This is a genomic window from Acidovorax sp. 1608163, assembly GCF_003669015.1.
Taxonomy (GTDB): domain Bacteria; phylum Pseudomonadota; class Gammaproteobacteria; order Burkholderiales; family Burkholderiaceae_C; genus Acidovorax.
Genome location: NZ_CP033069.1, coordinates 946,952 through 1,003,595, shown reverse-complemented (window position 1 = coordinate 1,003,595; position 56,644 = coordinate 946,952). Strand labels below are relative to the sequence as shown.

At 65.0% G+C, this 56,644-nt stretch carries 50 protein-coding genes and 2 pseudogenes (1 of these 52 only partly in view); 24 read left to right on the top strand and 28 right to left on the bottom strand.

Going from position 1 to position 56,644, the window contains the following annotated elements; genetic code table 11:
* From EAG14_RS04495 to EAG14_RS04450, 10 genes are all read right to left on the bottom strand, one after another.
* On the bottom strand, window positions 1-299 hold the 5' portion of the coding sequence (locus EAG14_RS04495) for an ATP-binding protein (protein ID WP_121728187.1). The gene continues 1,057 nt to the left of window position 1, outside the view; 299 of the gene's 1,356 nt are visible here — the first part of the coding sequence; its start codon is at window positions 297-299; the stop codon falls past the left edge of the window.
* Window positions 299-958, bottom strand: a complete 660-nt coding sequence (locus EAG14_RS04490; RefSeq protein WP_121730296.1) for a response regulator transcription factor — start codon at window positions 956-958, stop codon at window positions 299-301. Before EAG14_RS04490 ends, EAG14_RS04495 begins: the two co-directional genes overlap by 1 nt.
* A 259-nt stretch (window positions 959-1,217) precedes the next feature.
* Window positions 1,218-2,738: a DegQ family serine endoprotease gene (locus EAG14_RS04485; protein ID WP_121728186.1), complete on the bottom strand. Its 1,521-nt coding sequence runs from the start codon at window positions 2,736-2,738 to the stop codon at window positions 1,218-1,220.
* 204 nt (window positions 2,739-2,942) lie between these two features.
* Window positions 2,943-4,043: an aldose epimerase family protein gene (locus EAG14_RS04480; protein ID WP_121728185.1), complete on the bottom strand. Its 1,101-nt coding sequence runs from the start codon at window positions 4,041-4,043 to the stop codon at window positions 2,943-2,945.
* A gap of 9 nt (window positions 4,044-4,052) precedes the next feature.
* Entirely contained in the window at window positions 4,053-5,000 is a 948-nt protein-coding gene (locus tag EAG14_RS04475) for a DMT family transporter (protein WP_121730295.1), read from the bottom strand.
* Between the two features lie 141 nt (window positions 5,001-5,141).
* On the bottom strand, window positions 5,142-6,431 hold the full coding sequence (locus EAG14_RS04470; RefSeq protein ID WP_099656461.1) for a TRAP transporter large permease: 1,290 nt from the start codon (window positions 6,429-6,431) through the stop codon (window positions 5,142-5,144).
* 218 nt (window positions 6,432-6,649) lie between these two features.
* The gene (locus tag EAG14_RS04465) at window positions 6,650-7,147 is read right to left on the bottom strand and encodes a TRAP transporter small permease (RefSeq protein ID WP_099656462.1); all 498 of its coding nucleotides are present in this window, start codon (window positions 7,145-7,147) and stop codon (window positions 6,650-6,652) included.
* Between the two features lie 65 nt (window positions 7,148-7,212).
* Window positions 7,213-8,190, bottom strand: coding sequence for a TRAP transporter substrate-binding protein (locus EAG14_RS04460; protein WP_099656463.1), 978 nt, complete (start codon window positions 8,188-8,190; stop codon window positions 7,213-7,215).
* A gap of 23 nt (window positions 8,191-8,213) precedes the next feature.
* A complete protein-coding gene (locus EAG14_RS04455; protein ID WP_121728184.1) occupies window positions 8,214-9,122 on the bottom strand; it encodes an SMP-30/gluconolactonase/LRE family protein in 909 nt (302 codons plus the stop codon).
* The gene (locus tag EAG14_RS04450; protein ID WP_121728183.1) at window positions 9,119-9,937 is read right to left on the bottom strand and encodes an NAD(P)-dependent oxidoreductase; all 819 of its coding nucleotides are present in this window, start codon (window positions 9,935-9,937) and stop codon (window positions 9,119-9,121) included. Before EAG14_RS04450 ends, EAG14_RS04455 begins: the two co-directional genes overlap by 4 nt.
* Before the next feature lie 122 nt (window positions 9,938-10,059).
* On the opposite strand from EAG14_RS04450, the gene EAG14_RS04445 reads away from it, so the two are divergent.
* The 6 genes from EAG14_RS04445 to mpl all read left to right on the top strand — a co-directional run bounded on the left by EAG14_RS04445 (window position 10,060) and on the right by mpl (window position 16,536).
* Window positions 10,060-10,788, top strand: a complete 729-nt coding sequence (locus EAG14_RS04445) for a FadR/GntR family transcriptional regulator (protein ID WP_121728182.1) — start codon at window positions 10,060-10,062, stop codon at window positions 10,786-10,788.
* Between the two features lie 169 nt (window positions 10,789-10,957).
* Window positions 10,958-11,869 (top strand): 5-dehydro-4-deoxyglucarate dehydratase, encoded by a 912-nt coding sequence (kdgD, locus tag EAG14_RS04440; protein WP_099656467.1) that lies wholly within the window; start codon window positions 10,958-10,960, stop codon window positions 11,867-11,869.
* A 123-nt stretch (window positions 11,870-11,992) separates the two neighbouring features.
* Entirely contained in the window at window positions 11,993-12,460 is a 468-nt protein-coding gene (locus EAG14_RS04435) for a nuclear transport factor 2 family protein (RefSeq protein ID WP_121728181.1), read from the top strand.
* Window positions 12,461-12,503: 43 nt separating this feature from the next.
* Window positions 12,504-13,457 (top strand): 2-hydroxyacid dehydrogenase, encoded by a 954-nt coding sequence (locus tag EAG14_RS04430; RefSeq protein WP_121728180.1) that lies wholly within the window; start codon window positions 12,504-12,506, stop codon window positions 13,455-13,457.
* 73 nt (window positions 13,458-13,530) lie between these two features.
* The gene (locus EAG14_RS04425; protein ID WP_121728179.1) at window positions 13,531-14,967 is read left to right on the top strand and encodes an aldehyde dehydrogenase family protein; all 1,437 of its coding nucleotides are present in this window, start codon (window positions 13,531-13,533) and stop codon (window positions 14,965-14,967) included.
* Window positions 14,968-15,114: 147 nt separating this feature from the next.
* Window positions 15,115-16,536, top strand: coding sequence for a UDP-N-acetylmuramate:L-alanyl-gamma-D-glutamyl-meso-diaminopimelate ligase (gene mpl / locus EAG14_RS04420; protein ID WP_099741898.1), 1,422 nt, complete (start codon window positions 15,115-15,117; stop codon window positions 16,534-16,536).
* A 146-nt stretch (window positions 16,537-16,682) separates the two neighbouring features.
* Here mpl and EAG14_RS04415 read toward each other — a convergent pair whose 3' ends face one another.
* The 7 genes and pseudogenes from EAG14_RS04415 to EAG14_RS04385 all read right to left on the bottom strand — a co-directional run bounded on the left by EAG14_RS04415 (window position 16,683) and on the right by EAG14_RS04385 (window position 24,996).
* Window positions 16,683-16,994 (bottom strand): hypothetical protein, encoded by a 312-nt coding sequence (locus tag EAG14_RS04415; RefSeq protein ID WP_099656472.1) that lies wholly within the window; start codon window positions 16,992-16,994, stop codon window positions 16,683-16,685.
* A gap of 193 nt (window positions 16,995-17,187) precedes the next feature.
* Window positions 17,188-18,309, bottom strand: coding sequence for a 3-deoxy-7-phosphoheptulonate synthase (locus tag EAG14_RS04410; RefSeq protein ID WP_121728178.1), 1,122 nt, complete (start codon window positions 18,307-18,309; stop codon window positions 17,188-17,190).
* 340 nt (window positions 18,310-18,649) lie between these two features.
* Window positions 18,650-19,186 (bottom strand): hypothetical protein, encoded by a 537-nt coding sequence (locus EAG14_RS04405; RefSeq protein WP_121728177.1) that lies wholly within the window; start codon window positions 19,184-19,186, stop codon window positions 18,650-18,652.
* Between the two features lie 138 nt (window positions 19,187-19,324).
* Window positions 19,325-20,808, bottom strand: a pseudogene (tldD, locus tag EAG14_RS04400) (metalloprotease TldD).
* A gap of 73 nt (window positions 20,809-20,881) precedes the next feature.
* Window positions 20,882-21,220 (bottom strand): YegP family protein, encoded by a 339-nt coding sequence (locus EAG14_RS04395; protein WP_099656476.1) that lies wholly within the window; start codon window positions 21,218-21,220, stop codon window positions 20,882-20,884.
* A 136-nt stretch (window positions 21,221-21,356) separates the two neighbouring features.
* Window positions 21,357-22,532 (bottom strand): rod shape-determining protein RodA, encoded by a 1,176-nt coding sequence (gene rodA, locus EAG14_RS04390; RefSeq protein WP_121728176.1) that lies wholly within the window; start codon window positions 22,530-22,532, stop codon window positions 21,357-21,359.
* Between the two features lie 25 nt (window positions 22,533-22,557).
* On the bottom strand, window positions 22,558-24,996 hold the full coding sequence (locus tag EAG14_RS04385; protein WP_121728175.1) for a serine/threonine protein kinase: 2,439 nt from the start codon (window positions 24,994-24,996) through the stop codon (window positions 22,558-22,560).
* Between the two features lie 126 nt (window positions 24,997-25,122).
* Between EAG14_RS04385 and EAG14_RS04380 the strand changes: the two genes are divergently transcribed.
* Window positions 25,123-25,707 (top strand): YqiA/YcfP family alpha/beta fold hydrolase, encoded by a 585-nt coding sequence (locus EAG14_RS04380; protein ID WP_121728174.1) that lies wholly within the window; start codon window positions 25,123-25,125, stop codon window positions 25,705-25,707.
* Between the two features lie 18 nt (window positions 25,708-25,725).
* Here the strand turns inward: EAG14_RS04380 and EAG14_RS04375 are convergent, their stop codons facing one another.
* Complete coding sequence (locus EAG14_RS04375) at window positions 25,726-27,024, bottom strand: Wzy polymerase domain-containing protein (protein ID WP_240456936.1); 1,299 nt, start codon at window positions 27,022-27,024, stop codon at window positions 25,726-25,728.
* Window positions 26,985-27,341 (bottom strand): hypothetical protein, encoded by a 357-nt coding sequence (locus tag EAG14_RS23200; protein ID WP_240456935.1) that lies wholly within the window; start codon window positions 27,339-27,341, stop codon window positions 26,985-26,987. The genes EAG14_RS04375 and EAG14_RS23200 overlap by 40 nt, the downstream gene beginning before the upstream one ends.
* 327 nt (window positions 27,342-27,668) lie before the next feature.
* Here EAG14_RS23200 and EAG14_RS04370 point away from each other — a divergent pair, with 327 nt between their 5' ends.
* From EAG14_RS04370 to mtgA, 4 genes are all read left to right on the top strand, one after another.
* Window positions 27,669-29,750, top strand: a complete 2,082-nt coding sequence (locus tag EAG14_RS04370; RefSeq protein ID WP_121728173.1) for a ribonuclease catalytic domain-containing protein — start codon at window positions 27,669-27,671, stop codon at window positions 29,748-29,750.
* Window positions 29,747-30,607: an energy transducer TonB gene (locus EAG14_RS04365; protein WP_099656482.1), complete on the top strand. Its 861-nt coding sequence runs from the start codon at window positions 29,747-29,749 to the stop codon at window positions 30,605-30,607. The genes EAG14_RS04370 and EAG14_RS04365 overlap by 4 nt, the downstream gene beginning before the upstream one ends.
* A 144-nt stretch (window positions 30,608-30,751) precedes the next feature.
* Window positions 30,752-31,600, top strand: coding sequence for a shikimate dehydrogenase (gene aroE / locus EAG14_RS04360; protein WP_121728172.1), 849 nt, complete (start codon window positions 30,752-30,754; stop codon window positions 31,598-31,600).
* Window positions 31,601-31,744: 144 nt separating this feature from the next.
* A complete protein-coding gene (gene mtgA / locus EAG14_RS04355) occupies window positions 31,745-32,479 on the top strand; it encodes a monofunctional biosynthetic peptidoglycan transglycosylase (protein ID WP_099656484.1) in 735 nt (244 codons plus the stop codon).
* Window positions 32,480-32,507: 28 nt separating this feature from the next.
* Here the strand turns inward: mtgA and EAG14_RS04350 are convergent, their stop codons facing one another.
* Both EAG14_RS04350 and EAG14_RS04345 read right to left on the bottom strand, forming a co-directional pair.
* A complete protein-coding gene (locus tag EAG14_RS04350) occupies window positions 32,508-32,843 on the bottom strand; it encodes a hypothetical protein (protein WP_121728171.1) in 336 nt (111 codons plus the stop codon).
* Window positions 32,844-32,869: 26 nt separating this feature from the next.
* Entirely contained in the window at window positions 32,870-34,348 is a 1,479-nt protein-coding gene (locus EAG14_RS04345; protein ID WP_240456934.1) for a cytochrome P450, read from the bottom strand.
* Window positions 34,349-34,583: 235 nt separating this feature from the next.
* Here EAG14_RS04345 and EAG14_RS04340 point away from each other — a divergent pair, with 235 nt between their 5' ends.
* The 3 genes from EAG14_RS04340 (at window position 34,584) to EAG14_RS04330 (ending at window position 37,932) form a co-directional block, all read left to right on the top strand.
* A complete protein-coding gene (locus tag EAG14_RS04340; RefSeq protein WP_121728170.1) occupies window positions 34,584-35,495 on the top strand; it encodes a helix-turn-helix domain-containing protein in 912 nt (303 codons plus the stop codon).
* A gap of 166 nt (window positions 35,496-35,661) precedes the next feature.
* Complete coding sequence (locus EAG14_RS04335; RefSeq protein WP_162995908.1) at window positions 35,662-36,819, top strand: M48 family metallopeptidase; 1,158 nt, start codon at window positions 35,662-35,664, stop codon at window positions 36,817-36,819.
* Window positions 36,794-37,932, top strand: a protein-coding gene (locus tag EAG14_RS04330; RefSeq protein WP_371414366.1) for an IS3 family transposase whose coding sequence is annotated in 2 segments (ribosomal slippage) — window positions 36,794-37,043 and window positions 37,043-37,932 — 1,140 coding nt in all. Because the reading frame shifts where the segments join, the coding sequence is not laid out codon by codon here. The genes EAG14_RS04335 and EAG14_RS04330 overlap by 26 nt, the downstream gene beginning before the upstream one ends.
* 67 nt (window positions 37,933-37,999) lie before the next feature.
* On the opposite strand, the gene EAG14_RS22650 is transcribed toward EAG14_RS04330, so the two are convergent.
* Window positions 38,000-38,389, bottom strand: a complete 390-nt coding sequence (locus EAG14_RS22650) for a hypothetical protein (RefSeq protein ID WP_162995907.1) — start codon at window positions 38,387-38,389, stop codon at window positions 38,000-38,002.
* A gap of 108 nt (window positions 38,390-38,497) precedes the next feature.
* On the opposite strand from EAG14_RS22650, the gene EAG14_RS04320 reads away from it, so the two are divergent.
* Genes EAG14_RS04320 through ruvC form a run of 3 tightly spaced genes read left to right on the top strand, consistent with a single transcriptional unit; the run spans window position 38,498 to window position 40,915 of the window.
* The gene (locus tag EAG14_RS04320; RefSeq protein WP_121728166.1) at window positions 38,498-39,310 is read left to right on the top strand and encodes a 1-acyl-sn-glycerol-3-phosphate acyltransferase; all 813 of its coding nucleotides are present in this window, start codon (window positions 38,498-38,500) and stop codon (window positions 39,308-39,310) included.
* A gap of 4 nt (window positions 39,311-39,314) precedes the next feature.
* A complete protein-coding gene (locus tag EAG14_RS04315; RefSeq protein WP_121728165.1) occupies window positions 39,315-40,307 on the top strand; it encodes a phosphatidate cytidylyltransferase in 993 nt (330 codons plus the stop codon).
* A 59-nt stretch (window positions 40,308-40,366) separates the two neighbouring features.
* Complete coding sequence (gene ruvC, locus EAG14_RS04310; protein ID WP_099656490.1) at window positions 40,367-40,915, top strand: crossover junction endodeoxyribonuclease RuvC; 549 nt, start codon at window positions 40,367-40,369, stop codon at window positions 40,913-40,915.
* 108 nt (window positions 40,916-41,023) lie between these two features.
* Here the strand turns inward: ruvC and EAG14_RS04305 are convergent, their stop codons facing one another.
* Window positions 41,024-41,572: a hypothetical protein gene (locus EAG14_RS04305; protein WP_121728164.1), complete on the bottom strand. Its 549-nt coding sequence runs from the start codon at window positions 41,570-41,572 to the stop codon at window positions 41,024-41,026.
* A 435-nt stretch (window positions 41,573-42,007) separates the two neighbouring features.
* Complete coding sequence (locus EAG14_RS04300) at window positions 42,008-42,493, bottom strand: CZB domain-containing protein (RefSeq protein ID WP_121728163.1); 486 nt, start codon at window positions 42,491-42,493, stop codon at window positions 42,008-42,010.
* 200 nt (window positions 42,494-42,693) lie between these two features.
* Between EAG14_RS04300 and EAG14_RS04295 the strand changes: the two genes are divergently transcribed.
* On the top strand, window positions 42,694-43,737 hold the full coding sequence (locus EAG14_RS04295; protein WP_199173438.1) for an LLM class flavin-dependent oxidoreductase: 1,044 nt from the start codon (window positions 42,694-42,696) through the stop codon (window positions 43,735-43,737).
* 22 nt (window positions 43,738-43,759) lie between these two features.
* Here the strand turns inward: EAG14_RS04295 and EAG14_RS04290 are convergent, their stop codons facing one another.
* Entirely contained in the window at window positions 43,760-44,509 is a 750-nt protein-coding gene (locus tag EAG14_RS04290; protein ID WP_121728162.1) for an SDR family oxidoreductase, read from the bottom strand.
* Window positions 44,510-44,710: 201 nt separating this feature from the next.
* On the opposite strand from EAG14_RS04290, the gene gspF reads away from it, so the two are divergent.
* From gspF to EAG14_RS04275, 3 genes are all read left to right on the top strand, one after another.
* Window positions 44,711-45,943: a type II secretion system inner membrane protein GspF gene (gene gspF / locus EAG14_RS04285; RefSeq protein ID WP_121728161.1), complete on the top strand. Its 1,233-nt coding sequence runs from the start codon at window positions 44,711-44,713 to the stop codon at window positions 45,941-45,943.
* Between the two features lie 21 nt (window positions 45,944-45,964).
* On the top strand, window positions 45,965-46,897 hold the full coding sequence (locus tag EAG14_RS04280) for a 5'-nucleotidase (protein WP_121728160.1): 933 nt from the start codon (window positions 45,965-45,967) through the stop codon (window positions 46,895-46,897).
* 219 nt (window positions 46,898-47,116) lie between these two features.
* Window positions 47,117-47,536: an EF-hand domain-containing protein gene (locus EAG14_RS04275; protein WP_121728159.1), complete on the top strand. Its 420-nt coding sequence runs from the start codon at window positions 47,117-47,119 to the stop codon at window positions 47,534-47,536.
* Window positions 47,537-47,567: 31 nt separating this feature from the next.
* On the opposite strand, the gene EAG14_RS04270 is transcribed toward EAG14_RS04275, so the two are convergent.
* The 3 genes and pseudogenes from EAG14_RS04270 to EAG14_RS04260 all read right to left on the bottom strand — a co-directional run bounded on the left by EAG14_RS04270 (window position 47,568) and on the right by EAG14_RS04260 (window position 50,991).
* Window positions 47,568-47,999, bottom strand: a complete 432-nt coding sequence (locus EAG14_RS04270; protein WP_099656496.1) for a hypothetical protein — start codon at window positions 47,997-47,999, stop codon at window positions 47,568-47,570.
* A 158-nt stretch (window positions 48,000-48,157) separates the two neighbouring features.
* Window positions 48,158-48,663, bottom strand: a pseudogene (locus EAG14_RS04265) (DUF1854 domain-containing protein).
* Between the two features lie 15 nt (window positions 48,664-48,678).
* On the bottom strand, window positions 48,679-50,991 hold the full coding sequence (locus tag EAG14_RS04260; RefSeq protein ID WP_099656498.1) for an ABC transporter ATP-binding protein: 2,313 nt from the start codon (window positions 50,989-50,991) through the stop codon (window positions 48,679-48,681).
* A 188-nt stretch (window positions 50,992-51,179) separates the two neighbouring features.
* Between EAG14_RS04260 and cphA (EAG14_RS04255) the strand changes: the two genes are divergently transcribed.
* The 3 genes from cphA (EAG14_RS04255) (at window position 51,180) to EAG14_RS04245 (ending at window position 56,613) form a co-directional block, all read left to right on the top strand.
* Window positions 51,180-53,414, top strand: a complete 2,235-nt coding sequence (cphA, locus tag EAG14_RS04255) for a cyanophycin synthetase (protein WP_099741917.1) — start codon at window positions 51,180-51,182, stop codon at window positions 53,412-53,414.
* A gap of 107 nt (window positions 53,415-53,521) precedes the next feature.
* Window positions 53,522-56,101, top strand: a complete 2,580-nt coding sequence (gene cphA / locus EAG14_RS04250) for a cyanophycin synthetase (RefSeq protein ID WP_099741918.1) — start codon at window positions 53,522-53,524, stop codon at window positions 56,099-56,101.
* On the top strand, window positions 56,098-56,613 hold the full coding sequence (locus EAG14_RS04245; RefSeq protein ID WP_240456933.1) for a CreA family protein: 516 nt from the start codon (window positions 56,098-56,100) through the stop codon (window positions 56,611-56,613). The genes cphA (EAG14_RS04250) and EAG14_RS04245 overlap by 4 nt, the downstream gene beginning before the upstream one ends.
* The last annotated feature ends 31 nt before the right edge of the window (window positions 56,614-56,644 follow it).

The window sequence follows — 56,644 nt, the reverse complement described above, 5'->3', positions numbered from 1 at the left end:
TCAAAAATGCGCAAGCCCTCGTTGGTCCACACCTGCACGATGAATTCGTGGTTCTCGTCCTCCGGGTCCAGCCCCGGGCCCAGGCCTTGCGCATCCACTGGCAGGCCCGAGCGCAGGGCCAGCGCGGTTTGCTGCATGTGGTAGTCGAACAGCGCGTCGGCCTCGGCCAGCGCCGCCCGGTAGGCCAGCGCCCCCTGCACCGCCCCGGCCAGCACGATGGCAGCGAGCAAGAACACCAGCAGCTGCATGCGCAGGGAGCGCGGTAGTAAGCCCCGCAAAGCGTCGGAGAGCTTGCCCATCACATCTTCGGTACCAGATAGCCGACGCCGCGCACATTCAGCACCAGCTCAGCCCCCAGCTTTTTGCGCAGGCCATGGATGTAGACCTCCACCGCGTTGCTGCTGACCTCGTCGCCCCAGCCGTAGAGCTTGTCTTCGAGCTGCTGGCGCGACAGCACCATGCCGGGGCGGGCGATGAGTGGCTCCAGCACCGCCCATTCGCGGCCCGACAGCACCACGGGTGCGCCCTGCACGGTCACCTCGCGGGTGGCGGGATTGATGCACACGCCCTGGTGCTCGTACACCGGCTCGGCCCGGCCCGCCGCGCGGCGCAGCAGGGCGCGGATGCGGGCCAGCAGCTCGTCCAGGTCGTAGGGCTTGAGCACGTAGTCGTCGGCACCAGCGTCCAGCCCTTCGATGCGTTGGGCCACGGCGTCGCGGGCCGTGGCCACCAGCACAGGGGTGCGGATTTTGCGGGCGCGCAGGTCACGCAGCACCGCCAGGCCGTCGCGCTTGGGCAGCCCCAGGTCCAGCATGACCAGGTCATAGGCCTGGGTGCGCAGGGCGGTGTCGGCGGCGTCGCCATCGCGCACCCAGTCCACCGCGTACTGTTCGACGCGCAGCAGGTCTTGCACGGCTTCGCCGATCATGGGGTCGTCTTCAACGAGTAGCAATCGCATGGTGGGCAAGCATAGCGAATGGTGGGGTGTCGAGGCTGTGCCCTGGCTTCGACAGGCGCAGCCCGAACGGGCGGGGGAGTGACGGGGGCTGGGAGCACGGAACCTGGCATTCAGCTGATCGATTCAGCCAATCTATTCACCCCCACCCGTTCACACTGAGCTTGTCGAAGTGCCGCCGTAACCAGTTCCCGGCTTCAACAGGCTCAACCCACGCGGGTCGGGGTCAAGGCAGATTGCACGGCCCCGCCCTCTTTGCCGCTTACCCCAGCCGCACCGGCACAAAGATCTTGTCGCCGTCGCGCTCAATGAGCAGCGCCACCGACTTGCCCGCCTTGGCCATGGCGGCGCGCACCTGGGCGATGTCTTTGACTGCGGCACCGTTGATCGCCAACAGCACATCGCCCGGCTGCACACCGGCGGCAGCGGCAGGGCCGCGGGCTTGCTCGATCACCAGGCCGTCCACGCCGCCCCCATCGCCCAGGCTCCGGCGCTCTTGCGGGTCCAGCGGGCGCAGCGCCAGGCCCAGCTGGCCTTTGCCCACGGCGTCTTCCGCGTTGGCCTGCTTTTTGGTCTTGTCGCTGGCATCGCCCAGGGTGGCGGTCAGCTCCACCGGCTTGCCTTTGCGCCACACCGACAAGCGGGCCTGTTGGCCGGGCTGGGCCTGCCCCACCCAGGCGGGCAGGTCGCCCGAGGCCACGATGGGCTGGCCGTCCACCTGGCGGATCACATCGCCCGGCTCCAGCCCGGCCTTGTCGGCCGCGCTGCCTTTGCTGACGCTGGCCACTAACGCGCCCTCAGGCTTGTCGAGCCCGAACGACTCGGCAAACGCCTGGTTGACCTCTTGTACGGCCACGCCCAGTTGCGCGTGGCGCACCTTGCCGGTGGCAACGATCTGGTCTTTGATCTTTGCGGCCAGCTCGATGGGGATGGAGAACGACACACCCTGGTAGCCACCCGAGCGGCTGTAGATTTGCGAGTTGATGCCCACCACCTCGCCGCGCGCATTGAACAGCGGGCCACCCGAGTTGCCAGGGTTCACCGCCACGTCGGTCTGGATGAAGGGCACTAGGCTGTCGTCGGGCAGCGAGCGGCCCTTGGCGCTGACCACGCCCGCCGTCACGCTGTTTTCAAAGCCGAAGGGCGAACCGATGGCCAGCACCCATTCGCCCACCTGCAAATCCCGCGTGCTGCCCAGGCGCACGGTGGGCAGGTCCTTGGCGTCGATCTTGAGCACGGCCACATCGGTCTTGGGGTCTGAGCCCAGCACCTTGGCGCGGAACTCGCGCCGGTCGGTGAGTTTGACGATGACCTCACTGGCGCCCTTGACCACATGGGCGTTGGTCAGCACCAGCCCGTCGGCGCTGACGATGAAGCCCGAGCCCTGGCCGTGCGTGGGCACATTGCGCTGGCCCTGCGCGCCCGCGCCCGGAATGCCGAACTGGCGGAAGAATTCGTAGAACGGATCGTTCGGATCGAGCTGCGGGCCCCGGCGCGATGCGGGCTGGCCGTCGTCGTCATCGTCTTCGGCCAGGGCGGCTTTGGTGGAGCCCGTCACGCTGATGTTGACCACGGCGGGCCCGTTTTGCGCGGTGATTTGCGCAAAGCTGGGCAATGCGATGCCGCTGGCCGGTGCGGCTTGCAAGGCTGCGGGGGCGGTGATGGCTGGCGTGCTGGCCTGCGCCCGGTACCCCATGAGGAGCCCCGCACCCGTGCCGCCCAGAGCCCCAGCGGCCACCAGGGCCAGGATGAGTCGGCGGGGTGTGCTTGCGATGGAGTTCATGGTCTGCCTTTCCTATCAGGGTTGCGATGGAAGGCAGTGTGGGCAGGGACACTTAGACGAAACTTAGGCGGCGAGAGCGTGCCCTGCGCCAGCCCTAGCAAGAGCCAATTACTCCTATTTTTATAGCTGCTAGCGCTTATTCAGAAAGCGCTAGAGGCCAAAAAGACTGAAAACCCGGTCTCTACAAGCCGCTGAGGCAGCCCATCACCCCGTGAACCGGTAGACGATGGCGCCCCGCACCACGTCACCCGGCAGCCACCACTGCACCGGGAAGGCGGGGTGGTTGGGCGCGTCGGGGTATTCCATGGGCTCCAGGCAGATACCGTCGCCCGGCTGCCACAGCCAGTTGCCCTGCCCTGGCCCACGCCCCAGGTCGCGGGCGGGGTCGGCCTTGAGGCCATGGCCTGCATACACCTGCACACCGGGGGCCGTGCTCCAGACCTGCAGGGCCCGGCCCGAGGCGGGGTCGGCCAGCTGCGCGGCCAGGCGCAGCCCAGGGGTGGCAGCGGGGGCTAAGGACACTGAGGCGGCATCGTCCAGCACCAGGTAATGGTCCAGGCCACCGGCCCGTGCCAGTTGCTCGTGAGGCAGCGCGGTGGCATCGGCCACGCTGCAGGGCTGGCGAAAATCGAACGGCGTGCCCTGCACCGATTCGAGGGTGCCCGTGGGGCACACATCGGGCGCCAGCGGCACGTAGCGGCTGGCAGGCAGCTGCAGCGTGTGGCCCAGGGTGCTGCCCGCGCCCGCCAGGTTGAAGAAGGCGTGGCCCGTGGGGTTGAACACCGTGGGGGCATCGGCCACTTCGGCCATCCAATCCATGTGCAGCGCGTTGTCGGGGGTGACCTGCAGGTGCAGCGTCAGTCGCACGGTGCCGGGCACGGCGTCGTCTTCGGTGCGGAAGGTGTGGGTCAACACCATGGCGTCGGCCTGCACTTCGGTCACGCCAAACACCTGAAAGCGGCTGCCCAACGGCCCACCATGGTGGTGGTGCGGGCCGCTGTTGGTGGGCAACTGCAGGGTGCAGCCACCGGGCACATGCAGCTGCCCCGCGCGCAGGCGCCCCGCCCAGCGGCCAATGAAGGCGCCCATGGAGAGCTGTCCATCGAGGTAGCCCTGCAGGTTGTCGTAACCCAAGGCCACGTCCACCAGGCCGCCCTGCCCGTCTGGCACGGCCACTTGCACCAGGCGCGCGCCGTAGTTGCTCACCGCCACCTGCAGGCCACCCGCACCGCGCAGGGTGAACAGGTCGGTGCGCTGGCCGTGCAGCTCTTGTTGAAACGCGTCGCGTGAAAGTGTGTAAGCCATGTGCCAATTTTATTTGGCTGGCGCAGAGGGTGCCTTGGGGGCCGGGGCATCGCGCGTCACGAGCCAGATGCCCGCACACACCAGCACCAGAGCGAGCAGGTTCTTCCACTCCAGCAGCGCCTCGCCCAAGAAGATGGCCGACAGCACCGCCCCAAACACCGGCACGGAAAAGTTGAACACGGTGACCTGGCTGACCCGGTTGTGCTTGAGCAGCAAGCTCCACAGCGAAAACGCGGCCGACGACAGCAGCGCCAGGTACACCAGCAGCAGGGTGGATTGCCAGGTGAAGCCGATGAGCGAGCCCCCAAAGCCCCAGCCAATGGCCAGCAGCGCCGCACCGCCCAGGGCCAGTTGCCAGCCGGTCATGACCATCGAATCCATGCGCTGCGACACCTGCTTGCCGTAGATGCTGGCAGCGGCCAGCACCAGGGCGGCAATGACCACAAAGCCTTCGCCCAGCAGGGTGAAGTCCATGTCCAGCGTGCCGCGCCCCAGGTTGACCACCATCACCCCCGCAAAGCCCACCACGCAGCCCCAGATCTTGGCGTGGCTCAAACGGTCGTTGTGATAGATCCAGTGCGCCAGCAGCACGCTAAAAAAAGTGCCCGTGGCGTTCATGATGGAGCCCTTGACCCCGGTGGTGTAGGCCAGCCCCACGTAGAAGAACACGTACTGCAGCGTGGTCTGCGCCAGCCCCAGCACCACCAGCTGGCGCGCGGCACCCGCACCCAGCCCCCACACCTGGCGGCGCGTGGCCAGTGCCAGGGCCAGCAGGGCCAGCCCCGCCCACAGAAAGCGCCAGCCCGCAAACACCAGTTTGGTGGGCACATCGTGGGCGGCAATCCCAAACCATTCATAGCCCGTCTTGATGGCCGGGTAGGAGCTGCCCCACAGCAGGCAGCACAGCAGCGCCAGGGCCACAACGGTTTTTCGGTCAGAAAAGCGGGAGATTCCCATGCAACGGTCTTTCATCCAAATTCGCTGCGCCAACCCGCCGCAGCAAAGAAAACAACAACACGAGGCCGCCCCAAGGAAAAAACGGGCGGGAGCGCTAGGCACCCGCCCGTTAAGGCCTTGCGGCTTCTCCTCAGCAAACCATCAGCCGGTCTTCAAGATCAGGTTGGGCAACCACATCGAGAACGAAGGCACATAGGTGACCAGGCCCAGCGCCACGATGAGTGCGCCATAGAAGGGCCAGATGGTCTTCATCACCGAGCCCACCGAGATGCCGCCAATGGTGCAACCGATGAACTGCGTGGTGCCTACGGGGGGCGTGTTCAGACCCAGCGCGCAATTGATCAGCATGACGATGCCGAACTGCTCGGTGGTCATCCCGAACTGCTGGCAGATGGGCAAGAAAATGGGCGTGCAGATCAGGATGGTGGCCGCCATGTCCAGGAAGGTGCCCAGGATGAAAAGGATCACGTTCACGGACAGGAAAATCACCCACGGTGTGGTGCTGAAAGAGCGCAGGGCCTCGGCCGTCAACTCGGCCACACCATACAGGCCAATCAGGTAGCCGAACATGGACGAGATGCCGATCAGCAGCAGCACGGTGCCCGTGGTCTTGACGGCCTTGGAGGCGGCCTTGAGGAACTGTTCACGCGTCAGGCGGCGGTACACCACCGCCGACAGGAACAAGGCCCACACCACCGCCACCGAGGCCGACTCGGTGGCCGTGAAGGCCCCCGACAAAATGCCCGCAATGATGATGACCACCACGGCCAGGCCGGGCACCGACGCCTTGAACGAAATCCAAACGATCGCCCAGCCAGGGAAGGTGCCAGCGGGGTAGCCGCGCTTCACAGCCACCAGGTAGGCAGCCAACAGGTTACACACGGTGAGCAGCACAGCGGGCACGATGCCTGCCAGGATCAGCGCGGCAATGCTCACCTTGCCCCCTGCGGCCAGCGCAAAGATGATGAGGTTGTGCGAGGTGGGCATGAGCGCGCCCACCAGCGAGGCGTGCGTGGTCACGTTCACCGCGTAGTCAGCGTGGTAGCCCTCTTTCTTCATCTGCGGGATGAGCACGGCGCCCATGGCCGACACGTCGGCCACGGGCGAGCCCGAGACACCGCCAAACAGCGTGCAAGCCAGCACATTGCTCATGCCCAGGCCGCCGCGCACATGGCCGGCCACGCTCTTGGCAAAGTCCACGATCTTGTCGGCAATGCCGCCATACATCATGATTTCGCCCGCAAAGATGAAGAACGGGATGGCCAGGAACGAGAACGGGTTCATGCCCGAAATCATTTGCTGGAAGCCCACCGCCAGGGGCAGGCCCTCGTACAGGATGGTGGCCAGTGAGGACAGGCCAATCGAAAACGCCACGGGCACGCCCAGCAGCAACAGCAGCGTGAAGCTCACGCACAGAATGGTCAACGCCATGATGGTGGAATCTTTATTGGGACGTTAAAGGGCAAAGGGATGTATGCAGGGACCGCTTCGGTCGTTCATGACACGGCACATGAAACGGGCTGGACCCGGGCCAGGGCAGCCGAGCCAGGGCCGCCCCGCAGCGAGGGATGCGTCCCTCTGCCCGCATGGCACCGCCATGCGAGAGCGGGGGGATGCGCCGCAGGCGCTCAGGGGGGTGTTGTTTCATCTCAGTGCCAGGCAGGCTCGACCTCGGTGCCGCGCACCAGGGCAATGATGTGCTCCAGCGAGAACAGCGCCACCAGCACACCGGCAAACGCGGGCGGTACGTACTTGAACGCCTCAGAGATGCCCAGGGTGGGGATCTTGTAGTCCATGACGGATTCGGCCAGCACGCCGCAATTCCAGGCCATCACCACGCCAAAGACGAGCACCAGCACGTGGATCAGGATTTCCATCTTCAGGCGCAGCCATTCGGGCGCCAGCACCAAAAAGGACTCCAGGCCGATGTGGCCTGCATCGCGCACACCCACGGCCATGCCCAGCATGGTGACGTACAGCACCAGCAGCACTGCGCCGCTTTCTGCCCAGGTGGGGGTGTCGTTGAAGATGTAGCGGCCAATGACCTGGTAGAGCACCGCAAACACCAGCAACACCATGCCAGCGACGCCGACCTTCAGGCAGGTGCGGGCAATGAAGGCGCACAGTCGCGTGTAGAGATTGAACATACGAGTGATTTCAAAAATGGCTGCGGAGACACCCCCGCAGCCCACTTGCAGACCCTTGCGGGCGTTTACTTCACAGCCTCAATGCGCTTGACCATGTCTTGCAGCTTGGGGTCCTTCAGGAACTTGTCGTACACGGGCTTCATGGCCGTCTTGAAGGGGGTCTTGTCCACTTCGATGATTTCAGCGCCACCGGCCTTGACGATGGCCAGCGACTTCTCTTCACGCTCGTCCCACAGCTTGCGCATGTAGATCACGGATTCCTTGGCGGCAGCGCGGATGGCCTTTTGCTCATCGGCGCTGAGCTTGTCCCACACGCGCTTGGAGAACAGCAGGATCTCGGGCGCCATCGAGTGCTCGGTCTTGTTGAAGTACTTGGCCACTTCGAAGTGGCGCGAGCTTTCGTAGCTGGGGTAGTTGTTTTCCGCAGCGTCCACCAGGCCGGTCTTGAGCGCGGTGTACACCTCGCCAAACGGCATGGGGGTGGCGTTGGCGCCCATGGCTTCGAGCAGCGAGACCCACAGGTCGCTTTGCTGCACGCGCACTTTCATGCCCTTGACGTCGGCCAGGGTCTTCACAGGCTTCTTGGCCGTGTAGATGGAGCGCGCGCCGCTGTCGTAAAACGCCAGGCCCACAAAGCCTTGGGATTCGCAGTCTTTCAGAATCTCATCGCCAATGGCACCGTCCAGCACCTTGCGCATGTGTTCCTTGTCGCGGAACAGGAAGGGCATGGTGGGCACCATGGTAGCGGGGCAGATGTTGTTCATCGGTGCCACGTTCACCCGCGTCATGGCGATGGCGCCCAGCTTGGTTTGTTCGATGGTGTCTTTTTCGATGCCCAGAGCGCCCTTGGAGAACACCTTGATGGAATGCTTGCCGCCTGTGGCCTTGGCCAGCTCTTCACCCATGTGGCGCACGGCCAGCACGGTGGGGTAGTCATCGGGGTGGATGTCGGAGGAACGGAACTCGGTGGCTTGCGCAGCCAGGCTGCCCAGCGCAATGCCGATGGCTACGGTGACGCGGCCCAACAGGTGTGGAAATTTCATGCTTGTCTCCTTGGGTAACGGGGTCATTGCCCCGATGTGGTCGATGAAAAAGGGGTTTCGGGCAGTCCGCAGACACCAGGGCGGGTGACGAACACCGCACCGCCATGGGCCACGTCGTCGCCCACGGGCTGGCCGGGGCGGATGGAGGTGATGAAGAGCTGGTCCAGGTTGGGGCCACCAAAGCTGCACATGGAGGGCTTGCTGGCTGGCACGCGGATGGAGCGGTCCAGACGGCCATCGGGCGTGAAGCGGTGCACCAGGCCTGCGTCGTTGGCGCAGATCCAGTAGCCGCCCTCGGCGTCCACGGCCGCGCCATCGGGGCGGCCGGGCAGGTCTGTCATATCCGCAAACAGGCGGCGCTCGCCCACCGATCCGTCGTCGTGCAACGGCAGCGTCCAGATTTTTTGCACCGTGGGGTGGCTGTCGCTCAGGTACATGGTGCGGCCATCGGGGCTGAAGCCCAGGCCGTTTTGCGTGACCAGCCCCTGCACCAGCGGGGCTGAGAGCCCGGCGGCATCGGTGCGGTACAGGCCGCCCGCAGGCCGGGCCAGCGACATGTCGCGCACCATGGTGCCCGCCCAGAAGCGGCCCTGGCGGTCGCAGCGCCCGTCGTTAAAGCGCATGCCAGGCTCAGGGTGGTGCACCATGGCCAGCAGCGTGCAATCGAGCAAGCCGGCAGCGCCGGGGCGCACATGGAACACGCCCGTTTCCATGCCGGCAATCAAGCCACCCTTGGCGTGCAGGGCCACGCAGGCAATGCGCTCTGGCGCAGCCCAGCTCGTGAGCTGGCCATCGGCCATGGACCAGCGGCGCAAGGCCGGGGCTTCAATGTCCACCCAGTACAGGGCTTGCTCGGCCACGCTCCAGACCGGGCTTTCGCCCACGGCATCCAGGTGGCCGGGCAGCAGGATGTCAACGGTAGGCTGCGTCATTCGAAAGGCCCCGTGCGCACGAAGGGGCCACCCTGGAAGATGACGGCCGGGTCGCTCATGTCAGGGGTGGGGTCTGCCGCTTCGATCTTGGCGCGGAAGGGCTCGGTGCTGTCTTGCGGGCGGTAGCCAATGTGGCGCGCAAAGGTGTTGTCCCACCAGGTGGTGGTGTTGTCGCCCATGCCGTAGATGATGCTGTGGCCCACCACGGGGGCCGTGAGGCTGGCCACCACCAGGCGCTCCAGGTCGTCGTAGCTCATCCAGGTGGCCAGCATGCGGCGGTTGCGCGGCTCAGGGAAGGACGAGCCAATGCGCAGGCACACGGTCTCGATGCCGTAGCGGTCAAAGTAAAAGCGCGACAGGTCTTCGCCAAAGGCCTTGGACAGGCCATAGAGGCCGTCAGGGCGGGCGGGGTCTTTCAGGCCCACCACCTCGTCCTGGCGGTAAAAACCCGTGACATGGTTGGAGCTGGCAAACACGATGCGCTTGACACCCTGCTTGCGGGCCGCTTCGTACAGGTTGTAGGCCCCAATGATGTTGGCCTGCAAGATGGGCTCCCAGGGCTGCTCGGTCGACACGCCGCCCAGGTGCACCACGGTGTCCACGTCCTGCAGCAGCGCATGCACGGCGGCGGCGTCTTCGAGCTTGGCGGGGTGCAGTTCTTCTGCCGGCTGGGCGTCGCCCAGGTCGGCAATGTCAGACAGGCGCAACGTGGTGCAGTAGGCCTTCAGGCGGGTGCGCAGCTCGCGCCCCAAGCCACCGGCTGCGCCAGTGAGCAAGATACGGTTGAATCGGATCGACGTCGGGTGACTAGGCATGGCAATTCGGCAGGTTCTTGGTACAGTGACGCACTTGATAGGTTGAACGTCATCAGTTGTCGTACAACGAAATGCAATGTACTACGTAGTACCACGAATCCACATAGGGATAACACCGAGACATGAACACAGAACCCGCCCTTCGCCGCAAACCACGCACGTTGGCCCTGGAGCTGGTGGATTCCCTGGGCGACCGCATCCGTGATGGGCGTCTGGCTGTGGGCGACAAGCTGCCCACCGAGGCGGCCATCATGGCCGAGTTCGAAGTCAGCCGCACCGTGGTGCGCGAAGCCATTTCCAAGCTGCAGGCCTCGGGCCTGGTAGAGACGCGGCACGGCATTGGCACCTTTGTGCTGGGCATGGGGCAGAACCCTGGCTTCAAGATCACCCCCGAGCAATTCAGCACCCTTCGCGATGTGATTGCCGTGCTGGAGTTGCGCATCGGCCTGGAGACCGAAGCCGCCGCCCTGGCCGCCCTGCGCCGCACCGACGCCAACCTGAACACCATGCGCCAGGCCCTGAACGCTGTGGCACAGGCGGTGGACGAAGGGCGCGATGCCGTGGCAGCAGACTTTCAGTTCCACCTGGAGATTGCACGCGCCACCCAGAACAGCCACTTCACGGAATTGATGGGCTCGCTGGGCAGCATGATCATCCCGCGCGCACGGCTGGAAAGCGCCGACGACCAAAGCGACGAACGCCGCCAGTACCTTCGCCGCGTAAACGGTGAGCACGAAAATATTTTTGACGCCATCGTGGGCCAAGACCCGGATGCGGCCCGCGCCGCCATGCGCACCCACCTGGCCAATAGCCGCGAACGCCGACGCCGCGCACAGGCCGAAGCCAGCTGACGCCACAAAACATCGCCTTATCCGTATTAACCCGAACACTATTTTTGCGATTCATGTTGTACGATGACATACAACATGAATCCCTCATGTTCCTGAGACCAGGCCACTGAGCCGCTGTTCTTAGCTGGTAGCAGGAATTCCACCCTTTTCATTCCTACGGAGCCCGACCATGTCCCCTCAAGAACTCAAAAGCGTATTGCAAGCTGGCCTGCTGTCCTTCCCGCTGACCGACTTCGACAGCAACCTGCGCTTTGCCCCCAAGCCCTACGCTGACCGCCTGGAATGGCTGCAGCCCTACGGCGCTTCGGCCCTGTTCGCCGCAGGCGGCACAGGTGAGTTCTTCTCGCTGGAGCCAGGCGAGTACAGCGAGGTGATCAAGGTGGCTTTGGCCACGTGCAAGAACCGCACCCCCATCATCGCGGGCGCTGGCGGCGGCACCACTCTGGCCATTCAATATGCACAAGAAGCCGAGCGCCTGGGCGCCCAGGGCATTTTGCTGCTGCCCCACTACCTGACAGAAGCCAGCCAGGAAGGCCTGATTGCCCACGTGCAAGCCGTGTGCAAGAGCGTGAAGTTTGGCGTGGTGGTCTACAACCGTGGCGGCTGCCGCCTGACCCCAGCCAGCCTGCAAGTGCTGGCCGACACGTGCCCCAACCTGATCGGCTTCAAGGACGGCTTTGGCGACATCGAGAAGTTCGTCAGCATCCGCCAAACGCTGGGTGACCGCTTCGCCTACCTGGGCGGCCTGCCCACCGCCGAGCTGTTTGCCGGTGCCTACAAAGCCATGGGCTGCCCCGTGTACTCGTCGGCCGTGTTCAACTTCATCCCCAAGACGGCGATGGAGTTCTACAACGCCCACGCTGCTGGCGACACCGCCACCTGCGACCGCCTGATCCGCGACTTCTTCATCCCCTACATTGCCCTGCGCAACCAAGGTGAAGGCTACGCCGTGTCGATCGTGAAGGCTGGCGCCACCATCATCGGCCACAGCGCTGGCCCCGTGCGCCCACCGCTGTCCGACCTCAAGCCCGCTGAAGTCGAGCAACTGCGCGCACTGATGGCCCCCCTGGGCCCCCAGTAAATCGCCCCACGCAGAACGCATAACCAAAAGGCGCACGAACTTCTGAACAGGTTCCAAGCGCCATCCCGGCCCCAGCCCTCTGGGGCTTTCTGCTTTTCCCACCACCATCCTGAGGAGACAACCATGAACCCATTCAATTCCCGCTGGAGCCTGCGCTGCGCACAAGGCGTGACCCTGGCCGCTGCGCTGGTCACCGCCCCCCTGGTGGCCCACGCCCAGGCTTCTGCCGAAGAACAAGCCGTGGCTTCGGTCGTAGAGAAGCTGCGCGTCGCCATGGTCGACCCGGACCAGGCCACGCTGACCGGCCTGACCAGCCCCCTGCTGAGCTATGGGCACTCGGGCGGCAAGGTAGACACGCAAGCGAGCTTCATCGGCGCGCTGATGGACAAGTCTTCTGACTTTGTCTCCATCACGCTCTCGGACCAGACCATCAGCATCTCGGGCAACGTGGCCGTGGTGCGCCACACCCTGGCGGGTGCCACCAATGACCGTGGCACCCCTGGTAGCGTCACCATCAAGGTACTGACCGTCTGGCAAAAAGATGGCGGCCAATGGCGTCTGCTGGCCCGCCAGGCCGTGCGCCCCACCTGAGCCCCCAGCCCAATCGCCGCACCCACTGCACTGAACCCACTCCATGCACACCTTGAACCGCATCCTCCAGGCTGGCAAATTGGTACCCGCGCTGGAACAAGCCCTGCACGCCCGCTACAACGTGCACCGCCTGACCGACGAACCCGATCCGGCCGCCTTCCTGGCTGCGCAAGGAGCACAGTTTGATGCCGTGGTCACCAGTGCAGCGATTGGCTTGTCGGCCCAGCACCTGGCCGCACTGCCCTCGGTCAAGGTGATTTCCAGCTTTGGGGTGGGCCTGGACAAGGTGCCGGTCGATGCGGCCAAGGCCCGGGGCATTGCTGTGGGCTATACCCCCGATGTGCTCAACGACTGCGTGGCCGACACCGCGTTTGCGCTGGTGCTGGACGTGGCCCGCCGCACGGCCGAGGCCGACCGCTTTGTGCGCGCTGGGCAATGGGCCCGCCTGGGTGGCAACAGTTTTGGACTGGGCCGCAAGGTCAGCGGCGCCCGCATGGGCGTGGTGGGGCTGGGCCGCATCGGGCAGACCATCGCGCGCCGCGGCCTCGGCTTTGACATGGAAGTGCGCTACCACACGCGCCGCCCCGTAGCCGGGGTGCCCTGGGCGCACGAGCCTTCGCTGGTCGAGTTGGCCGCCTGGTGCGACTTCCTGGTGGTGGTCACCTCCGGCGGCCCGGCCACCCGCCATCTCATCAACGAAGCCGTGCTCAACGCCCTGGGGGCCCGCAGCTTCCTGGTCAACGTGGCGCGCGGCACGGTGGTGGATGAAGCCGCGCTGATCCGCGCCCTGCAAGACGGCCGTATTGCCGGTGCCGGGCTCGACGTGTTCGAGAACGAGCCCCAGGTGCCCGAAGCCCTGCTGGGCATGGACAACGTGGTGCTGCTGCCGCACATTGCCAGCGCTACGCACGAAACCCGCCAGGCCATGGGCCAGCGGGTGATGGACAACCTGGAGGCGTTTGAACGCACGGGACAACTGGTCTCTGCCGCGTATTGAACGCTATCCCAAGCCACTCAACGCTATCAACCGCTTCTTCCCTTTTTCTTCTCACCAACCCACCCAAGTGACCATGAAACAAAACCTCATCGGCGGCCAATGGACCGAAGGCGTCCGCACCTACCAAAACACCAACCCGTCTGACACCCGCGACATGATCGGCGACTACGCCGTCGCCAGCCGCGAGCAGGCGCTGGAAGCCGTGGCCGCCGCACATGCCGCCTTCCCGGCATGGAGCCTGTCCACACCCCAGCAGCGCTTTGACATCCTGGACGCTGTCGGCAACGAAATCATCGCCCGCAAGGCCGAACTGGGCGACCTGCTGGCCCGTGAGGAAGGCAAGACCTTGCCCGAAGCCATTGGCGAAGTGGGCCGCGCTGCGGCCATCTTCAAGTTCTTCGCCGGTGAGGCCCTGCGCCCCGGTGGCGAGGTGCTGCCCTCGGTGCGCCCTGGCGTGGGCGTGGAAATCACCCGCGAGCCTCTGGGCGTGATCGGTCTGATCACCCCCTGGAACTTCCCCATCGCCATTCCTGCGTGGAAGATTGCCCCGGCCCTGGCCTACGGCAACACCGTGGTGTTCAAGCCCGCAGAAGTGGTGCCCGGCTCGGCCTGGGCGCTGGCCGACATCCTGCACCGCGCAGGTCTGCCCGCAGGCGTGTTCAACCTGGTGATGGGCCGTGGCTCTGAAGTGGGCGCCGTGCTGCTTGAAGACGAGCGCATCGCAGGTGTGAGCTTCACCGGCTCTGTCGGCACCGGCCAGCGCGTGGCCGCTGCCTGTGTGGGCCGTGGCGCCAAAGTGCAGCTGGAGATGGGCGGCAAGAACCCCTTTGTGGTGCTGGACGATGCCGACCTGAACGTGGCCGTGGGCGCTGCGCTGAACAGCGGCTTCTTCTCCACCGGCCAGCGCTGCACCGCCAGCAGCCGCGTGATCGTGACCGAAGGCATCCATGACCGCTTCGTGGCCGCCATGGTCGAGAAGATGAAGACCCTGAAGGTGGACGATGCCCGCAAGGCTGGCACCGACATCGGCCCTGTGGTAGACGACCGCCAGCTGGCGCAAGACCTGGAGTACATCGCCATCGGCCAGAAGGAAGGCGCCAAGCTGCACGGCGGCGAAGCCCTGGCCACCAACGCCGACGGCGCCCCGGGCTACTACCTGCGCCCCGCCCTGTTCACAGAAACCACGCCCGAGATGCGCATCAACCGCGAAGAAATCTTTGGCCCCGTGGTGAGCGTGCAGCGCGTCAAGGGCTACGACGAGGCCCTGGCCTTGGCCAACGACACACCTTTTGGCCTGGCCAGCGGCATTGCCACCACCAGCCTCAAGCACGCCACGCACTTTAAGCGCCACGCCCAAGCGGGCATGGTGATGGTGAACCTGCCCACCGCCGGGGTGGACTACCACGTGCCGTTCGGTGGCCGCAAGGGCAGCAGCTACGGCTCGCGCGAGCAAGGCCGCTACGCTGCCGAGTTCTACACCACCGTCAAGACGGCCTACACCCAGGCCTGATCACCGCAGGGGGTGCAACGCCCCCTGCAGATTTCCGCGCCCCTGCTACCTCTTCAGAGGGACATCGGCACCGCAGGGGTGCGGACTCTTGGCCTGAGCGCCGACCCGGCCCCAGAGCCCTGCAGGCCCTCATTAGAATCCCCGGCCATGCACATACACATTCTCGGAATTTGCGGAACCTTCATGGGCGGCCTGGCGGCTCTGGCCCGCGAGGCAGGGCACAAGGTCACGGGCTGCGATGCCGGGGTCTACCCCCCCATGAGCGACCAGCTGCGCGCCCTGGGCATTGAGCTGATCGAAGGCTTTGGCGCCGACCAGCTTGCGCTGCAGCCCGACATGTTTGTGGTGGGCAACGTGGTCAGCCGCGCCCGGCTGGCCGATGGCAGCCCGAAGTTTCCGCTGATGGAAGCCATTTTGGATGCGGGACTGCCTTACACCAGCGGCCCCCAATGGCTGGCCGAGCATGTGCTGCAAAGCCGCCATGTGCTGGCCGTGGCGGGCACGCATGGCAAGACCACGACCACCTCCATGCTCTCGTGGATTCTGGAAAGCGCCGGATTGCAGCCTGGCTTCCTGATCGGCGGGGTGCCGCTGAACTTCGGCATCTCGGCCCGGCTGGGCGCCAGCCAGCGCCCTCAGCCCGGCCCGGGCGCGCAAGGCCAACGCCCACTGTTCGTGATCGAGGCCGACGAGTACGACACCGCCTTCTTCGACAAGCGCAGCAAGTTTGTGCACTACCGCCCCCGCACGGCGGTGCTGAACAACCTGGAGTTTGACCACGCCGACATTTTTGATGACTTGGCCGCCATCGAGCGCCAGTTCCACCACCTGGTGCGCACCGTGCCGCCTTCGGGCCGCGTGGTGGCCAATGGGCTGGAAGAAAGCCTGACCCGCGTGCTGAACACTGGCTGCTGGAGCCAGGTGAGCAGCTTTGGAGCCACCGTGAGCGACTTCAGCGCCGAGGGCAACCCGCAGGCTTTTGATGTGCTGCACCAAGGCGCCAAGGTGGCGCGGGTGGAGTGGGCGCTGACCGGCGTGCACAACCAGCTCAACGCCCTGGCTGCCATTGCAGCGGCGCACGATGTGGGGGTGGCGCCCGCAGTGGCCGCTGCGGCCCTGGGCCAGTTTGAGAACGTGAAGCGCCGCATGGAGCTGCGCGGCACGGTGCGCGGCATTGCCGTGTACGACGACTTTGCCCACCACCCCACGGCCCTGCGCACCACACTGGACGGGCTGCGCCGCAGCCTGAGCCCTGAGGCACGCATCCTGGCCGTGTTCGAGCCCCGCAGCAACACCATGAAGCTGGGCGCCATGAAAAGCCAACTGCCCTGGGCGCTGGAGCCTGCCGACCTGGCGTTTTGCCACACCGCCGGGCTGGACTGGGATGCCGCCGCCGCCCTCGCCCCGCTGGGCGTAGGCCCCGGCCAGCGCGCCCAAACCGCGCCAGACATTGCCACACTGGTCACGCAGGTCACCCAAGCAGCCCGCCCGGGCGATCACATCGTGTGCATGAGCAATGGCGGCTTCGGCGGCATCCACGCGCGCCTGCTGGAATCGCTGAGGGGTTAAGGATTCTCCCCACTGCCCGCTCGATCAGCGCATGTCACGCGCTATAAAAACAATAGCTTCTAGCGCTTATAGATAGTGCGCTAGAAGCTATTTTTCTTTCAAATGCTCTGCCACCTTATGGGCAGAGTCTGCATGGGTAGGCCGACTCAATAGGTCACGGCCATGGCGGGCACGTCCACCCGCACAATGGGGCGGGCCAGTGCGGCACTGGCAGCGCGTGCAAACCGCTGGCCCCAGTCAGGCTGCGACAGCAAGCTGGCACCTGCGGCCTGCGCCACAGTCAACACCTTGTCGGCCAGCAGCACCTTGCCACTGGCGCGCAGGGGTTCGCAGTCGAGTGCGGTGAATTGCTCGTCCAGCCACAGGCGCCCAGCCTCGTGGGCCATGGGCTCGGCGCCTGCCAGGTCAAAACGAAACTCCTGGTCTGCCGCCAGGCGGACCGATACTTCACTGTGCATGGGGTACCTCTTATTGAATGCGTCGGGAGGGTGAAAACTGGTTCAAAGAGCCCTTGAAAAAGCGGCCGGGCTGCGCGCCTGGCCGCTCTCCGACGACTCTCCGTCAACAGAGCTTACACGCTGCGCCAGGGCCGCTGCCTGGGTCTTTTCCCTGACACAGCAGCCCTCCACACAACGCCACCCCGCCCCCATCTCAGCGTGCGCGGCGCGCCTGCACGGCGGCCGACAGGTCGGCCAACGCGGCCAGCGAGTCGTCCCAGCCCAGGCAGGCGTCGGTGATGCTCTTGCCGTATTCCAGCGCGCAAGCATCGTCCTTGCCGGGGGTGAACTTTTGCGCACCGGCATTGATGTGGCTTTCGATCATCACGCCAAACACGCTGCGCGAGCCGCTGGCGATCTGGCCACCAATGTCGCGCGCTACATCGAGCTGACGCTCGTGCTGCTTGCTGCTGTTGGCGTGGCTGCAGTCCACCATCAGCGTGGCGGGCAGTTTGGCGGCTTCCAGGTCCTTGCAGGCTACGGCCACACTGGCGGCGTCGTAGTTGGGCGTCTTGCCGCCGCGCAGGATGACGTGGCAGTCCTTGTTGCCATTGGTGTTGACGATGGCCACCTGGCCATTCTTGTGCACCGACAGGAAGTGGTGGCCCCGACTGGCCGATTGGATGGCGTCGGTGGCGATGCGGATGTTGCCGTCCGTGCCGTTCTTGAAGCCAATGGGTGCCGAGATGCCCGAGGCCAGCTCGCGGTGCACCTGGCTTTCGGTGGTGCGTGCGCCGATGGCGCCCCAGCTGATAAGGTCACCGATGTACTGGGGCGAGATCACATCCAGGAACTCGCTGCCCGCAGGCATGCCCAGGCGGTTGATGTCGATGAGCAACTGGCGCGCGATGCGCAGGCCTTCGTCGATGCGGTAGGTTTCATCGAGGTAGGGGTCGTTGATCAGGCCCTTCCAGCCCACGGTGGTGCGAGGCTTTTCGAAGTACACGCGCATCACAATCTCCAACATGTCCTTGTACTGCTCACGCACCACCTTCAGGCGGCGGGCGTAGTCGAGCGCGGCCACAGGGTCGTGGATGGAGCAAGGGCCAATGATGACCAGCAGGCGGTCGTCCTGGCCGGCCATGATGTTGTGGATGTTCTTGCGGGTCTGGCTGATGAGCCCTTCCACCGGCGTATTGCTGATGGGGAAAAAGCGGATCAGATGCTCTGGAGGAGGCAACACGGTGATGTCCTTGATACGTTCGTCGTCGGTCTGGCTGGTTTTGTCGACGCTGCGGTACCAGGCATCGCTGGTGGGATTGGCTTGCACGCTCATGTTGGCTTCCTCGTGTGGATTGAAAGGGTGAAAAACAGGGGGCTGAAAAAACAAAAACCGCCGGGCTTTGCAGCTGCGGCGGTTGGTATGGGGAGGTGTTTTAGTTGCTTGCGCGTTTTCCTCTCATCCGCCTAGGACCGAGATAAAAAACCAAAAATAAAACGCGCTGCGAACTTGCATGTCGATCAATGTAGCACAGCCCCCGGGTGGTTCCGCAAGCCCGTTGCGCAAAGCTGGGCCCAAAAAGCCACACAAAATCGCGCAGCCAAGGGTTACTACCAAGCGACTGGAATTCGGATTTTGGCGCGCTGAGCGGCGCGCAAAGGCACCCCACCGCCGTTCAGCTGCCCCGCCCCAACCAGCGGCGCGCACGCTGCCACCAAGAAGGCGGTGGGCGTGCGGAACTCTGCTCCGTGGGCGTTTCCACGCGCCCGTCGCACTCGTACATGTCGATCAACAGCAGCGCCTCGCCCAGGGTGCGCCAGGCCAGCAGCTCGAATTTATCGAAGCAGATCGCCTCGCTGGCGTGGCGCTGCTCCAGCGCCTCCTTCCAGGCGGCGATGGCGGTGCGCAGCTCCCACAGGGCACGCTGGTAGGCGGTGAATTCGTACAAGCCATGCCAAGCAGAGCCCAGCCCCGTCAGTAGCAACTGGTGCTCGCGAGCCCCCTGAAACAAGGCCCCCGCTGTGCGCTGAATGGCCTCGGTGTCGGTGCTGGTGCGTCGTGTGCGCACGGCGTCTTCAATCAGCCCCGACAAATGGCCCAGGCTGTCGCGCAGCTGGCGGGAGTCTTCGTCGGCCACCCCTTCGCGCAAAAAGCGGCTGATGTCCCCGAACGACTGGAGACTTTGCGGCAAAAGGGTGCGCGACGCGGGCATACGACCATTTTGCGCCGGGCTGTGGCATCTGTGGAGAGGTTTACCCACTCGCCAAGGCGCGCAACCAACACACGCCCCCCAGAGCAAGCTACTGTGAACAGGTTTTTAAGCCCGCACGGGGGTCACGCCGCCATCACATCAGGCGGTGCCGCCCACGGTCAGGCCTTCGATGCGCAGCGTGGGCTGGCCCACGCCCACGGGCACGCTCTGGCCTTCCTTGCCGCAGGTGCCTACGCCGCTGTCCAGGCGCATGTCATTGCCGATCATGGTCACCTTCTTGAGCGACTCAGGGCCGCTGCCCACGATGGTGGCGCCTTTGACGGGGTACTGGATCTTGCCGTTTTCCACCCAATAGGCTTCGCTGGCAGAGAACACAAACTTGCCCGAAGTGATGTCCACCTGGCCGCCACCAAAGTTGCTCGCGTAAAGCCCCTTTTTGATGCTGGCAATGATTTCCTGCGGGTCCTTGTCGCCACCCAGCATGTAGGTGTTGGTCATGCGGGGCATGGGGATGTGGGCGTAGCTTTCGCGGCGGCCATTGCCCGTGGGGCCACACCCATGAGGCGGGCGTTGAGCGAATCCTGGATGTAGCCCTTCAAGATGCCGTCCTCGATCAGCACATTGCGCTGGCTGGGGTTGCCCTCGTCGTCCACGTTCAGCGAACCACGGCGGTCGGCAATGGTGCCGTCGTCCAGCACCGTCACGCCCTTGGCGGCCACGCGCTGGCCAATGCGGCCGCTGAAGGCGCTGGAGCCCTTGCGGTTGAAGTCCCCTTCCAGGCCATGTCCCACTGCCTCGTGCAGCAAAATGCCAGGCCAGCCCGAACCCAGCACCACGGTCATTTCGCCCGCCGGTGCGGGGCGCGACTCCAGATTCACCAAGGCTGCGTTCACAGCCTCGTCCACATACTTGCCCAGCAAGGCGTCGTCGAAATACGCCAGGCCAAAGCGGCCACCACCGCCGGCCGATCCCACTTCGCGGCGGCCGTTTTGCTCGGCAATCACCGTGATCGACAGGCGCACCAGCGGGCGCACATCGGCCGCCAGCGTGCCGTCGGCACGGGCCACCAGCACCACGTCGTATTCACTGGCCAGCCCGGCCATGACCTGGGCCACGCGCGGGTCTTTGGCGCGGGCGCGCTGCTCCAGGCGCTCCAGCAGGGCCACCTTGGCGATGCTGTCCAGCGAGGCAATCGGGTCCACGCCCTGGTAGAGGCTGCGGCTGGTAGCGATCTTCTTGGCGGGCACACGCACCCGGCCACCCTGTGCCGCTGACGAGATCGAGCGCACCGTGCGCGCGGCGTCCAGCAGCGAGGCTTCAGAAATATCGTCGGAATACGCAAATGCGGTCTTCTCGCCACTGACGGCGCGCACGCCCACACCCTGGTCGATGCTGAAGGAGCCGGTTTTCACGATCCCCTCTTCCAGGCTCCAGCCTTCGCTGCGGGTGTACTGGAAGTACAGGTCCGCGTCGTCCACCTGGTGGGCGCGGATTTCTGCCAGAGCACGCGCCAAGTGCCCTTCGTCCAGCCCAAAGGGCGTCAGGAGCAGTTCACGGGCGACATCGATGCGTTGGGTGGTGGCGGCACGCTGGGGCGCAGCAGTAGAGGAGCGAAAGGTCATCGCTGCATTTTAGGCGCCCTGCCCCGCCCGCGCGGCGCAAGGGGGAAACAGGCCCCCAGCGGGTAGCCGAAGCCTATGGCGCCGTCAGGTCATGCAGGCTGGCCGCCAGCGCGTGGCTTTGCACTGCCTCAATCCCGGCATCACGGGCCTTGGCGCCCGCGTACATCTGGCTTTGGCCAATCACCTGGCCATTGGCCGCCTTGAGGGTGAAATAAGGGGCACCGTTGCGGGCACACAGCCGACCGTAGCGGGTGTCGTTCGGGGCATGCTTTTTGACTGACTCGATGCCCTGCAGGGCACCCGCGTGCGAGTCATAGGTCTCGCTGGTCAAAATCACCTGGCCATTGGAGGCCAGCAGGTTGAAAACGAACTTGTCATTGGTCGTCTTCTTGAGCTCAAACTTCGCTGCCATCGGAAACACCTCCAGGGGATGTGAAAACCAACAGCCCGGTTTTTAACCGCAGCCCCCCAGTCCGGCAAGGGTGGCGACCCTTGTCCCTACGCTGCGGCGGGCTCTGCGCAGGGGCCACAGGCAAAGTGAGTGAACGCTACAGCGGCGTGCGCGCCTTCTCTGGCTCCTGGCGCTGCGCCCGCGCCACCGACATCAAAATCCCCAGCGCCATCCCCAGCGTGACCATGGCTGTGCCGCCATAACTGACGAACGGCAGCGGCACCCCCACCACGGGCAAGATGCCGCTGACCATGCCCATGTTCACAAAGGCGTAGGTGAAGAAAATCATCGACACCGCCCCGGCCATGAGGCGGCCAAACAGGGTGGTGGCGCCCAGGGCGATGTACAGCCCACGCCAGACCAGCATCAAAAAGCACACGACCAGAAACAGGTTGCCGGCCAGGCCAAACTCTTCGGAATAGGCTGCAAAGATGAAGTCGGTGGTGCGCTCGGGGATGAACTCCAGGTGCGTCTGCGTGCCCGCCATGAAGCCCTTGCCGGTGATGCCGCCGGAGCCGATGGCGATCATGCCCTGGATGATGTGAAAGCCCTTGCCCAGCGGGTCGCGGGTGGGGTCCAGCAGGGTGCAGATGCGCTGCTGCTGGTAGTCGTGCAGCACGGGCCAGCGCACCCCATCGGCGCACAGTTGCGGCTCAAACCACACGATGAGCGCGATGCCAATGCCGCCCAACACCACGGGGGGCAGCACCAGTTTCCAGGACAAGCCCGCAAAAAAGATCACCGACAGCCCCGCCGCCAGCACCAGCAGCGAGGTGCCCAGGTCTGGCTGCTTCATGATCAGGCCCACGGGCATGGCCAGCAGCAGCCCGGCGGCAGCAAAGTCCAGCGGGCGCAATTGCCCCTCGCGCTTCTGGAACCACCAGGCCAGCATCAAGGGCATGGCGATTTTCAAAATCTCGCTGGGCTGGATTTGCGTGACGCCGATGCTCAACCAGCGGGTCGCCCCCTTCTTGGTAATGCCAAACAGTGCCACAGCAAACAGCAGCGCCACGCCTGCGGCATAGAGCGGCACGGCAAAGACCATGATCTTTTGGGGCGGCACCTGTGCCACCAAAAACAAGAGGGTGGCGGCGATCAGCATGTTGCGCCCATGGTCTGCAAACCGCGTGCCGTGGTCGTAACCCGAGGAGTACATGGCCACCAACCCGGCGCACGCCAGCATCAGCACCACAAGGAGCAAGGGCAGGTCAAACCCCCTGAACAGGGGCAGTACGCGCTGCGAGAGCGAGGTCTTTTCAAAAACGGCGGCCATCCCGCGATTATCGGGCTGCCTGACCTCAGCCCGCTTGCCGAAAGGCCATCACCGCCTGGTTGCGCAGTGTGCGCAGCAAGCCCAGGGCCTTGTCATCCACCACAATGCCGCCCACCGCAGACTGGTCGGCGTAAATGAGTGCAAAAGTCTGCCCCTTGATCTGAAGCGGCAGCAGCAAGAACGAAGGCGCGTTGATGCCGCCCAGGTACCACTGCGGCAGGCGTGCCTGCATGCGCGGCTCTGTGGCGTCGTTGATGAGCGTATCGGCGCCGCGCAGGCACACGGCCGCAAAAAGGTCGCCCGGGGCCTTGAGCGGCACCTTCATGGCGCGCACGGCCACCTCGCTGCCTTCGCCCAGACCAAACCGACCAGTCAGCACTTCCGTCTTGGCGTCGCGCAGGCAAAACACCATGCGCCGAAAACCCAGCGCGCGGAACATGGTCTCCAAGATCATGCGCAGCACGTCGTTGAGCTGAAAGCTGTCCACCATGGCATTGGTGATGTCCTGAATGCCTGCGGCCAGCACTTCATTGACCTGCGCCACCGACACCGCGCCACCGGCCTGGGATGCCAGCACGGCAGGCAGGGGCTGGCTCTCGCTGGCCTTGAGTTCATGGGACCTGATGGCGTCATCAGGCGCCGCCACGGCACCAGCTGCCAGGGGGAGCTTGAGCAACCGGGCCGCGGGCGATCCTGGCTCCACCCGCAAGTCCAGCGCCTCGGCCAGTGCCACCAGTTTGTGGCGCGCACGCAAGGTGGCTTCTGCAATCGCCTCGGCCGACAAGGCCAGTGTGCGCGCGTAGCGGGTGCCGACCTGCGCCAACTGTGCCTCCAGTTGGGCTGGTTCACTGAACAGCAGCGCACTGGCCACCTCGTTGGCGGCCATGGCCGCCCAGCGCAAGCGCTCCACCCCTTGCTCGGGGGCGCGCTGCGTGGGCGAGCCCAGCGGCTTGCGCATGCAACGCTGCAGGCTCTCAGGCAGCCCCCAGACACGGGCGACCCCCACGCCCAGGTCCTCAAACCCCAGCCCCAGCACCTGCAAAGCGGCCGACTCCTCGCCGCCCTCCATCCGCCCCGAGGCCACCAGGCTGCGCACCTGCCGGGCCTCCTCGGGAAAGTAAAACTCGCACAACATGCGCCCCAGGTTCTGGAACATGGCGCCAATGAAGGCCTCCTCGGCGGCCTGGCTGGTGCTGCACAGCTCCGCCGCCACCGACCCGGCCATCATGGCGCGCAAAAACTCTTCGCGCATCTGGCTGGCGTGGGCCTTGTCCTGCATATGGTCCAGCAGCACCAGGCTCAGGGCCATGTTGCGCACGGCATTGAAGCCCACCAGGCTCACCGCACGCGACACCGTGCTGATGGTGCCCCGGCTGGCGTGGGCGTAATGCACGCTGTTGACCAGGCGCAGCAGCTTGTTGGTCAGCGCCACGTCTTTCAGTATTTCGTGGGTCAGGTCGCTGATGCTGTCGTCTTCCGAGTTGGCCACGCGCTGGATACGCGCCACCGAATCCGACAGCGCAGGGAAATCGCTTTTGTGGCGCATGCGCCGCAGCAAAAAATCCAGCGTGGCATTGCTCGCCGCCGTGGGGGCGCTCGCCGGGGCGGCCCAGGCGCGCAGCGCATCGCGAAACTCGGCCGCTGATGCATAGCGCTCGCTGGGTCGGCGCGCCATGCCGCGCTGCAAAATGGCCCGCAGGCCGTCGTCCACGCCCGGCCCCAGGTCGTCAGGCAGCGCCAGGTCTTCATGGGCCACGCGGTACAGCGCCTGCCAAGGGTCCGTCTGGTGAATAAGGGGTTTGCCCGTGAGCAGTTCAATCAGCACCAACGCGGCGGAATACACATCCATGGCCGGGGTGGGTGCGGCGCCTTCGACGGCTTCCGGGGCCATGTAGGCAGGTGTGCCGCTGATCTGCTGCGGATCGGACGCACCCTGCACCGGCGCCGCCACGCCAAAATCCATCACCCGGGCATGGCGGTGGACATCGACCATGATGTTGGAGGGCTTGAGGTCGCGGTGCACGATGCCCGCCTGGTGCGCCGCTTGCAGGCCATCCAGCACCTCCAGCATGAACGCCACGGCATCGTGCGGCGTGCAACGACCTTGCTGGGCCAGGTGCGCGGCCAGCGTGCGGCCAGGCACATACTCAAACACGATGTAGGGCTGCAGGCCCTGCACATCGGCCTCGAACACCGGAACGATATTGGGGTGGGCCAGGCGCCCCACATGGCGCGCCTCGCGCAGCCACGGCTCCAGTACGGAGGGGTCCTGGTCCTGCAAGGGGCGCATGAGCTTGATGGCCACCTCGCGCTGCAGGCGCGGGTCCACCGCCAGCCACACCGTGGCCTGGGCACCGCGGCCCAGTTGCGTCTTTAACTCAAACCGGCCCAGTGAGGCGGGAGGCTTGTCGCCTGATCCGAGCGCCCATCGTCTGGCAGCGGAAAGCGGGGCAAAATCGGTCATGGTGCAGGTAGCAAAACAAGGCACTGCACGGCGCAGCGCACCTTGTGCCGAATATCTTATGCCTGAGCCACCCCGCAAAAAGCAGTGATTCCCCTGCCCCATGCCATCCGTCCCCTGCGTGCCTCCATGACCACCACCCACCTCCTGTACCTGCACGGCTTTCGTTCTTCACCCGCCTCGGCCAAGGCGCGCCAGATGGCGGCCCATGTGGCGCAGCACCATCCAGCGGTCACCTTTTGGTGCCCCCAGTTGCCGCCATCGCCCCAGGCAGCGATGGCGTTGGTGGTACAGGGCATTGCCCAATGGCCTCGGGAGGCGATGGGCGTGATCGGATCGTCACTGGGCGGGTTTTACGCCAGCTGGGTGGCCCAGCATGCGGGCTGCCTCAGTGTGATGCTGAACCCCGCCGTGGACCCGGCCCGCGACCTGGCGCGCTACATCGGCGAGCAGACCACCTGGCAAAACCCCGAGGAGCGGTTTTACTTTCTCCCGGAATACATTGCCGAGTTGCAAGCGCTGGACCTGCGCGGCCAACCCGCCCGGGCGCCCGAGCTGGCCATCATCGCCAAGGGCGACGAGGTGCTGGACTGGCGCGAAATGACAGCCCGCTACCCCCAGGCCGAGCTGTGCCTGCTGGAGGGCGGCGAGCATGCGCTGAGCGACTTTGAAGACCACCTGCCCCGCATCACCCGCTTTCTGGACCTGGCTTAGAGGGGACTCCGCGCTTGCTCAAGGAGAAGCGCTGGCCCCAGGCTCCCGCTCCTCTGTGATGTCTTCAGCGCCATCGGCGGCCGCCCGCGCGGATTCAGAGGCCAGCCAGCGCGCATGGTCTGCCGGGTAGGCGATGCGGTAGCGCTGCACATGGAAGGCCACCTCATCGTCGCGCCCCAGGGCCTGGGCACTGGCGATGAGCTTCTCGACCACCCGGGGTTCGGGCGAAAAATGCAGCAACGCCAGTGCTGCGGCATGCATCTGTGGGGCGTTGGCCGCCGTCAGCGCATGCGTGGTGAGCCAGGCAAAGCGCACCTGGTCCGGGAACAGGGTGCCCGAAGGCACGGGCACGGCGCGCACATCGCGCAGGGCTGCCGGGCGCTGGTCCGCCGGTTTGTAAAGCTGGCTCACGGTGCGGTACTGGTAGGCCGCCGTGGCCAGCAAGCCCACACCCAACAGGCAGGCCAACGCCCCGAGGCGCCACAGCCACCAACCTGGCCACCAACCCCTCCGCGCCCAGCCCCCACCGCAGCGCCCCAGCAACAACAGCAGCGCAAACACCGTCGCCACCTGGAAGGGGCCGTACCACAGCGGATATTCAAGCAAGCTGTGCGCACCCACCAGGGCCAGCAAGCCCCAGGCCAGTTGGCGCACGGGGTCGGTCTCGCGCCAGGGGCGCGCACGGGCCACCACCGTGGCGCCCCCCACGCACAGCAGCAGTGCGGTGGGCAGGCCCAGTTCCACGGCCAGGTGCAGGGGCAGGTTGTGGGCGTTGTCCAGCAGCATGCAAAAGCGCTCGTCCGGGAACAGCGTCACATAGTGGGCATAACCCATCTCGCCCCAGCCCCAGCCCGTCCAGGGCTTGAGCGAAATCAGGTGCAGCATGTTCGACCACAGCACCTGGCGGCTGGCGCACTGGCGCCCATCGCCTGCCAGGCGCGCAAACAGCCCCTCGCCCTGCACCCCGGTCAGGTGCAGCAGCACCTGGGGCAAGGCCCAGGCCGCCAGCACATACACCGCCAGGCCCAGCAGCGCCACGGGCAAGGCGCGCCTGGCGGGCGTGCCGCGCCACAGGCACAGCAAGACCACCATCACGCCCCACTGCAGCGCCCCGGTGCGCGACACCGTGGCCGCCGATGCCAAGGCCAGCAGCGGCAGCTGCGCCGCCAAAGACACCCCCAGCCAGCGCGCCCAGCCACGCCCGGTGCGGTGCCAGCGCGGGGCGGCCTGCGCGGTACGCACCCACAGCCACAGCAGCGCCCACACCCCCATGGCCATCAGCGTGGCCTGCTGGTTGCGCTGGCGCAGGTTGCCCACCGCCTGCCCCGGGCTGGAGGGGTGAATCCACGGCGAGCCCCAGGGCTCTGCCCCAGGTACTGCAGCAAGCCCACCACGCTCCCCACCACAGCCGCCAGCAGCAGGCCCCAGGCCAAAACCAGGGCGGCCTGCCGGTACAGGCGGCCGCCCTGCGCACGGGTCTGCACCTGGGCACCCCGCACCAGCGCCCCCACCGCCAGCACGCCGCCACAACCCCAGGCAAACACCAGTGGCCAGAAGTTGGGCGACGGCGGCGCCGTCACCGCAAACAAAAACGGCAGGGCCACGGCCAGCACGGCAAACACGCCCAAAGGCATTGCAAAAGCAGGGAACGGCATCGGCAAGGGTTCGCGAAATCGGCGGGGAACGCGCTAAAGCCGCGCAGAAAAACGCGCGGGAGATGGGGCCAGGGGCCGAAAAGACGGGGTGAAGGGTGGGGATGATAGTGGCGATCCGCACAATCCCTGCCAAATAGGCCTCTAGCGCTTTTTAGATAAGCGCAAGCAGCTATCAAATAAATAGCAAAAACCCAAAAACCGACCAAGATGAGGTGACACGGTGGGCGCCCACCGCCGCGCGGCCAAAAAACAACCTTGCAGCCAACGGTAACCAGAGCACCTGATCGCCCATGGGAGAATCCCCGGATGCATGCACTGTTTGAAGAAGCCGGCAAATTCATGGCCGGACGTATCCTGTCCGAGGCGGAAAGCTCCGCCCAAGTCGAGCTCGATTCGGGCAAGCGGGTCAAGGTCAAGGCCGCCAACATCCTTTTGCGATTTGAAAAACCCGCGCCGTCCGAGCTGATCGCCCAGGCGCAAGCCGTGGCCGAGAGCATTGAGCTGGACTTGGCCTGGGAATTCGCGCCCGAGGACGACTTTGGCTTTGCCGACCTGGCGCGCGACTATTTTTCCGAGAACGCCACCCTGGTCCAGCAGGCAGGCGCGCTGTTCCGCTTGTACGACGCGCCCCACTACTTCCGCCGTGCGGGCAAGGGCCGGTTCAAGAAGGCCTCGGCCGAGATCCTGCAGCAGGCATTGGCTGCCATCGAGAAGAAAAAAGCCCTCCTGGCGCAAATCGACGAGTGGGCCGCGGCCCTGGGCCGGGGCGAATGCCCACAGCCCATCCGCGAGCAGCTCTACAAAATCCTGTTCAAGCCCGACAAGAACGCGCCCGAGTACAAGGCCGTGGTCGAAGCCAGCCGCGCCACGCACACCGCACCGCTCGATCTGCTGCAAAAGGCTGGCGCTATCGACTCCGCCTACCAGTTCCACTGGAAGCGCTTTTTGTTCGAGAACTTCCCCAAGGGCACGGGCTTTCCGGCCGTCACGGCACCGGCCATTGCCGACGAACTGCCGCTGTCCACCGCGCAGGCGTATTCCATCGACGACTCGCAGACCACCGAAATCGACGATGCGCTGTCGGTACAAGGCCTGGGCACCGGCACCGTGGTGCTGGGCATCCACATCGCTGCGCCCGGCCTGGCCATCCAGCCGGGCAGCGCCATCGACCAGTTGGGCCGTGCGCGCCTGTCCACGGTGTACATGCCGGGCTACAAGATCACCATGCTGCCCGACGACGTGGTGCAGACCTACACGCTGGACGAAGGCCGCGCGAACCCGGCCGTGTCGCTGTACGTCACCATCGACGAGGCCACGCTGGAGTTCAAGGGCTCTGAGACCAAGCTCGAGCGCGTGCACGTGGCCGCCAACCTGCGCCACGACCAGCTCGACAGCGTGGTGACCGAAGAATGGCTCAGTAACCCAGCGTTTGAGCACCAAAACGACCCGCAGCGCTTGTCTGACCTGCGCCCGCAGCTATCCTTTTTGCACCGACTGGCCAAAGAGCTCAAGGCCCGTCGCGAAGTGGTACGCGGCAAGCCCGAGAACTTCAACCGGCCGGACTACAACTTCCGTCTGGTGGGCAACAACGGCGCCGAGCCCACGGGCCACGAGCAAGTGCAAATCAGCGTGCGCCAGCGCGGCGCGCCGCTCGACCTGATCGTGGCCGAGGCCATGATCGTGGCCAACAGCACCTGGGGCAGTTGGATGGCCGAGCTGGGTGTGCCCGGCATCTACCGCAGCCAGGCCAGCATGGCGCCGGGCGTGAAGGTGCGCATGGGCACCAAAGCGCTGCCGCACGCGGGCATTGGCGTCAAAGCCTATTCGTGGGCCACGTCGCCCCTGCGCCGCTACACCGACCTGGTCAACCAGTGGCAAATCATTGCCTGCGCGCGCCACGGCGCCACGGCCGCGCTGGCAGCGCCGTTCAAGCCCAAGGATGCGGACCTGTTCTCCATCATCAGCAGCTTTGACGGCGCCTACAGCGCCTACAACGGCTACCAGGCAGGCATGGAACGCTTCTGGACGCTCAAATACGTCGAGCAAAACGGCATCACCGAGCTGAACGCCACCGTCTTCAAGGAAGGCCCCGGCGGCAGCTTTTTGGTGCGGGCTGACGACATTCCGCTGGTCTTCCCCGTGCTGGGTGCGCAAAACCTGCCGCGCGGCGCGCGCCTCAAAGTCAAGCTGGGCGAGGTGGACGAAATCACGCTGGACCTGCACGGCACCGTGCTCGAGCGGCTGGACGACCCCGCCGATGCCAGCGATGATGCGCCCCTGGAAGACGACGGCGACGACGAAGCCGTGGCTGGCCCCATCGCCATTGCCGTGGACGTCAATGAGGCCGACACCCCCACCAACGCCAACGCTGACCACCCAACGCCGTGAACCTCCGCTCGCTCTTTCGCTCCTTCAGCACGCTGCAGATTGCACTGGGCGTGTCGGTGGCCGTGCACGCGGCCCTCATCTCAGTGCGCTTCATCGACCCCGAGGGCTTCAACCGCGTGTTCCAGGACACGCCGCTGGAAGTCATCCTGGTCAACGCCAAGTCCAACGAACGGCCCGAAAAAGCCCAGGCCATCGCCCAGTCCAACCTGGCGGGCGGCGGTGAAGCGGCCCAGGGCCGGGCCACCAGCCCCCTGCCCTACTCGGCCCTGACGGCGGTGGGCGACGACTTTGAAGAGATGCAGCGCAAGATGGACGCGATGCAAGAGCAGCAAACCCAGCTGCTCACGCAACTGCGCAAGCAGCTGGCCACCATGCCCGAGCCCGACCCACGCAAACAAAGCGACAGCGGCGAGCAGATGTCGCAAGAGGAAAAGCGCCGCCAGCTCGTCAAGCTGCTGGCCGAGATTGAAAAGCGCATCAACGAAGAAAACTCGCGCCCCAAAAAGCGCTACATCAGCCCCGCCACGCGCGAAGAGGCCTACGCGATCTACTACGACGCGCTGCGCCGCAAGGTGGAAGACAAGGGCACCGAGAACTTCCCCGAACAGGGCGGCAAAAAGCTCTACGGCGAGCTGATCATGATCGTCACCGTCAACCACGACGGGCGCGTGCTCTCCACCGAAGTGGTGCAAGGCTCTGGCAAGGGCGCCCTGGACCGCCGGGCCGAAGCCATCGCCCGTTCGGCAGCCCCGTTTGGCCACTTCACCCCCGAAATGCGTGCCAAGGCCGACCAGGTGGCCATGGTCGCCCGCTTCAAGTTCACCCGCGACCAGACGCTGGAAACGAGTGTGAGGTAGCCCCCTGAGTCGCCTGCGGCGCCTTCCCCTCAGGGGGACGCCGCCAGCGGCTTGGCCAAGCCAGTTTCGCGGCGGCCCTGGACTGAGAGGCAGAGAAACCCTCAGCCTCTGCCCCGCCCCCAGCATGCAGCCCTTGTTGTTCCCATGACCACTTCGCCGCTCCCCGCCGACCTGTACTGCGTGATGGGCAACCCCGTCGCCCACAGCCGCTCGCCCGCCATCCACGCCCGCTTTGCCGAGCTGACGGGCCAAGCCATCCACTACGAGCGCTGCCTGGTGCCGCTGGACGGCTTCGCGCAATTCGTGCGCAACTTCGCCGCCCAGGGTGGGCGCGGCTGCAACGTCACCGTGCCGTTCAAGTTTGAAGCCCCCCAACTCGCCGCCGTGTGCAGCGAACGCGTGCACCTGGCAGGCGCGGCCAACACGCTGAGCTTTCAGGCCGACGGCAGCGTCCATGCAGACAACACCGACGGCCTGGGCCTGGTGGCCGACATCACCCGCAACGCCGGTGTGCCCCTGCAAGGTGCCCGCGTGTTGCTGGTGGGCGCGGGTGGCGCCGCCGCAGGCGTGCTGGGCCCCCTGCTGCACGCTGGGGCACGCCACATCACCATTGCCAACCGCACCGTGGCCAAGGCCGAGGCGCTGGTGGCATCGCATGGCGCACTGGCATTGCTACAAAAAGCAGAGCTGCTAGCGATTACACCACAAGCGGTAGAGGGTGATTTTGATGTCATCATTAACGCCACGGCCAGCAGCCTGAGCGGTGAAGCAGTGCCTGTGGCCGCCAGCGTGCTGCGCCCTGGCAGCCTGGCCTACGACATGATGTACGGCCCTGCCGCACAAGGCTTCATGGACTGGGCCAGCGCCCACGGCGCCACGGCACGCGACGGCCTGGGCATGCTGGTAGAGCAAGCCGCCGAGGCCTTTGCCATTTGGCGCGGGGTGCGCCCGCCCGCCGCCCAGGTGCTGGAAGAAATGCGCCAGACCGCCTGAGCCATGAATCGCCATGAACTTGCATGAACTGGATAGACCGTTCGGGCTGAGCCTGCCCGAGCCTTGCGCGGCGCGTCGACCAGCTCAGCGTGAACGGTTCAAGGAGAGCCATCAGCAGCGCCCCACTTTTGGAGCCATGCAACCATGAAGGCACTGGCCCGCTGGCTGGGCCTGGTGCTGATCGCACTGGTGGCCCTGCAACTGTTCTTTGTGCTGCGCATTGCGGCCATGGCGGTGGTCAACCCCGAGTCCACCACCTTCGAGCGGTCTGAAGCCTGGACGCTGCTGAGCAGCAAAGGCAGCATCCCCTGGCGCCAGCAGTGGGTGCCCTACGCCAAAATTTCCGACCACCTCAAGCGCGCCGTCATTGCCTCGGAAGACGACGGCTTTGTGAACCACGAAGGCGTGGACTGGACCGCCATCGAAAAAGCCTGGGAACGCAACGCCAAGGCCGAAGCCCAAGTGGCCAAAGCCCAAAACCGCACCCCCGACCGCCCCGTGCGCGCCCCCAAAATCCGTGGCGGCTCCACCATCACCCAGCAGTTGGCCAAAAACCTGCTGCTGTCGGGCGAGCGCACCCTGCTGCGCAAAGGCCAGGAGTTTGTGCTGACCCTGCTGCTGGAGCAGCTGCTGAGCAAAGAGCGCATCCTGGAGATCTACCTGAACAACGTGGAATGGGGCGAAGGCGTGTTCGGCGCTGAGGCCGCCGCGCAGCACTACTTTCGCAAAAACGCTGCCCAGCTCACCCCCACCGACGCCGCCCGCCTGGCCGTGATGCTGCCCGCGCCCAAGCGGTTTGAGAAAACGCCCGGCTCGGCCTACCTGGCAGGGCGCACGCGGACGATTCTGGGGCGGATGGGGAGTGCGGAGCTGCCGTAGAACCTTGTCCGAGGTAGCCCTGCATCGCTCAGCCCACCACCCCAGGCCGAGGTTTCAGGCCATGATAGAAAGCCCACGCCGCGCCCACATAGACGCACGGATAGGCGGCCACCCAGCCCAGTACCGCCAAAAAGGCAGACAAGGGCTCGTCTGAGGCCCACCCCGCCTGCACCAGCACAAAGCCGAGCCTGAGGGTGCAGCCCAACAAAGCCAGGTAGGCAACGCCGCAGGCCATCACCCAACAGCCGCGCCGCTGTGGGCAAAAGTGGAGTTCCGCCCGCCAAAGCTGTTTGGGGATTTGGTACAGCTTCTGCAAGGCAAGCACCAAGACCAGCGGGAAGATCAACGCGGGCAATACCAACATAAGCCGTGTCTATGCGCCACCCAAGATCAGCCCCTGCGCTCTAGCCAGACAAACACCCGCTCCTCAGGCCGCAGCGTCACGTTCAAGCGGGGCGCGCAAGCCGGTGCGGCATCAGGCCAGCGCACCGTGTACCGCTGCAGCAGCATGGCCGCCAGCAGCGTCATCTCCAGCATCGCAAAGTGCTGGCCAATGCACACGCGCGGCCCCAGGCCGAAAGGGATCCACGCGCCCTTGGGGACGGGCGGTGCACCGTCCAGAAAGCGCTCGGGCTGGAACTGCTCGGGCTGCGCAAACCAGCGCGCATCGCGGTGCAGCACCCAAGGGGTGATGCGCAGCAGGGCGCCCTGCGGCACGGCCACTCCGCCCAGGGTGATGGGGGCGGTGGTGCGGCGGTTCATCAGCGCAGCAATGGGCGGGTACAGACGCAAGGCCTCCTTGAGAGTGGCGCCCAGCCAAGGTAATTGGGCCAGGTGCTCTGGGCCGGGCACACCGCCTTGCAGCACCGCGTCCACCTCGGCCCGCGCGCGCTCAGCGGCTTCGGGGTGCTGGGCCATCAGCGTCGTCCACCACAGCAAGGTGGTGGCACTGGTCTCGTGCCCAGCCTGGAAGGTGACCAGGCACTGGTCCAGAACCTCCTGGGGCGACAGGGTTTCGCCCGTGCTTTCGTCGCGCAGCGCCAGCAGCATGTGCAGCAAGTCGCTGCGCTCGGGCTTACCCGAGGCCCCGTCGGCCACAGGGGCTTCGCTCTGGCGGGCGTCAATGTGCCGCTGCACCAGCCCCTTCAGCGCCCGCAGGGCCCGGCGCTTGTCGGCTTTGCCCGGCAGAGGCAGCCAGTCGGGCAGTGTGAAGGGCATGAACATTTCCCGGAAGGCCGCCTCCGACAGCGTCTGCGTGGCCCAGGCGGCATCGCGTGCATCGGCCTGGGCCGACTCGCTGAACAGCGTGCGCAAGATCACGTCCATGGCCACATCCGTCCACAGCGCGTCCACCGGCACCAGCGCGCGCCCCTGGCCCGCTGGCACGGCAGCGTCGAGTGCACGGCGGGCGGCATCGGTCATGAGCTGCGCGTAGCCGGCCACGCGCTTGGGGGTGAAGGCGGGCATGAGCATGCGGCGCTGGCGCTGCCAGGTGGCACCCTCGGTCACCAGCACGCTTTGGCCAAACACCTGTTCAAACACCTCAATGCCCCGCTCCCATCGGATCAGCTGGTCGGCATGGGTGATGAGCGCCTCGCGCACCAGATCGGGGTGCATCAGGTCCCACGCGTCCTCGTAGCCCAGGCGCATGCGGGTCAGGTCGCCGTGCTGCTGGTGCAGGCGCGTGACAAAGCCCAGGTAGTCGGCACGCATGTCACGCAGCAGGGGCAGGCCCCACCAGGGGCTGCGCGGGCCACTGAGCTGCAAGGGGCGAGGAACATCGGCTGGGTCGGCCACCGCCGCCATGGCAGCGGTGGCAGAGTTCAGCCCGGTCTGGACGGAGGGGGATGCGTGTACGGAGGTGTTCATGCCCCGCATGGTGTGTCACCCGGTGCTGCGCGTATTGAACGAATACGACACCTGAGGCCAGGGATCCTCTGCACGAATCGCGCTGGCCAAGTGTGCGCTGCGGATCGGGACGGGCTGCAAAGCGCAGCCATCGCCATCGCTATGCGAGTATTTGCAACACCGCAGACCGCCCGAGACCCCAGATGCAAACGACGCGGTGATTTGTGCAGAGGGTTCCTGGGTACACTCCGCGGCCATGGCCACCTTGGCACCTTTATCTGCAGACCACCCGCCCGGGTTGATCCCTTCAGGCCAACTCTGGCTGCCCAGGGCCTCGCTCACCTCTTGCCTGCGCGCCGCCATGGTGCGCAGCACCATGGGGTATGAGCTCACCGACGCGCAGCGGCTCAACCACTTCCCGGCCTCGCCCCTGTGCAGCCTGAGCTGGTGGTTTGAGGGTCAAGGCGAGACGCTGGTCCCGCGCAACCCAGGCACGGCGGCCACACTGGACTGCGAGCGCGCTCCGTTGCCCGGCCGCTGGGTGCTCAGTGGCCCACAGACGGCGCCCAGCACAAGCTGGTGCCCTGACCCCACCGAAGGCATGATGGTGTTGCTGCTGCCCGATGCCCTGCACCAGCTGACAGGGCTGGAGCCCGAAGCCCTGACCAACCGCTTTGTCGATGCCCAGGCCGCATTGCCGCCTGACTGGCACCCCCTGCTGGAAGCCGTGCAATCACAGCCCGACAGCGCCAGCCGCCTGGCTTGCCTGGAAGACTTTTTGGAGCCCCGCTGGCAGGCTTGCAGACCCACCACCCTGCACAGTGCACACCGCTACACCGACTGGGCCAACCACCTGGCCCAACGCGCGGCACTGTCCGCCCCCGGCCGCAGCCTGCGCCAGCTAGAGCGGCGCATCAAGCGCTGGGCTGGGCTGCCCCTGCGGGAGCTGCGCGGCATGGGCAAGTCAGAGCAGGCCTTTTTTGATGCGCTGACCGCCCATGTCGACCAAGGCAGCGTGTCATGGGCCGAGGTAGCAGCTGGGGCAGGCTATGCCGACCAGTCGCACCTGTGCCGTGTCACGCGCCGCATCACCGGCTTTACGCCGCAGGCGCTGTATGACGGCATCCTGCGTGAAGAGGCGTTCTGGGCGTACCGCATCTGGGGGTAAGCACCGCCCGAGCCGTGCGGAACGCCCCAAAATCCACAGTTTCACAGCGCCCAATCTGCTCACGATCTGTGAAAGCGCCGAGCCGCCCAGTCGCAGCGGTCTGCTCCAATCCTCACCAGTCAGCACAGCCCATTCGGCATGCCCACCGGCACCCCTCAGAAACGCTATGCAGTTTTCAATATTTCAAAAATTCAGACTTTTGGTTTTGTGCATTTTTGTAGAGAGCATTTACTACATCTTGGCACTAGTTCCTGCTGCGGTGATCACCTGGCTTTGCGCCGTCTTTTACTCGCCCAAGCCAGCGCCACTGGCGGGAGCAACGCTGTTCTTGGTCGTGCTGTGGGCCAATCGGCCAGACCCCATTGATGACCGCGATGCCATCGCCGTAGCACCAGGGAGTGTGCTTCACCGCTGGGTCACTGAGCTTTCGAAGACAGTGGGCCAATGCAAGATCCACCACATCGTTTTGACCGAAGAATTGAACGCATCGGCCTATGTATCACCCGGCTTTTTGGGGTTCGGGGCACGGAAAACGCTGCGCATAGGGCTGCCACTGCTGCAGTACCTGAGCAGCGACGAAGTCAAGTCCGTTGTGGCCCATGAACTGGGGCACTTCTCTCGTCAGCACAACCGGGTGGGCCAATGGATTTACCGGGTCCGATACAAGTGGAGCATTTTTCTGCTGAGCCGCAGATCAGAACAGGACGGATTTATTCAGTCGCTGCAAAAGCTCGCAGCCCGAAGGTTCATTCCTGCTTTCCTGCGCCAGTCCTCAGCATGGTCGCACCAATGCGAATACGAAGCCGACGACTGCGCCAAACGCGCCGGCCTGGCCAAGTGCTTGATCGATGCTCTGGTGAAGATGGAACTGCACGAGCACATCCAGCACCATGCAATGCAAAAAGATTGGGTGCAATGGAAGCTGCAGTCCGACACTCCACCCCAAAACATTCTTGAGATGATTCTCACGAAGGTGCAGTTTTATGCAGAGGAGTCCTTTGCATCCACGCTGACAACCGCCAAAACACGCCCACTGAGCCTGTACGACACCCACCCGCGCCTCCAGCAGCGGGCCGACCACCTCTGCGTCGCGATAGAGCCACCGCAGTGGAATAGCGTCTGCGCTGGCGTAGAAGCCTTCCCGGATAGCTGGGCGTCCATCTTTCGCGACTACCAAACGTCATGGATCAATAAACACCAGCATTCGTGGTGCTTCGATCACTACCGCATGCGCTGGCTGGACTTCACCCGGTTCAATAGACACCTATCAAGGTCGAAATTGAACTGGAGAGTGAGAAATGAAGAGAGTGCGATACCCGGCTGAGTTCAAGGCAGAAGCCGTCAAACAGGTGACCGAGCGTGGTCATGGGGTAGTGGATGTAGCCAAGCGATTGGGCATGTCGGACAAAAGCCTGTACCTGTGGGTGCGGCTTGCCAAAGAGCAATCGAGCGCAGGGGGGGCAGAGACAAGCCAGCTCAAGGCCGAGGTATCCCGGCTCAAAGCGGAGCTCAAAAGGGCCAATGAGGAGCGCGACATCCTAAAAAAGGCCGCAACGTACTTTGCCAAGCTGTCCGGGTGAAGTACGCATTCATGGCCGAACATAAAGGCCAGTTCCGGCTCAGCAGCATGTGCCGCGTTCTGCGCGTACAGCGCAGTGGCTATTACGCTTGGAAGGCCAATCCAAAGTCCAAACGCGCCTTAGCCGACGATGTCTTGCTGGCAAGCATTCGGCAATCCTTTGACGACAGCCACGGGATTTATGGAAGCCCACGCATCCTGCGGGACTTGCGAGAGGACGGTATGGCGTGCGGTCAAAAACGTGTAGCACGCCTGATGCGCCAGGCCCAACTGCGCTCAGTGCGTGGTTACAAGCGGCCACGCTACCGAGTCGGTCTTCCTGCGACTGCCGCACCGAACCGGTTGCAACGTGAGTTCACGGTCACGCTACCGAACCAAGTGTGGGTCACCGACATTACCTATATCCGAACCCATGAGGGCTGGTTGTACCTAACGGCCGTAATTGACCTGTACTCGCGCATGGTGGTCGGCTGGGCGATGAACTCCAGCATGGCTACAGAGTTGGTGTTGGATGCGCTCACGATGGCAGTGTGGCGCAGGCGCCCAACGGGTCCAGTGATGATCCATTCCGACCAAGGAAGTCAGTTTGGCAGTGACGACTTCGCCCGCTGGTGCAAGGACAACCAATTGGTGCCAAGCATGAGCCGACGTGGAAACTGTTGGGACAACGCGGTAGCAGAGTCCTTCTTCAGCAGCTTGAAGAAGGAGAGAATCAAACGCCATATCTATGCCACCAGGCAAGACGCCAAGTCAGATGTGTTTGACTACATCGAAGGTTTTTACAATCGAATCCGTCGGCACAGTCACCTAGACCAACTGAGTCCGCTGGCATTCGAACAACTTCGAAACGGAAGTTGAAATATGTCTACGAAACCGGGTGAAGTCCAACGAGCCACTAGAACCACTTTGTGCCACGGCGCGTACCCTATTTCGCGACGCGATCAGCGAGAACCCGCACATAGATGGATGCTGGGTAGGGAGCCTCCCATCGAAACAGATTGATGGGTTCCAGTTCAAGATCAATCTGGTCATATTTCGCATGGATGGCTCCGTTGAGTTCACCCCGCACAGCACGGAAGATCACATGAGGGCGCACATGGCCCATCTGCTGGAAACGGTGATCAAACCTGATGAATTGGTCTACGTGAAAGCGGTGTTTTACACCGAGCCAATGAACCCTAAACTCTTGCAAAACATCAATAGGTACCCTGGCGTCTGCATCACGCAACCCCAGGGGCCTGTAAACCACAACCTGGTCAGAATCGACGTGCTTTGAATAGCCCGCTGAGCCGGTTGCGACAGCAAGCAGAAGCATCGGTTGATTTGGCACAGAACAAGTGAGATGCCAGGAAGATCCCTGGCAATGCGAACTGCCCACAGCCATCGCCGCGTCGCTGGCCTGCACCCCCGTATCATCCCCGCCATGCTTGCCAAGTTAATGAGTTTCCTTTTGCTGGGCGTGGTGCGTTTCCTCACCGGGTCCCAGGCGCGTTGGTACGGGTGCCCGCCCAAGGCGGAGCAGCGCATCTACTTTGCCAACCACCAAAGCCATGCCGACATGGTGCTGATCTGGGCGGCGCTGCCGGAGGAGTTGCGCAGCATTACCCGCCCGATTGCGGCCAAGGACTATTGGACCAAGACGCCGTTCAAGCAGTGGATCACCACGGCGGTGTTCAACGCGGTGTATGTGGACCGGCAAGCCAGCCCGGCACGCACGCCCGGCGCAGCCGCCGCGTCTTCAGCCGCCCCTGCGGCCCCCGCTGTGGCCGATGCCGCGCAGGCCACTGCAGCGTTGGCCGTGCCACCGGCCAGCACCGAGGCAGAGACAGCCGCCGCTGGCGGCCCCGACCCGGCGCCCGATGCGCCGCCCCGTGAGCCAAGCCCCGAGGAATTGCGCGCCGCGCTGCCCGAGGGCGACCCGCTCGCCCCGCTGGTGCGCGCGCTGGAGAGTGGGGATTCGATCGTGATCTTCCCGGAAGGCACGCGCGGTCATGGCGATGAGCCCCAGCCGTTCAAGTCCGGCCTGTTCAAGCTGGCGCAGATGTTCCCGAACGTGGTGCTGGTGCCTGCATGGATCAACAACGTGCAGCGGGTGATGCCCAAGGGCGAGGTAGTGCCTGTGCCCATCCTGTGCTCGGTGACGTTTGGCGCACCGATTGCGCTGGAGTCTGGCGAAGAGCGCCGCCCGTTTCTCGACCGCGCCCGCCGCGCGGTGATGGCCCTGCGCGAGGTGTGACCCAATGAATAGTTTTTTGCGCAACCTCACCCCCTCGCAGCAGATCGGTGCCTTGTTCATCGTCATGTTTGGCGTGCTCTCGCTGGCCACTCTGTGGGGCTTTGCCAGAACGCTGCGCGAGCACGCCAGTGACGACCCGTTGGCCGATGCGCGCATGCAGGAAGCCAAGCGCTTCTGGGGCCTGATCAAAACCTCGTGGATGATGGCAACGGTGTTCTGGATTGGCTGGGCGCTGGGCGATACGGTGGCCACGGTGCTGTTTGCCATCGTGGGGTTCTTCGCGCTGCGCGAGTTCATCACGCTCTCGCCCACGCGGCGTGGCGACCACCGCAGCCTGGTGCTGGCGTTCTTTGTGGTGCTACCGCTGCAGTTCACCATTGTGGGCAGCAAGATGTTTGACCTGTTCACGGTGTTCATCCCGGTGTACGTGTTTTTGGCGCTGCCAGTGGTGAGCGCGCTGGCCAACGACCCTGAGCGTTTTCTGGAGCGCAACGCCAAGCTGCAGTGGGGCATCATGGTCTGCGTGTATGGCATGAGCCATGTGCCAGCGCTGCTGCTTTTGGACTTTCCTGGCTACCGCGAAAAGGGTGCCTTCCTCGTTTTCTTCCTGGTGTTTGTGGTGCAAACCTGCATGCTGGTGCAGCATCTGCTGGGTCGGCGCTTTCCGCACAAGCCGGTGGCGCCACAGGTAAGCCAGAGCTTTCAGTGGGCGAGCTGGCTGGCCGGTGTGGCCGCTGGCGGGCTGGCGGGCGGGCTGCTGTCGTTCATCACGCCATTTAAGCCTGGGCAGGCGCTGGGCATGGCGCTGCTGGCGTGCTTTGCTGGCAGCCTGGGGCATTTGGTGATGAAGGCGCTCAAACGCGACCGGGGCGTGACCAGTTGGGGCATGCAGGGCATGTCGGTCACCGGCGCGGGGGGGCTGCTGGACCGGGTGGACTCGCTGTGCTTTGCCGCCCCCGTGTTCTTCCACTCGGCACGCTGGTACTTCGGGCTTTAAACAAAATTGGCCTCTAGCGCTTATTGAATAAGCGCTAGCAGCTACAAATTCAATAGCAAATGCGCATCTTAGGGATTGACCCCGGCCTGCAGACCACCGGCTTTGGCGTGGTGGACATGGATGGCCACAAGCTCAGCTATGTGGCCAGCGGCACCATCCGCACCACCACCTTGGCGCTGGGCGACTTGCCTGGGCGGCTCAAGATTCTGTTTGACGGCATTACCGAGGTGGCCGCCCGCTACGAGCCCGATGTGGCCTCGGTCGAAATCGTGTTCGTCAACGTCAACCCACAGTCCACCCTGCTGCTCGGCCAGGCGCGGGGCGCGGCCATCACGGCCCTGGTGGCCAGCAACTTGCCCGTGGCCGAATACACCGCGCTGCAGATGAAAAAAGCCGTGGTGGGCCATGGCCGCGCGGCCAAAAGCCAGGTGCAGGAGATGGTGCGGCGTCTGCTGAGCCTGCCCGGCCTGCCCGGCACCGACGCGGCCGACGGCCTGGGCATGGCCATCACCCACGCCCACGCAGGCGCCGCCATGGGCCGCCTGGGCGAAGCCGCTACGCTGAACCGGCGCCAGCACGCGATGTACAAGGGCGGGCGGAGTTACTAAGGCTCCGCTCAAACGTTGGCCCGACTGGGCCGTGATGACACCGACAGAGGCCGCAATGCGCGTCGGCAGCCAACAGCCCGGGCCGCCGCAAACCACGGCGACCCAATGTCAGGCAGAGGGCCGGGCGTTCATCCACGCCCACGCAAACACAAGGGCCAGCAGCAGAGACAGCCCGCACCCCACCGAGCCCGCCACCACGTAAAAGCTGCGCTGTGACAGCAGGGCTGCACTGGCCCCCAATGCAGACAGGGCCACACAAACAAGAGCAAAGCCCAACATCACCTTGCGCGCAGCTACGACCTGGGCATCGGTGGGTTTTGGAGTGCTGACAGGCGCTAGAGTAGCGCCCGCATGGGCCGACAACGCGATGCGCTGAACCGACCGAAAGTGCCAGGCAATCAGCGCAAACAAAAGCAAAACCGGCGGCAAAAGCAGCCACCCGTTGTCTGCCAGCTTGCCCAGCACCAGCAACATAAAGCTCACCACAAGCAGCCACACCGTCAGGGTCGAGGCTTTGCGGATATGGGCTTCCAGCACCGCTTTTTGGGAGCCATCCACTATGGCTTTTCCACCAGGCATGCCAAGGTGCCGAAACAAGTAGGCACCCCCATCGGCGGGGTTGAAATCGATGCCGAATACTTTTTGCAGAAGAGTCATGGGGTTCACAGGGAGTGGATTGGCACCGACCACTGAGCGCCGGCTCAGAGTTTGCGGCACGCAGCAGGAGGTGCTGCTGGCAGGCCGCGGTCAGCGCGGGGCGCGCCGTGAAGATGGCTCCGAGCGCACCGACCAACCGAAGCAAGTGCGCCGAAATATAGCCATACGGCACCCTGTTTCCGGGGAGCCGTGTGTCTGCAAATGTAAGAACCCGTTCAAAGAGCGTTTGACCCCGCCTGCAATGGCTTGCGCGAGGATGCGGCGCGAGGGTTTCAGAACCCGTTGAGCGCATCGGCCCCTGCAACGCTACAGGGTTCCATTGCTAAATAAGCCCTAGCGCCCACCAATGAAGCGCAGGCAGCTATCAATAAATGAGCAAAAAACAGCAACCTGCCGGGCTACCGCCCAGCCCTGGCAGGCAATGCCCCTGGCGGTTCAGCGTCCCAGGCCGCGCTTGAGTTCTTTGAGCAGCAACAGCACCTGGTTGGATGCATGGCGGCAACTGGTGTTGAACAAGTGCTGCGCCTTGGTCCCGTCGCCAGCCTGGGCCAGGTCGATCGCAGCGGCGGCTTGCTGGTGAAAGTACTGGTGGCGGGCCACCAGCATGTCAAACGCCGGGTAGTGGCCCAGCCGCAGACGCCCGGTGCCGCCCAGCCAGCGTCCCAGATCGCAGCGGTCGGCCTGGCAGGTGGGGTCAATCTGCGGGACTTCGGGGGAGCGGCCGTGCACCAGGTCGTCCAGTTGCATGCGCCAGGCCTCATGGCTGGTGATGGCGGCGTCCAGGTCCAGCTCGGTCATCAGGGTGGCGGCGTACTCGGGGTCCAGCACCAGCTCGCTGCCGTTGTCCTCCAAGGCCCAGGTGGTCTCTGCACTGTCTGGGTCTTGCTCGCGGATTTTGAAAAAACGGCTGAAAAAGCCCATGCTTTGCCTTGGTTGATGAACGGGAGAGAGGTACACCGCGAATGGCAAATACACCTCCGTGAAACATTTTGTATCGCAACCTGTGTTTTGGCTATCAAAAAAATGCACTCCCGTTCGCCCCGTGCCGCAGCAACCCCGCTGCGGACAGCGGCTAGCGCCCGCGCCCAGCAGCCACGCTGGCAGCAGCAGACAATGAAGGCATGACCACTGCACTTGCCCCCACTCTGCGCCGCCCCGCCCTTTCGATGCTTGATCTGGTCGCCGTGCGCGAAGGCGGCACGGTGGCAGAGGCCCTGAAGATTGCGCTGCGCACCGCCCAGCATGCCGAGACGCTGGGCTTTACCCGCTACTGGCTGGCAGAGCACCACAACATGGCGGGCATTGCCAGCTCGGCCACGGCCGTGCTGGTGGGGCACATTGCGGGGGGCACCTCGCGCATCCGCGTGGGTTCGGGCGGGGTGATGCTGCCCAACCACGCCCCCTTGGTGGTGGCCGAGGCCTTTGGCACGCTGGCCGAGCTGTACCCCGGCCGCATCGACCTGGGCCTGGGCCGCGCCCCTGGCACCGACCCCACCACCATGCGCGCCCTGCGCCGCAGCCGGGTAGAGACGGCCGACGACTTTCCGCAAGACGTGGCCGAACTGCAGCGCCTGCTGGGCCCGGCCGAACCCGGCCAGCGGCTGGTGGCCACGCCCGGGGCGGGCACCAATGTGCCCATCTGGCTGCTGGGCTCCAGCCTGTTCTCTGCCCAGCTGGCGGCCGAGCGGGGTTTGCCGTATGCCTTTGCATCGCACTTTGCGCCGCGCTTTTTGCACCAGGCGATTGACCTGTACCGCAACCTGTACCGCCCGTCGGCCGCCTGGCCCAAGCCCCATGTGGCGATTGGCGTGCCGTTGATTGCGGCCCCCACCGACGACGAGGCCGAGTACCTGGCCAGCAGCACCTACCAGCGCGTGCTGGGCATCCTGACGGGTAGCCGCATCAGCCTGCAGCCCCCCATCGAGGGATTTGCGGCCAGGCTGCAGCCGCAAGAGCGTGCGGCGATTGGCGACTTTCTGGCGGCCGCCGTGATCGGCGGGCCCGACACCGTGCGCGAGGGCTTGGCCCGGCTGGTGCAGGACACAGGGGCCGACGAGCTGATCCTGGTGTGCGATGTGTACGACCCGGCACTGCGCTTGCGTTCGCTGGACATTGCCGCGCAGGCACTCGCCGATATGGCGAGCGAGCCCACCGCACTGGCCTGAGCCTAGGGGCCCTCTGCACGCATCACCGCGCCAGATAGCCGCCATCGACGGGGTAATACGCCCCTGTAACGAACGAGGCTTTGTCCGACGCCAGCCAGGTCACCAACTCGGCCACCTCCTCGGGCTGGCCCAGCCTGCCGATGGGGTGCGAGGCCACGAGCATGGCCTGCACGGCGGCGTTGGCCTCCAGCCCGCTGATCATGGGGGTGTGGATAAAGGCCGGGCCCACGGCATTGATGCGCACGCCCTGGGCGCTGTACTCCAGCGCGGCGGCCTGGGTCAAGCCCACCACCCCGTGCTTGGCGGCCGTGTAGGCCGGTGCCGTGGCAAACCCCACAGCACCCAGAATGGACGCCATGTTGACGATGGCGCCGCCCCCGCTCTGCAGCATGGCCGCGATCTGGTACTTCATGCCGTAGAACACGCCCGAGAGGTTGATGTTGATGACTTGCGCCCAGCCGTCCAGGGGGTAGTCGGCCGTGAGGGCCTGCGGGCCGCCAATACCGGCGTTGTTGCAGGCCAGGTCCAGCCGCCCATAGTGCGCCACGGTGCGCTGCACCAGGGCTTCGCTGTCAGCGGCGCTGCCCACATCGGCGGCCACAAACAGCGCATCGCCCCCTTGGGCGCGCACCAGCGCCGCAGTCTCCTCGCCCGCAGCGGTGTTCACATCGGACACCACCACCTTGGCGCCCTCGCGCGCCCACTGCAGTGCAATGGCGCGGCCAATGCCTGAAGAAGCCCCGGTCACAAGTCCCACTTTGGTTTTGAGCATGCTTCACTCCCTGGTGTTTGACTGACATGGCCTGCCGCCCCGTGCCGCAGGCGCAGAGGCATTGTGCGACCATCAGAAAAGATATCAATAAACGCTGGGGCCCTGGGCCGCCCTTGGTTCACACCAAGCGGCTACCATCGTGGGCGGCGCAGCACCCTGCCCTGCCCACTTTGCAACCCGACACCGCTTGCCACCCGATACATGCCCGCTTTTTCATTTGAAGCCCTGGACGCCCAGGGCCAGACCCGCAAAGGCCTGCTGGAGGCCGACACCGCCAAGTCCGCACGCGGCATGCTGCGCGCCCAGGGGCTGGTGCCCATGTCGGTGGAGCTGGTGCAAACAGGACAAAACACCGCAGGGGGCAGCAGCGCGCTGGGGCAGCGCCTGTTCACCCGCCCGGTGTTTGGTGCCACGGCGCTGGCGATCTGGACCCGGCAGTTGGCCGGGCTGGTGTCTTCGGGCTTGCCGCTGGAGCGAGCGCTCACCGCGTTGAGCGAAGAAGCCGACGACGACCGGCAAAGCCACCTGGTGGCGGCGCTGCGCGCCGAGGTGAATGCGGGCTCGACCTTTGCCCGGGCGCTGGGGCAGCACCCGCGCGAGTTTTCAGACATCTACTGCGCCGTGATTGGCGCAGGCGAGCACAGTGGCGACCTGGGCATGGTGCTCGAGCGCCTGGCCGATGACCTGGAAGACCGCCAGGCGCTCAAGGCCAAGCTCATCGGCGCGGCGCTGTACCCGGCCATCGTGACGGTGGTGGCCATCGTCATCGTGCTGTTTTTGGTGGGCTATGTGGTGCCCCAGGTGGCCAGCGTGTTTGCAGGCACCAAGCGGGCGCTGCCGTTTCTCACGGTGATGATGCTGACCATCAGCGACTTGGTCCGCCACTATGGCTTGCTGATGCTGATAACTCTCATTTTGATAGCTGCTGGCGCTCGCTGGGCGCTGACTTTCGAGTCTTTTCGTGAAAAGTTTGACGCCGCCTGGCTGAACCTGCCCGTGGTGGGCAAGCTGGCACGCGGCTACAACGCGGCCCGCTTTGCCGGCACGCTGGCCATGCTGGCAGGCGCGGGCGTGCCCATCCTGAAGGCGCTGCAGGCCGCCGCCGAAACACTGAACAACCGCGCCATGCGCGCCGATGCGCTGGATGCGCTGGTGCTGGTGCGCGAAGGCGCCCCGCTGGCATCGGCCCTGGCACAGAAGAAGCGCTTTCCGGGGCTGGTGTCCATGTTTGCCCGCCTGGGCGAGCAGACGGGGCAACTGCCCTTGATGCTGCAGCGCGCCGCCACGCAAATTTCGACCGAAGTGCAGCGGCGCTCGCTGCAACTGGCCACCATCCTGGAGCCGCTGCTCATCGTGAGCATGGGCCTGATCGTGATGACCATCGTGCTGGCGGTGATGCAGCCCATCATCGAGCTGAACAAGTTTGTGAAATAAAGCCCCTCCGGAACCCACACCATGGCCGTAACGCTGGACGACAAACTGGTGGTGGCGATCTCGTCACGCGCGCTGTTTGACTTTGAAGAAGAAAACCGCGTCTTTGACCCGCTGGACCCGCGGGCCTACATGGAGCTGCAGCAAGCGCGCCTGGAGGTGCCCGCCAAGCCCGGCGTGGCGTTTCAGCTGGTGCGCAAACTGCTGGCCTTCAACACGCCCCAGGCGCGGCGGGTGGAGGTGGTCATCCTCTCGCGCAACGACCCAGTGAGTGCGCTGCGCATTTTTCGCTCAGCCAAAGAAGCCGGGCTGCCGCTGGAGCGCGGGGTGTTCACCCAGGGGCGCGACCCCTTCCGCTACCTGCGGCCGCTGGGCGCGCACCTGTTTTTGTCGGCCAACGAGAAAGACGTGAACGCCGCTTTGGCGCTGGGCTTCCCTGCGGCGCGGGTGCTGACCGAATCGGTGGCCGCCGGGGTGGACTACCCCAACGAGCTGCGGATTGCGTTTGACGGCGATGCGGTGCTGTTCTCGGACGAAGCCGAGCGCGTGTACCAGGCCGAAGGGCTGGCGGCCTTCCAGACGCATGAAATCAGCAAGGCGGCCCTGCCGCTGTCTGGTGGCCCATTCAAGCCCCTGCTGGCCGCCCTGCACCAGCTGCAACAGCAAGCGGGTGCCTCGGGCATGCGCCTGCGCATTGCACTGGTCACGGCCCGCAGCGCCCCAGCCCATGAGCGTGCCATCAACACCCTGATGAAGTGGAACCTGGCGGTGGACGAGGCCATGTTTCTGGGTGGCCTCGAAAAAGGCCCCTTCCTGCGCGAATTTGAGCCTGACTTCTTCTTTGACGACCAGACGGGGCACGTCAACTCGGCAGCGCAGCATGTGCCATCGGGCCATGTGAGCAGCGGCATCGCCAACATCCCGGCCCATTCCAGCGCGCCAAGCACCCCGGACTAACCGGGCCCTGGCGATGCGGGCGCCCATACCGTCACGGTAAACGGCGGTGAAGAACTGCAACCTTTGGTGAGCCAGCGGACTCACACGCTTGCAAATGCGTTGCCAAGTCCCAAGCTGCCCTGACGACCCAACGGGAGCAGCGATGGGGTCTGGGTCTGCAGGGCCCTGATGACGCCCACCTGCCCGCAGCCATCCCCCGAACCACCCAGGAGCACGCCCATGTCTTTTCTGAAAACCCTGCTGGCCTGCTGCACCGCCCTGGCGTGCAGCCTGGCGCTGGCCCAAAGCCCAGCGCCCGCCCCGACAGAAACCAGCACCGCCAACGCAGCCCCCAGCAAGGGCGAGCAAAAGGCCATGCGCGAGTTCAAGATGCTGGATTTCAATGGCGACGGCAAGCTCAGCCGCACCGAGGTCAAGCTGTTCCCCCGCCTGTCGGCAGCGTTTGACGAGGCCGACACCGACCACGACAACTACGTTTCGTACGAGGAAGTGCGCGCCTTTGCCGCCAAATACCGTGCAGAGCGCGATCGCCAGAAAGCGGCCCAGGCGGCCCAGCCTTCGCACAGCCAGGCACCGGAACAAGCAACGCCCGCTGAAAGCGCCAGCGCAGGCGCAGGCGCAGGCGCCAAGGCGGAATAAAACACGGGCCCAGCAGAGCCCCAGGCCTCGGTCAGAGCCCGGCCGTGCGCTTGATCTTGGGGTCGGAGTAAGTCAGCTCTTCTTGCTTGACTTGCTGGGCCAGCCGCTCTTGCTGGGTCATCTTGTTGATGTCCTGCGCCACCTCCACGGCGCTACCGCTGGCGCGCCACATGGACTGGATCAACTCCAGCAGCTGCTTGTAGATAGGCTCTTTGGGCGGCTCAGGCGGCTCCTCCACCGTTTCCTTCTTCTTGACTTCGGTCCAGTCGCGGTTCTGGGTGTCGGTGGCAGACGGCTTGTCAGGCTCTCGCACGGTCGCCCCCTCGCCCAGTCGGTCCGCAGACTCGACGGGATTGGGTGCGTTGATGGGACGCACCGCAGGGGCGCCGGAGGCGCCAGTGGAATACAAATCAGCGCCCTGAGGACGCCAACTCGGCGATCGGTCGACAGGTGGCATTTGCATGGCAGTGGCCCGTGGTGAAGTGAAAACATGCGGTGGCTCTGCCACCTTCTTCGTACTTCATTTCGGCAAAAAGAAGGGCAAATTAAGGCCTTTTTTGCCAATTGGACCAAATCTAGGGTTTACCCCTAGAAACTACCCGCCACCCAGACCATCGCCGCTTACAAAAAGCGCTCCAGCAACTTGCGCGAATGCTTGTCCAGCGCCGTGGTGTCGGGCACCTTGAACTGCCCCCCCTCGCCCGCCGCAATCAAAAGCCGGGTACGGCCCGCCAGGCGGCGAATGTCTTCTTCGGCCTTGAGCACCAACCGGGCAGCGCCTCGGTCGGTCTGCACATCCCAGATGCTGGGGGTTGAGAAGCTAGACACCGCAATGATTTTTTCGATAGTAGGCACAAACTCCCGAACTGCCAATTCTTCTTCAAGCAATTGGCGCTGGGGGCTGGCAAGGTGTCCAGTCGATCGATCCATTGCAGTTCATGCCCATCTGCGCCCACCAGGGACAAGCCTTCATGGGGCGCAGCAATGGGGAACGCGCGCACGGGCACCACACCCTCATGTGCTGTGCCGTCGGGCAGGGTGAGCACCAAGCGGCCATGGGGGTTGCGGTGCAATTGCCCCGAAAAACCGGTGGATGAGGAGACAGGGGAAGTGGTCTGAGCAGTCATGATTCTTCTTCTGTCTCAAGGGTTGCCCGCAGGGTGGGCGGGGTGCAACAAGCTGCTGTCAATGATCACGCCAGCAGCCTGGGCGTCCTCTTCGGCTCGGCGGGCCTGGGCTTCATACAGGCGCCAGTAAGCGCCCTGCTTTTCCATCAGCTCGTCGTGCGGGCCCACTTCCACCACCTCGCCACGGTCCATGACCACCAGGCGGTCCGCCTTGCGCAGGGTGGACAGGCGGTGGGCAATGGCAATGGTGGTGCGGCCTTGCACCAGGTTATCGAGCGCCTTCTGGATTTCCTTCTCGGTTTCCGTGTCCACTGCCGAGGTGGCTTCGTCCAGAATCAGGATGCGGGGGTCGATCAGCAGCGCACGGGCAATCGAGATGCGCTGGCGCTCACCGCCCGACAGGCCCTGGCCGCGCTCACCCACCAGCGAGTCGTAGCCATGCGGCAGGCGCAGGATGAATTCATGGGCATGGGCAGCACGCGCGGCCGCCACGATTTCTTCGCGCGTGGCGTGGGGCTTGCCGTAGGCAATGTTCTCAGCGATGGTGCCAAAGAACAGGAACGGCTCCTGCAGCACCAGGCCGATGTGGCGGCGGTAGTCCGCCACCGCAAAGCGGCGGATATCGATGCCATCGACCTGGATGGAGCCATCGCTCACGTCGTAGAAGCGGTTGATCAGATTGACCAGCGTGCTCTTGCCCGAGCCGCTGTGGCCCACCAGGCCGATCATTTCGCCCGCGCGGATTTCCAGGTCCAACCCCTTGATAACGGCACGGCTTCCATAGCGAAAGCCCACGCCCTGCATGGTGATGGAGCCCTCTACCTTGTCCACCTTCACCGGCTGGGCCGGGTCAGGCACGTTGCTGACGTGGTCGAGGATGTCAAAAATGCGCTTGGCGCCCGCGGCAGCCTTTTGCGTCACGGACACGATGCGGCTCATCGAATCCAGCCGACCATAGAAGCGCCCGATGTAGGCAATGAACGCGGTGAGCACACCCACCGTGATCTGGTTGTGCGATACCAGCCAGATGCCAAAGGCCCACACCACCAGCAAGCCGATTTCAGTGAGCAGCGAAACGGTGGGGGTGAAAAGACTCCAGGTCTTGTTGAGCTTGTCGTTGACTTCCAGGTTGTGCTGGTTGGCATCGCGAAAGCGCTGGGCTTCGCGCTTTTCTTGTGCAAAGGCCTTCACCACGCGGATGCCGGGAATGGTGTCTGCCAGCACATTGGTCACTTCAGACCACACGCGGTCGATCTTCTCAAAGCCGGTGCGCAAGCGGTCGCGCACGGTGTGGATCATCCAGCCAATGAACGGCAGCGGCACCAACGTGACCAGCGCCAGCCAGGGGTTGATGGAGAACAGGATGGCCGCCGTCATGCAAATCATGAGCACGTCGGTCACGAAATCCAGCGCATGCAGCGACAGGAACACGTTGATGCGGTCCGTCTCCGAACCGATCCGGGCCATCAGGTCGCCCGTGCGTTTGCCGCCAAAGTAGTCGAGCGACAGGCGCAGCAGGTGCTCGTACGTGGTGGTGCGCAGGTCAGCGCCAATGCGCTCAGACACCAGCGCCAGGATGTAGGTGCGCGCCCAAGACAAGCCCCAGGCCGCCAGCGCCGCCAGCAGCAGCCCGCCCAAGTACACCATCACCAATGTTGGATCGATTTTCTGACCGTTTTGGTAGGGAATCAGGATGTCGTCCATCAGCGGGATGGTGAGGTACGGCGGCACCAAGGTCGCAGCCGTGGACGCCATCGTCAGCGCAAAGCCTGCCGCCAATTGCTTGCGGTAGGGCCGCGCAAAACGCCACAGGCGCAGCAGCACCCAGGTGGACGTTTGCGGGGGTTGGGCGCGTGCGCAAGCCGGGCACTCTTCGGTGTCGGGCGGCAGCGGGGTATGGCAGATGGGGCAGGCGGGGTCGTCAGCCTCTTGCGCGGCGCTCGCAGGATCCGCCGCATACGCCCGTTGCTGCTCAAACCGCTGCACCAGGCGCAGCGCCTGCGGGTGGTTGCCCAGGGTGAATCGCCAGAACGCCAGGCGCTTTTCAGGGCTGTGCAGCTCCAGCGTGCCCACGCCACCGTGGTCTTGCATCTTCAGCGACAGCCCCTCTCCCACAGCCCAGGTTTGCCAGGTGGTGGAGCCCGCATCGCAAGCCATCAGGCGGTTGGCGGTCACGACCACCCAGCCCTTGGCAAAGCGCAAATCCACGCTCAGGTCAACCTGTAACGTAGCCAACACGTTTTCTTGGGGCGCGAGCATGGCCCGCAAATCGGCCCCCAAAGGGCCAGAAAAGACACCCGAGGCGTCTACAGAATGGTGATGTTGCATATTCTTTGTTTTTCAGCAGTCCACAGTCCAAAACTGCAGCCTGTGCAGATGCGGGAATTTTGACCGAAACACGGCCCTCCTACGAAAGCTGACACTTACATCTCCTCTTCCCGCCAATTTCCAGCCCAACCGGGCGCACAATTGCAACCCTGTCCGGCCCGTCCGGTGTCTCTGAACCGCTCCGATCCATGGCAAAAATCGACGACATCCAACTGCTTCGCATCAACTACCTGCGTGGCCCCAATATCTGGACCTACCGCCCCGTGCTGGAAGTCTGGCTGGACCTCGGGGTTCTGGAAGACCATCCCTCCAACGCACTGCCTGGTTTCAACGAACGCCTGACCGCCTGGCTGCCCGCCCTGATCGAGCACCACTGTGGCGTGGGCGAGCGCGGCGGCTTTTTGCAGCGCCTGCAAGAAGGCACCTGGTGCGGCCACGTGCTCGAGCACATCGTCATTGAACTGCTGAACCTGGCGGGCATGCCCACCGGCTTTGGCCAAACCCGCAGCACCTCAGTGCGCGGCGTGTACCGCATGGTCTTCCGTGCCCGCGACGAGAGCGTGGCGCGTGTGGCGCTGGCCCAGGGCCATGCACTCATCATGGCCGCCATCAACGACGAACCCTTTGATGTGCAAGCCGCCGTGGCCCGCGTGCGCACCGAGGTGGACGACCAGTACCTTGGCCCCAGCACCGCCTGCATCGTCACGGCCGCCACCGACAGGGGCATCCCCCACATCCGCCTGAACGATGGCAACCTGGTGCAACTGGGCTACGGCGCCAGCCAGCGCCGCATCTGGACGGCCGAGACCGAGCGCACCAGCGCCATCGCCGAAGGCATCGCCAGTGACAAAGACCTCACCAAGAGCCTGCTCAAGGCCTGCGGCGTGCCGATTCCGGAAGGCCAGGTGGTCAACAGCCCCGAAGAAGCCTGGGAAGCCGCCCAAGACATCGGCCTGCCCGTGGTCGTCAAACCATCTGACGGCAACCATGGCCGGGGCGTGACGCTGGACCTGCGCAAGAAAGAAGACATCGAAGCGGCCTACCACGTGGCTTACCCCGAGGGCAGCGACGTGATGGTGGAGAGCTTCATTCCTGGCGACGAGCACCGCATCCTGGTGGTGGGTGGCAAGGTCGTGGCAGCGGCACGGGGCGAGGTGGTCAGCATCACCGGCAATGGCCGCTCCACCGTCAAGGAACTCATCGACACCCAGCTTAACTCCGACCCACGCCGGGGCTACGAGGAAGAGTACCCGCTCGAAATCATTGATCTGGCCACCGACACCAAAGTGCTGCTTGAACTCAAGCGCCAGGACTTGGACGCCGACTCCGTACCCGCAGCAGGCCGCCAGGTGGTGGTGCAGCGCAACGGCAACGTGGCGGTGGACTGCACCGATGACGTGCACCCCGAGGTCGCCTACATTGCCCAGCTCGCCGCCAAGGTGGTGGGCCTCGATATCGCTGGCATCGACATGGTGGCCAAGGACATCTCCAAGCCCCTGCACACCCAGGGTGGCGCGATTGTGGAAGTGAACGCAGGCCCTGGCCTGCTGATGCACCTGAAGCCCGCCGTGGGCGCCCCCCGCCCCGTGGGGCAGGCGATTGCAGAGCACCTGTTCCCTTCCGAAGAGCACCAGGAAGGCACGGCAGGCCGCATCCCCGTGGTCGGCGTGGCCGGCACCCGCGAGACGGCCACCATTGCCCGCGTGGTGGCATGGCTGCTGCACCTGGGTGGCCACCACACCGGCCTAGCGTGCCGCGATGGCCTGTTCCTGGACCGCCGCCGTGTGGAGTCTGCCGACAGCGCCCACTGGGAAGCCGCCCACCGCCTGCTGATGAACCAGATGGTGCAAGCCGCTGTGATCGAAAGCGATGCCCGCACCATCTTGCGCGATGGCCTGGCCTACGACCGCTGCAAGGTGGGCGTGGTGACCGACATGGACGGCCTGGGCGCGCTGGCCGAATTCGATGTGCACGAGCAAGACCAGATGACCAAGGTGCTGCGCACCCAGGTGGATGTGGTGCTGGACGACGGCGCCGCCGTACTCAACGCCGCGATCGACCAGGTGGCAGCCCTCGCCCCGCTGTGCGATGGCGCTGTGGTGCTGTATGCACAGAACCCCGATTTGCCAGCCATCGTGGAACACCGCGCCAAGGACAACGGCCGCGCCGTGCTGGTGAAGAACGGCCGTGTGGTGCTGGCCACGGGCAGCGCTGAACATGTGCTGGGCACCCTGGGCGAGTTGACCTTTGGCCGCAACGCCGTGGTGCCCAACACCGACGCCTTGCTGGCCGCCATTGGCGCAGCCTGGGCGCTGGACATTGCCCCCGACTTGATCGGCGCAGGCATCAAGACCTTCGAGCCCGAGCTGCAAGCCCCGGTGAGCCCCCGCCCTGCGTCTGTGACGACCCTGGGCACCCACTGAGCCGCACAGAGCCACCTTGGCAGACACCCCCTTCTTGTTGCACGCGATGACACCAGAGTGCACAGCGCACAGCACCGCACACTGACGGAACATAGAGAGAAAAATTCATGGACGTAACCCGCACCCGGGCCCTGCGCGGCCCCAATCTCTGGAGCCGCCACATGGCCATTGAGGCCGTGGTGACCTGCAGCGAGACCGAACGCGCCATTGGCAAGATCGCCGGTTTTGAAGCGCGCCTGCGCGCCCTGTTCCCTGCCATCGGGGTACTGCACCCCGAAGGCGGCGACAGCGACATCTCGCTGGCGCATGTGCTGCAAACCGCGGCCCTGGCCTTGCAGGCGCAGGCCGGTTGCCCTGTGACGTTCGCCCGCACCACCGCCACCACCGATGTGGGCGTGTACCAGGTGGTCGTCGAATACAGCGAAGAAGCCGTGGGCCGCAAGGCGTTTGAAGACGCACAACAACTCATCCAGGCAGCGCTGGGCAACGGCAGCTTTGACGCCGAAAAGGCCGTGGCCGACCTGCGCGAGCTGGACGAAGACGAGCGCCTGGGCCCCAGCACGGGCTCCATCGTCGAAGCCGCAGTGGCCCGTGGCATTCCCTACCGCCGCCTCACGCGCGGCAGCCTGGTGCAGTTTGGCTGGGGCTCCAAGCAGCGCCGCATCCAGGCCGCCGAGGTCGATTCGACCAGCGCCGTGGCCGAATCCATTGGCCAGGACAAAGACCTGACCAAGCGCCTGCTGCACGCTGCGGGCGTGCCCGTTCCTCTGGGCAAACCCGTCGAAACCGTGGAGGAAGCCTGGGAAGTGGCCCTCAAGGTCGGCCTGCCCGTGGTGGTCAAACCGCAAGACGGCAACCAGGGCAAGGGTGTGACGGTGAACATCACCGACCGCGCCCAGCTGGAAGAAGCCTACAAAAACGCCGCCGACTACGGCACCGTGATGGTCGAGCGCTTTTTGCCCGGCCACGACTTCCGCCTGCTGGTGGTCGGCGACCAACTGGTGGCCGCCGCACGCCGCGAGCCGCCCCAGGTGCTGGGTGACGGCCAGCACACGGTGCGCCAATTGGTGGAAGTGGTGAACCAGGACCCCCGCCGTGGCGAGGGCCATGCCACCTCGCTCACCAAGATCCGCCTGGACGACATTGCCGTGGCCCGCCTTGCCATGCAAGACCTGACCCCCGACTCGGTGCCCGCCAAGGGCCAGCGCGTCATCCTGCGCAACAACGCCAACCTGTCCACCGGCGGCACCGCCACCGATGTGACCGACGACGTGCACCCCGACGTGGCCGCCCGCGCCATTGCGGCCGCCCAGATGGTGGGCCTGCACATTTGCGGCGTAGACATGGTGGCCGAAACCGTGCTGCGCCCGCTGGAAGAGCAAGGCGGCGGCTTTGTGGAAGTGAACGCCGCCCCCGGCCTGCGCATGCACCTGGCCCCCAGCTACGGCAAACCCCGCAACGTGGGCCAGGCCATGGTGGACCGCCTCTACGCCCATGGCGACGACGGCCGCATTCCCACCGTGGCCGTGACCGGCACCAACGGCAAGACCACCACCGCACGCCTGATTGCGCACCTGTTCACGGCCCAGGGCCTGCGCGTGGGCATGACCAACACCGACGGCGTGTACGTGAACGGCCGCCAGATCGACAGCGGCGATTGCAGCGGCCCCAAGAGCGCCCGCAACGTGCTGCTGCACCCCGAGGTGGACGCCGCCGTGTTCGAGACCGCCCGTGGCGGCATCCTGCGCGAAGGCCTGGGCTTTGACCGCTGCCAAGTGGCCGTGGTGACCAACATTGGCGAAGGCGACCACCTGGGCATGAACTACATCACCACGGTGGAAGACCTGGCGGTGCTCAAGCGCGTGATCGTGCAGAACGTGGCCCCCACGGGCTATGCCGTGCTCAACGCCACCGACCCCATCGTGGCGGCCATGGCATCGGCGTGCCCCGGCAAGGTGATCTACTTTGCGCTGGACCGCCACCACCCCGTGATGGCCACGCACCGTGCGCAAGGCCACCGCACCGTGTATGTGGACGGTGACTCGGTCGTGGCATCCGAAGGCTCGTGGCGCGAGTCCATCCACCTGCGTGATGTACCCATCACTCGCAACGGCCGCATTGGCTTTCAGGTCGAGAACGTCATGGCTTCCGTGGCTGCAGCCTGGGCTGCGGGCGTGCCCTGGCAGACCATTCGGCGCGGCCTGTCGGGCTTTGTGAACGACAGCGACAACGCCCCGGGCCGCTTCAACGTGATGGACTACCACGGCGCCACCGTGATTGCCGACTACGGCCACAACCCCGACGCCATGCGCGCCCTGGTGCAGGCTGTGGACGCCCTGCCCGGCAACCGCCGCAGCGTCGTCATCAGCGGGGCGGGTGACCGCCGCGATGAGGACATCCGTGCGCAAACCGTGATCCTGGGCGCCGCCTTCGACGAAGTGATCCTGTACCAGGACGCGGCCCAGCGCGGCCGGGGCGACGGCGAGGTGATGGCGCTGCTGCGCGAAGGCCTGGCGGGCGCCAGCCGCACCAAGCATGTCGAAGAAATCCGGGGCGAGTTTGTGGCCATTGACTTTGCACTGGCCCGCCTGCAACCGGGCGACCTGTGCCTGGTGCTGGTGGACCAGGTGGAGGAAGCGCTGGCCCATCTGGCGCAGCGCTGCACCGAAGCAGGGCCTGCCGCATGATGGCGCCCACGTCCGCCCGCCGCATGGCGTGCCACACGCTGGCGGCCCTGGCCCTGCTGGGAGCCGCCCTGCCGGGGGTGGCCCTGGCCGCATCGGGCGAGAAGATTGGCACGGTGGACACTGCCTTCCAGTGGATCGGCCGCGACCACGACATCATCGTGGAGGCCTATGACGACCCCGGCGTGCAGGGCGTGACCTGCTACGTATCGCGGGCGCGCATCGGCGGCATCAAGGGCACACTGGGCCTGGCCGAAGACCGTGCCGAGGCGTCCATCGCCTGCCGCCAGGTGGGGCCCATCAGCATCCCCGAGCCGCTCAAGAAGCAAGAAGAAGTGTTCAGCGAACGCATGTCCATCTTGTTCAAGCGCCTGCGCATCGTGCGCATGGTGGATGCCCCGCGCAACACGCTGGTGTACCTGACGTATTCCGAAAAGCTCATCGATGGCTCGCCGCAAAACAGCCTCACCGCCGTACCTGTGGACCGGGCCACGGCCATCCCTGTGCGCAAGTAAGCCGCCCGCCTCACCACAAACGCCCCGCAGC

Coding starts and splice junctions, on each gene's coding strand:
- EAG14_RS04335 (WP_162995908.1), top strand. CDS start 35,662: ATGCAGTTTTCAATATTTCAAAAATTCAGACTTTTGGTTTTGTGCATT.
- EAG14_RS04405 (WP_121728177.1), bottom strand. CDS start 19,186: ATGCCCGCGTCGCGCACCCTTTTGCCGCAAAGTCTCCAGTCGTTCGGG.
- EAG14_RS04270 (WP_099656496.1), bottom strand. CDS start 47,999: ATGCAAATGCCACCTGTCGACCGATCGCCGAGTTGGCGTCCTCAGGGC.
- EAG14_RS04275 (WP_121728159.1), top strand. CDS start 47,117: ATGTCTTTTCTGAAAACCCTGCTGGCCTGCTGCACCGCCCTGGCGTGC.
- EAG14_RS04340 (WP_121728170.1), top strand. CDS start 34,584: ATGGCCACCTTGGCACCTTTATCTGCAGACCACCCGCCCGGGTTGATC.
- EAG14_RS04475 (WP_121730295.1), bottom strand. CDS start 5,000: ATGGGAATCTCCCGCTTTTCTGACCGAAAAACCGTTGTGGCCCTGGCG.
- EAG14_RS04425 (WP_121728179.1), top strand. CDS start 13,531: ATGAAACAAAACCTCATCGGCGGCCAATGGACCGAAGGCGTCCGCACC.
- EAG14_RS23200 (WP_240456935.1), bottom strand. CDS start 27,341: ATGCCTTTGGGCGTGTTTGCCGTGCTGGCCGTGGCCCTGCCGTTTTTG.
- cphA (WP_099741918.1), top strand. CDS start 53,522: ATGGACGTAACCCGCACCCGGGCCCTGCGCGGCCCCAATCTCTGGAGC.
- mpl (WP_099741898.1), top strand. CDS start 15,115: ATGCACATACACATTCTCGGAATTTGCGGAACCTTCATGGGCGGCCTG.
- rodA (WP_121728176.1), bottom strand. CDS start 22,532: ATGGCCGCCGTTTTTGAAAAGACCTCGCTCTCGCAGCGCGTACTGCCC.
- EAG14_RS04345 (WP_240456934.1), bottom strand. CDS start 34,348: ATGAACACCTCCGTACACGCATCCCCCTCCGTCCAGACCGGGCTGAAC.
- EAG14_RS04380 (WP_121728174.1), top strand. CDS start 25,123: ATGACCACCACCCACCTCCTGTACCTGCACGGCTTTCGTTCTTCACCC.
- kdgD (WP_099656467.1), top strand. CDS start 10,958: ATGTCCCCTCAAGAACTCAAAAGCGTATTGCAAGCTGGCCTGCTGTCC.
- EAG14_RS04395 (WP_099656476.1), bottom strand. CDS start 21,220: ATGGCAGCGAAGTTTGAGCTCAAGAAGACGACCAATGACAAGTTCGTT.
- EAG14_RS04460 (WP_099656463.1), bottom strand. CDS start 8,190: ATGAAATTTCCACACCTGTTGGGCCGCGTCACCGTAGCCATCGGCATT.
- cphA (WP_099741917.1), top strand. CDS start 51,180: ATGGCAAAAATCGACGACATCCAACTGCTTCGCATCAACTACCTGCGT.
- EAG14_RS04445 (WP_121728182.1), top strand. CDS start 10,060: ATGAACACAGAACCCGCCCTTCGCCGCAAACCACGCACGTTGGCCCTG.
- EAG14_RS04465 (WP_099656462.1), bottom strand. CDS start 7,147: ATGTTCAATCTCTACACGCGACTGTGCGCCTTCATTGCCCGCACCTGC.
- EAG14_RS04435 (WP_121728181.1), top strand. CDS start 11,993: ATGAACCCATTCAATTCCCGCTGGAGCCTGCGCTGCGCACAAGGCGTG.
- EAG14_RS04455 (WP_121728184.1), bottom strand. CDS start 9,122: ATGACGCAGCCTACCGTTGACATCCTGCTGCCCGGCCACCTGGATGCC.
- EAG14_RS04305 (WP_121728164.1), bottom strand. CDS start 41,572: ATGACTCTTCTGCAAAAAGTATTCGGCATCGATTTCAACCCCGCCGAT.
- EAG14_RS04490 (WP_121730296.1), bottom strand. CDS start 958: ATGCGATTGCTACTCGTTGAAGACGACCCCATGATCGGCGAAGCCGTG.
- EAG14_RS04385 (WP_121728175.1), bottom strand. CDS start 24,996: ATGACCGATTTTGCCCCGCTTTCCGCTGCCAGACGATGGGCGCTCGGA.
- EAG14_RS04430 (WP_121728180.1), top strand. CDS start 12,504: ATGCACACCTTGAACCGCATCCTCCAGGCTGGCAAATTGGTACCCGCG.
- EAG14_RS04410 (WP_121728178.1), bottom strand. CDS start 18,309: ATGAGCGTGCAAGCCAATCCCACCAGCGATGCCTGGTACCGCAGCGTC.
- EAG14_RS04280 (WP_121728160.1), top strand. CDS start 45,965: ATGGCCGTAACGCTGGACGACAAACTGGTGGTGGCGATCTCGTCACGC.
- ruvC (WP_099656490.1), top strand. CDS start 40,367: ATGCGCATCTTAGGGATTGACCCCGGCCTGCAGACCACCGGCTTTGGC.
- EAG14_RS22650 (WP_162995907.1), bottom strand. CDS start 38,389: ATGCTTCTGCTTGCTGTCGCAACCGGCTCAGCGGGCTATTCAAAGCAC.
- EAG14_RS04350 (WP_121728171.1), bottom strand. CDS start 32,843: ATGTTGGTATTGCCCGCGTTGATCTTCCCGCTGGTCTTGGTGCTTGCC.
- EAG14_RS04300 (WP_121728163.1), bottom strand. CDS start 42,493: ATGGGCTTTTTCAGCCGTTTTTTCAAAATCCGCGAGCAAGACCCAGAC.
- aroE (WP_121728172.1), top strand. CDS start 30,752: ATGACCACTTCGCCGCTCCCCGCCGACCTGTACTGCGTGATGGGCAAC.
- EAG14_RS04245 (WP_240456933.1), top strand. CDS start 56,098: ATGATGGCGCCCACGTCCGCCCGCCGCATGGCGTGCCACACGCTGGCG.
- EAG14_RS04315 (WP_121728165.1), top strand. CDS start 39,315: ATGAATAGTTTTTTGCGCAACCTCACCCCCTCGCAGCAGATCGGTGCC.
- mtgA (WP_099656484.1), top strand. CDS start 31,745: ATGAAGGCACTGGCCCGCTGGCTGGGCCTGGTGCTGATCGCACTGGTG.
- EAG14_RS04470 (WP_099656461.1), bottom strand. CDS start 6,431: ATGGCGTTGACCATTCTGTGCGTGAGCTTCACGCTGCTGTTGCTGCTG.
- EAG14_RS04450 (WP_121728183.1), bottom strand. CDS start 9,937: ATGCCTAGTCACCCGACGTCGATCCGATTCAACCGTATCTTGCTCACT.
- EAG14_RS04480 (WP_121728185.1), bottom strand. CDS start 4,043: ATGGCTTACACACTTTCACGCGACGCGTTTCAACAAGAGCTGCACGGC.
- EAG14_RS04415 (WP_099656472.1), bottom strand. CDS start 16,994: ATGCACAGTGAAGTATCGGTCCGCCTGGCGGCAGACCAGGAGTTTCGT.
- gspF (WP_121728161.1), top strand. CDS start 44,711: ATGCCCGCTTTTTCATTTGAAGCCCTGGACGCCCAGGGCCAGACCCGC.
- EAG14_RS04485 (WP_121728186.1), bottom strand. CDS start 2,738: ATGAACTCCATCGCAAGCACACCCCGCCGACTCATCCTGGCCCTGGTG.
- EAG14_RS04370 (WP_121728173.1), top strand. CDS start 27,669: ATGCATGCACTGTTTGAAGAAGCCGGCAAATTCATGGCCGGACGTATC.
- EAG14_RS04260 (WP_099656498.1), bottom strand. CDS start 50,991: ATGCAACATCACCATTCTGTAGACGCCTCGGGTGTCTTTTCTGGCCCT.
- EAG14_RS04295 (WP_199173438.1), top strand. CDS start 42,694: ATGACCACTGCACTTGCCCCCACTCTGCGCCGCCCCGCCCTTTCGATG.
- EAG14_RS04320 (WP_121728166.1), top strand. CDS start 38,498: ATGCTTGCCAAGTTAATGAGTTTCCTTTTGCTGGGCGTGGTGCGTTTC.
- EAG14_RS04290 (WP_121728162.1), bottom strand. CDS start 44,509: ATGCTCAAAACCAAAGTGGGACTTGTGACCGGGGCTTCTTCAGGCATT.